General features: G+C 40.7%; 44 protein-coding genes and 1 tRNA gene (1 of these 45 cut by a window edge). 24 read left to right on the forward strand and 21 right to left on the reverse strand.

The genetic code is table 11. The features are described from left to right. Positions 1-1,786: the 3' portion of a DUF262 domain-containing protein gene (locus RMZ95_RS09270; RefSeq protein WP_322686489.1), read on the forward strand. The gene continues 173 nt to the left of window position 1, outside the view; the window shows 1,786 of its 1,959 coding nt (coding positions 174-1,959); its start codon lies off the left edge, out of view; it ends in the stop codon at positions 1,784-1,786. A gap of 219 nt (positions 1,787-2,005) precedes the next feature. Here the strand turns inward: RMZ95_RS09270 and RMZ95_RS09275 are convergent, their stop codons facing one another. After that, the gene (locus RMZ95_RS09275) at positions 2,006-2,224 is read right to left on the reverse strand and encodes a hypothetical protein (protein ID WP_322686488.1); all 219 of its coding nucleotides are present in this window, start codon (positions 2,222-2,224) and stop codon (positions 2,006-2,008) included. Positions 2,225-2,337: 113 nt separating this feature from the next. Between RMZ95_RS09275 and cas12k the strand changes: the two genes are divergently transcribed. After that, complete coding sequence (gene cas12k, locus RMZ95_RS09280) at positions 2,338-4,260, forward strand: type V CRISPR-associated protein Cas12k (RefSeq protein WP_322686487.1); 1,923 nt, start codon at positions 2,338-2,340, stop codon at positions 4,258-4,260. Positions 4,261-4,717: 457 nt separating this feature from the next. Here cas12k and RMZ95_RS09285 read toward each other — a convergent pair whose 3' ends face one another. The 4 genes from RMZ95_RS09285 to RMZ95_RS09300 all read right to left on the reverse strand — a co-directional run bounded on the left by RMZ95_RS09285 (position 4,718) and on the right by RMZ95_RS09300 (position 6,982). Next, positions 4,718-4,909 (reverse strand): hypothetical protein, encoded by a 192-nt coding sequence (locus tag RMZ95_RS09285; protein ID WP_409882269.1) that lies wholly within the window; start codon positions 4,907-4,909, stop codon positions 4,718-4,720. Between the two features lie 322 nt (positions 4,910-5,231). Then, positions 5,232-5,304, reverse strand: a tRNA-Ala gene (locus RMZ95_RS09290). A gap of 65 nt (positions 5,305-5,369) precedes the next feature. Next, the gene (locus tag RMZ95_RS09295; protein ID WP_322686486.1) at positions 5,370-6,098 is read right to left on the reverse strand and encodes an HAD family phosphatase; all 729 of its coding nucleotides are present in this window, start codon (positions 6,096-6,098) and stop codon (positions 5,370-5,372) included. Beyond that, positions 6,095-6,982 carry a class I SAM-dependent methyltransferase gene (locus RMZ95_RS09300; RefSeq protein WP_322686485.1) on the reverse strand — a complete coding sequence of 296 codons (888 nt, stop codon included), beginning with the start codon at positions 6,980-6,982 and terminating at the stop codon, positions 6,095-6,097. The genes RMZ95_RS09295 and RMZ95_RS09300 overlap by 4 nt, the downstream gene beginning before the upstream one ends. Positions 6,983-7,298: 316 nt before the next feature. Between RMZ95_RS09300 and RMZ95_RS09305 the strand changes: the two genes are divergently transcribed. The 4 genes from RMZ95_RS09305 (at position 7,299) to RMZ95_RS09320 (ending at position 11,327) form a co-directional block, all read left to right on the forward strand. Beyond that, entirely contained in the window at positions 7,299-8,480 is a 1,182-nt protein-coding gene (locus tag RMZ95_RS09305) for an RtcB family protein (protein ID WP_322686484.1), read from the forward strand. Positions 8,481-8,544: 64 nt separating this feature from the next. Then, positions 8,545-9,429 (forward strand): ATP-grasp domain-containing protein, encoded by an 885-nt coding sequence (locus RMZ95_RS09310; RefSeq protein ID WP_322686483.1) that lies wholly within the window; start codon positions 8,545-8,547, stop codon positions 9,427-9,429. An 81-nt stretch (positions 9,430-9,510) separates the two neighbouring features. Then, complete coding sequence (locus RMZ95_RS09315) at positions 9,511-10,407, forward strand: AraC family transcriptional regulator (RefSeq protein WP_322686482.1); 897 nt, start codon at positions 9,511-9,513, stop codon at positions 10,405-10,407. A gap of 107 nt (positions 10,408-10,514) precedes the next feature. Beyond that, positions 10,515-11,327, forward strand: a complete 813-nt coding sequence (locus tag RMZ95_RS09320) for a class I SAM-dependent methyltransferase (RefSeq protein WP_322670203.1) — start codon at positions 10,515-10,517, stop codon at positions 11,325-11,327. A gap of 8 nt (positions 11,328-11,335) precedes the next feature. On the opposite strand, the gene RMZ95_RS09325 is transcribed toward RMZ95_RS09320, so the two are convergent. Together RMZ95_RS09325 and RMZ95_RS09330 are read right to left on the reverse strand one after the other, a co-directional pair. After that, positions 11,336-12,262: an Rpn family recombination-promoting nuclease/putative transposase gene (locus RMZ95_RS09325; protein WP_409882275.1), complete on the reverse strand. Its 927-nt coding sequence runs from the start codon at positions 12,260-12,262 to the stop codon at positions 11,336-11,338. Between the two features lie 138 nt (positions 12,263-12,400). Then, positions 12,401-13,696, reverse strand: a complete 1,296-nt coding sequence (locus tag RMZ95_RS09330; protein WP_322686480.1) for a dihydrolipoamide acetyltransferase family protein — start codon at positions 13,694-13,696, stop codon at positions 12,401-12,403. A gap of 473 nt (positions 13,697-14,169) precedes the next feature. Here RMZ95_RS09330 and RMZ95_RS09335 point away from each other — a divergent pair, with 473 nt between their 5' ends. Further along, positions 14,170-14,688 carry a hypothetical protein gene (locus RMZ95_RS09335; RefSeq protein ID WP_322670206.1) on the forward strand — a complete coding sequence of 173 codons (519 nt, stop codon included), beginning with the start codon at positions 14,170-14,172 and terminating at the stop codon, positions 14,686-14,688. A gap of 91 nt (positions 14,689-14,779) precedes the next feature. Here the strand turns inward: RMZ95_RS09335 and RMZ95_RS09340 are convergent, their stop codons facing one another. Next, a complete protein-coding gene (locus RMZ95_RS09340) occupies positions 14,780-15,229 on the reverse strand; it encodes a YlqD family protein (RefSeq protein WP_322670207.1) in 450 nt (149 codons plus the stop codon). Between the two features lie 42 nt (positions 15,230-15,271). Beyond that, complete coding sequence (locus tag RMZ95_RS09345; RefSeq protein ID WP_322686479.1) at positions 15,272-17,248, reverse strand: AMP-dependent synthetase/ligase; 1,977 nt, start codon at positions 17,246-17,248, stop codon at positions 15,272-15,274. 229 nt (positions 17,249-17,477) lie between these two features. Here RMZ95_RS09345 and RMZ95_RS09350 point away from each other — a divergent pair, with 229 nt between their 5' ends. The 6 genes from RMZ95_RS09350 (at position 17,478) to RMZ95_RS09375 (ending at position 25,907) form a co-directional block, all read left to right on the forward strand. Further along, positions 17,478-17,723: a hypothetical protein gene (locus RMZ95_RS09350; protein WP_322670209.1), complete on the forward strand. Its 246-nt coding sequence runs from the start codon at positions 17,478-17,480 to the stop codon at positions 17,721-17,723. A gap of 957 nt (positions 17,724-18,680) precedes the next feature. Further along, the gene (locus RMZ95_RS09355; protein ID WP_322686478.1) at positions 18,681-19,022 is read left to right on the forward strand and encodes a CU044_2847 family protein; all 342 of its coding nucleotides are present in this window, start codon (positions 18,681-18,683) and stop codon (positions 19,020-19,022) included. Position 19,023: 1 nt separating this feature from the next. Beyond that, positions 19,024-19,917 carry a trypsin-like peptidase domain-containing protein gene (locus RMZ95_RS09360; protein WP_322686477.1) on the forward strand — a complete coding sequence of 298 codons (894 nt, stop codon included), beginning with the start codon at positions 19,024-19,026 and terminating at the stop codon, positions 19,915-19,917. A gap of 17 nt (positions 19,918-19,934) precedes the next feature. Then, on the forward strand, positions 19,935-21,593 hold the full coding sequence (locus tag RMZ95_RS09365; RefSeq protein ID WP_322686476.1) for a hypothetical protein: 1,659 nt from the start codon (positions 19,935-19,937) through the stop codon (positions 21,591-21,593). 20 nt (positions 21,594-21,613) lie between these two features. After that, on the forward strand, positions 21,614-24,406 hold the full coding sequence (locus RMZ95_RS09370) for a tetratricopeptide repeat protein (protein ID WP_322686475.1): 2,793 nt from the start codon (positions 21,614-21,616) through the stop codon (positions 24,404-24,406). Next, positions 24,399-25,907: a radical SAM/SPASM domain-containing protein gene (locus RMZ95_RS09375; protein ID WP_322686474.1), complete on the forward strand. Its 1,509-nt coding sequence runs from the start codon at positions 24,399-24,401 to the stop codon at positions 25,905-25,907. The genes RMZ95_RS09370 and RMZ95_RS09375 overlap by 8 nt, the downstream gene beginning before the upstream one ends. A 4-nt stretch (positions 25,908-25,911) precedes the next feature. On the opposite strand, the gene RMZ95_RS09380 is transcribed toward RMZ95_RS09375, so the two are convergent. Continuing rightward, positions 25,912-26,904 carry an RsmB/NOP family class I SAM-dependent RNA methyltransferase gene (locus RMZ95_RS09380; protein ID WP_322686473.1) on the reverse strand — a complete coding sequence of 331 codons (993 nt, stop codon included), beginning with the start codon at positions 26,902-26,904 and terminating at the stop codon, positions 25,912-25,914. 185 nt (positions 26,905-27,089) lie between these two features. On the opposite strand from RMZ95_RS09380, the gene RMZ95_RS09385 reads away from it, so the two are divergent. The 3 genes from RMZ95_RS09385 to RMZ95_RS09395 all read left to right on the forward strand — a co-directional run bounded on the left by RMZ95_RS09385 (position 27,090) and on the right by RMZ95_RS09395 (position 32,216). Next, positions 27,090-28,508: a DUF2157 domain-containing protein gene (locus RMZ95_RS09385; protein WP_322686472.1), complete on the forward strand. Its 1,419-nt coding sequence runs from the start codon at positions 27,090-27,092 to the stop codon at positions 28,506-28,508. A 177-nt stretch (positions 28,509-28,685) separates the two neighbouring features. Then, on the forward strand, positions 28,686-29,396 hold the full coding sequence (locus RMZ95_RS09390; protein WP_322670216.1) for a GDYXXLXY domain-containing protein: 711 nt from the start codon (positions 28,686-28,688) through the stop codon (positions 29,394-29,396). 285 nt (positions 29,397-29,681) lie between these two features. Continuing rightward, complete coding sequence (locus RMZ95_RS09395; RefSeq protein ID WP_322686471.1) at positions 29,682-32,216, forward strand: type II CAAX prenyl endopeptidase Rce1 family protein; 2,535 nt, start codon at positions 29,682-29,684, stop codon at positions 32,214-32,216. A gap of 170 nt (positions 32,217-32,386) precedes the next feature. Here RMZ95_RS09395 and RMZ95_RS09400 read toward each other — a convergent pair whose 3' ends face one another. Continuing rightward, entirely contained in the window at positions 32,387-32,797 is a 411-nt protein-coding gene (locus tag RMZ95_RS09400) for a universal stress protein (RefSeq protein ID WP_322670366.1), read from the reverse strand. 89 nt (positions 32,798-32,886) lie between these two features. On the opposite strand from RMZ95_RS09400, the gene RMZ95_RS09405 reads away from it, so the two are divergent. The 3 genes from RMZ95_RS09405 (at position 32,887) to RMZ95_RS09415 (ending at position 36,069) form a co-directional block, all read left to right on the forward strand. Beyond that, entirely contained in the window at positions 32,887-34,089 is a 1,203-nt protein-coding gene (locus RMZ95_RS09405; RefSeq protein ID WP_322670218.1) for a phosphoglycerate kinase, read from the forward strand. 200 nt (positions 34,090-34,289) lie between these two features. Next, entirely contained in the window at positions 34,290-34,907 is a 618-nt protein-coding gene (locus RMZ95_RS09410) for an NUDIX hydrolase (protein WP_322686470.1), read from the forward strand. Between the two features lie 280 nt (positions 34,908-35,187). Continuing rightward, the gene (locus tag RMZ95_RS09415; RefSeq protein ID WP_322686469.1) at positions 35,188-36,069 is read left to right on the forward strand and encodes a TauD/TfdA family dioxygenase; all 882 of its coding nucleotides are present in this window, start codon (positions 35,188-35,190) and stop codon (positions 36,067-36,069) included. A 665-nt stretch (positions 36,070-36,734) separates the two neighbouring features. On the opposite strand, the gene RMZ95_RS09420 is transcribed toward RMZ95_RS09415, so the two are convergent. The 4 genes from RMZ95_RS09420 to RMZ95_RS09435 form a co-directional block, all read right to left on the reverse strand. Next, positions 36,735-36,941, reverse strand: coding sequence for a hypothetical protein (locus RMZ95_RS09420; protein ID WP_322669127.1), 207 nt, complete (start codon positions 36,939-36,941; stop codon positions 36,735-36,737). 133 nt (positions 36,942-37,074) lie between these two features. Then, a complete protein-coding gene (locus RMZ95_RS09425) occupies positions 37,075-37,419 on the reverse strand; it encodes a hypothetical protein (protein ID WP_322670222.1) in 345 nt (114 codons plus the stop codon). Positions 37,420-37,680: 261 nt separating this feature from the next. Continuing rightward, positions 37,681-39,855: a serine/threonine-protein kinase gene (locus RMZ95_RS09430; protein WP_322686468.1), complete on the reverse strand. Its 2,175-nt coding sequence runs from the start codon at positions 39,853-39,855 to the stop codon at positions 37,681-37,683. A 50-nt stretch (positions 39,856-39,905) separates the two neighbouring features. Further along, complete coding sequence (locus tag RMZ95_RS09435; RefSeq protein WP_322686467.1) at positions 39,906-41,606, reverse strand: serine/threonine-protein kinase; 1,701 nt, start codon at positions 41,604-41,606, stop codon at positions 39,906-39,908. A gap of 169 nt (positions 41,607-41,775) precedes the next feature. Here RMZ95_RS09435 and RMZ95_RS09440 point away from each other — a divergent pair, with 169 nt between their 5' ends. Continuing rightward, the gene (locus tag RMZ95_RS09440) at positions 41,776-43,290 is read left to right on the forward strand and encodes a phenylacetate--CoA ligase family protein (RefSeq protein WP_322686466.1); all 1,515 of its coding nucleotides are present in this window, start codon (positions 41,776-41,778) and stop codon (positions 43,288-43,290) included. A 51-nt stretch (positions 43,291-43,341) separates the two neighbouring features. On the opposite strand, the gene RMZ95_RS09445 is transcribed toward RMZ95_RS09440, so the two are convergent. Further along, positions 43,342-43,971, reverse strand: coding sequence for a transposase (locus tag RMZ95_RS09445; protein WP_322686465.1), 630 nt, complete (start codon positions 43,969-43,971; stop codon positions 43,342-43,344). Between the two features lie 672 nt (positions 43,972-44,643). Between RMZ95_RS09445 and RMZ95_RS09450 the strand changes: the two genes are divergently transcribed. From RMZ95_RS09450 to RMZ95_RS09460, 3 genes are all read left to right on the forward strand, one after another. Further along, a complete protein-coding gene (locus tag RMZ95_RS09450) occupies positions 44,644-45,936 on the forward strand; it encodes an ATP-binding protein (protein ID WP_322670234.1) in 1,293 nt (430 codons plus the stop codon). Continuing rightward, positions 45,926-47,686 (forward strand): tetratricopeptide repeat protein, encoded by a 1,761-nt coding sequence (locus tag RMZ95_RS09455; protein ID WP_322686464.1) that lies wholly within the window; start codon positions 45,926-45,928, stop codon positions 47,684-47,686. Before RMZ95_RS09450 ends, RMZ95_RS09455 begins: the two co-directional genes overlap by 11 nt. Positions 47,687-47,776: 90 nt before the next feature. Beyond that, a complete protein-coding gene (locus tag RMZ95_RS09460) occupies positions 47,777-48,397 on the forward strand; it encodes a Uma2 family endonuclease (protein WP_322686463.1) in 621 nt (206 codons plus the stop codon). A gap of 93 nt (positions 48,398-48,490) precedes the next feature. Here RMZ95_RS09460 and RMZ95_RS09465 read toward each other — a convergent pair whose 3' ends face one another. From RMZ95_RS09465 to RMZ95_RS09485, 5 genes are all read right to left on the reverse strand, one after another. Then, a complete protein-coding gene (locus RMZ95_RS09465) occupies positions 48,491-49,564 on the reverse strand; it encodes a PstS family phosphate ABC transporter substrate-binding protein (protein ID WP_322670237.1) in 1,074 nt (357 codons plus the stop codon). A gap of 256 nt (positions 49,565-49,820) precedes the next feature. Next, positions 49,821-50,978 (reverse strand): serine/threonine-protein kinase, encoded by a 1,158-nt coding sequence (locus RMZ95_RS09470; RefSeq protein WP_322670238.1) that lies wholly within the window; start codon positions 50,976-50,978, stop codon positions 49,821-49,823. Positions 50,979-52,309: 1,331 nt separating this feature from the next. Further along, positions 52,310-52,936, reverse strand: a complete 627-nt coding sequence (locus RMZ95_RS09475) for a heme-copper oxidase subunit III (RefSeq protein ID WP_104909637.1) — start codon at positions 52,934-52,936, stop codon at positions 52,310-52,312. A gap of 150 nt (positions 52,937-53,086) precedes the next feature. Then, on the reverse strand, positions 53,087-54,823 hold the full coding sequence (ctaD, locus tag RMZ95_RS09480) for a cytochrome c oxidase subunit I (RefSeq protein ID WP_322686462.1): 1,737 nt from the start codon (positions 54,821-54,823) through the stop codon (positions 53,087-53,089). 144 nt (positions 54,824-54,967) lie between these two features. Then, positions 54,968-56,056 (reverse strand): cytochrome c oxidase subunit II, encoded by a 1,089-nt coding sequence (locus RMZ95_RS09485; RefSeq protein WP_322686461.1) that lies wholly within the window; start codon positions 56,054-56,056, stop codon positions 54,968-54,970. A 404-nt stretch (positions 56,057-56,460) separates the two neighbouring features. Here RMZ95_RS09485 and RMZ95_RS09490 point away from each other — a divergent pair, with 404 nt between their 5' ends. Further along, positions 56,461-57,396 (forward strand): heme A synthase, encoded by a 936-nt coding sequence (locus tag RMZ95_RS09490; RefSeq protein ID WP_322686460.1) that lies wholly within the window; start codon positions 56,461-56,463, stop codon positions 57,394-57,396. Positions 57,397-57,671: the final 275 nt, after the last annotated feature.

Genomic DNA, 57,671 nt, shown 5'->3' on the forward strand with positions numbered 1-57,671 from the left:
TGGACGCATCCAACTACCAGATTTTCAACGAGATTGGGTTTGGGATGATGCTCGTGTGCGCCGTCTACTTGCCAGCATCTCTCTTGCATACCCCATTGGTGCAGTCATGATGCTCCAGCAAAGTAACCAGCAAGTCCAATTCAAACCCCGCCTCATCGATAACGTTAAAGAGCCAAAGTACGATAAGCCCAACCTGTTAATTCTTGATGGTCAGCAACGCTTAACTACTTCATTTATGGTTTTGCTGTCGGAACAACCCGTTGTCATTAAAGACCAAAAAAGCCAAAAGCTGATAAAAAAATGGTACTACCTCGATATGGCCAAATCCCTTGACCATAACATCGACCGCCGCAGTGCTATTATTGCTTTCCCGGAATCAAAACAACTCCGAACATTTGGTGGTGAAATTATAGACTGTTCCACTCCAGAAAATGAGTATGAAGCAGGACTATTCCCATTATCAAAAATCTTCTTCTTTTCAGAATGGAGAAGTAAATATTCTAAATATTGGCAATATGATGCTCAAAAGCTCGAACTTATCGATACTTTAGAACTGGAGGTACTCAAAAAATTTGAGCATTATCAAATACCAGTAATCCAACTGCGGGACTCCTTACCCAAAGAAGCAGTCTGCCAAGTATTTGAAGATACCAACACCTCCGGTTGTGACCTCAACTACTTCGATTTGATGAGTTCCAGCTATTGCGCCAATGACTTCAGCCTTAGAGATGATTGGAAACTGCGGGAAGCTCGTTTTCAGCAATTTAAAGTATTACGTTTAGTCCGTAACACTGACTTTGTGCAAGCCGTAACTTTAGTAGCTGGCTACGTGCGGAGAATGGAAGCCATTAACAAAGGCGGCAATTTAGACAAATTGCCTGGTGTATCTTGCGGTCGTGGAGATGTTTTAAAACTTTCCATTCCAGAATACTCTACCTGGGCTGATAAAGTTACCACAGGATTTGAGGAAGCAGCCAGATTCCTGCATGGGCAGAAAATTTTTGACGCAATGGATTTGGCTTATCCGATTCAACTAGTTGCCTTGGCGGCAATTTTGGCTGTTTTAGGAGAACGTTCTCGCTCTGTTAAGTCTCGTTCAATGCTGGAACGTTGGTTTTGGTGTGGGCTGTTCAGTGAGATGTATACGGGTTGGCACGAAACACGTACAGGACGAGATGTAGTAGAAATGCCACTATGGCTGCAAAAAGGGGGTTCACTCCCGTCTACAATCCAAGAAGCCAATTTCTTCCCAGAGCGGTTACTGACCGTAAGAAAGCGTTATGGTGCAGTTTACCAAGGTTTATCAGCCCTGCTGCGACTTTCTGGGGCAATTGATTTCATTACAGGCGAAGAAATCAATGATGTGCTTTATTTTGAAGAACAGATTGATTCTCACCACATCTTTCCCATCGCTTGGTGCAGAAAGCAAGGCATCGACCCTAAAAAATATAACTGCTTAGTCAACCGCACTCCTTTAAGTGCCAAAACAAACAAAAAGATTGGTAGTAAACCACCTTCAGCTTACCTTCAAGAGCTTGAGATGTCTGGCGTATCACCCCAAAGACTCGATCAAATATTGCGATCTCATGCCATAGATCCCGAAACTCTGCGACGAGATGACTTTGAGGGATTTTTCCAAGCACGGACAAAGGCATTGTTGGAGTTAATCGGCAAGGGAATGGGTAAGTGCTTATACATTGAGGCTTTAGAGGATTTAGGCGGAAAGCATCAAAACAGATTTATTAACAGACTGAATTCAGAAAGTTTATTCAAGAACTATTTGTAGTCATTACAACTTTGCTATAAGTCAAACTTAAGTGCAAACCAAAACAAAAGCCATGAGCAAGCCCTTTAATATTAATCGAGTGGAACATGAGTTGAAAGCAACACTGATTAGTAACGAGTCTCTGCCACCAATAGAAAAGGTTACTAGGGGCTGCAACGTTACTATACTATTGACCAATTTTGAAGCTGTGGAAAGAGATCGCTTTCCACAACTGTCCTGCTACTTTTCATTAGCAGCGGACTCTTTCTTTTTTAACCAATCCCTAATCGCCTCCTCCAAAGCTGCTGTCTGTGTGAACTCTAGACGAGCGCAAGCGATTTCAAAAGCAATTTTTAATTCTTTAGGAATTCTTCCCCGAACTTCTCTCGTTTCTTCTGTCATCTCCACATCATGCCTTAGTTCGGGGTTAATTGTTGCACAGCCTTTTAACAAAAGCACATTTGCGCTAAAAAGTTTTTATGCTATTGCGCTATTGCGCTTATAATAAAGATAGGTAGCAAAACCAGTCAAAGACTAAGAGAGCAACTTTCATCAACGCCACACAACACACCATGAGCCTTATCACTATTCTCTGTCGCCTAGTTGCTGATAAAGCAACTCTTCGCTACCTGTGGGAACTGATGGCTGATAAATATACGCCGCTTATTAATGAATTATTAGAACAGTTAGCACAACATCCTGATTTCGAGACTTGGTTAGAAAAAGGTGAAGTGCCTAAAGACACTATCAAAACAATATGCAACTCTCTCAAAATACAAGACCGTTTTGCTGACCAGCCAGGTCGTTTTTATACATCAGCAGTTACTCTAGTTAAGGAAGTTTATAAATCTTGGTTCACCTTACAACAGCGACGACAGCGCCAAATAAAAGGAAAAGAACGCTGGCTAAATATGTTGAAAAGCGATATAGAATTACAGCAAGAAAGTCAGTGTAATTTAGATATTATTCGCGCCAAAGCTACTGAAGTTTTGATTTCATTTGTTGCCAAATTTACCCAGGATAAAAATAAGCAATCCAAAATCAAAAAAGGCAATAAGACTAAAAAAAATAAAAAAGACTCTTCAAACACTACGCTTTTCAATGGATTATTTGATATTTACGAAAAAACAGAAGACTGTTTATCTCGGTGCGCCCTTGCCTATCTGCTCAAAAATAAATGTCAGGTAAGTGAGGTTGATGAAGATCCCGAGCAATATGCTAAGAGTAGGCGTAAAAAAGAAATAGAAATTGAACGTTTAAGAAATCAAATCAACAGTCGGAAACCCAAGGGACGAGATTTAACAGGAGAAAAATGGCTAGAAACTTTGTCAGAGGCAGTTAATCAAGTCCCTCGGAATGAAGATGAAGCTAAATCTTGGCAAGCTATCCTCCTGAAAGGAAATAGCTGTATACCATATCCTGTTGATTATGAAACTAATACAGACCTAACTTGGTTGACAAACGATAAAGGTCGTATCTTTGTCAAATTTAATGGGTTGAATAAACTAATAGATGAACCTAAATTTGAGGTTTATTGCGATTCTCGCCAGTTTCATTATTTTCAACGCTTCTGTCAAGACTGGCAAATTTGGCATGATGAGGATGAAACATATTCTTCTGGGCTATTTATTCTACGTTCTGCACGTCTACTCTGGCAGGAACAAAAGGGTACAAAGGAGCCGTGGGAAACTCACCACTTGATTCTTCAATGCTCTGTAGAAACACGTTTGTGGACACAAGAGGAAACAGAACTAGTTCGCCTTGAGAAAATCAACAAAGCTGAGAAAACCATTCAGAATATGGAACAAAAAGGTAATCTCAGTCAGACACAGCTACCTCGTCTAGAAAGGGAACGAACTCAGAGGCGCAAACTTAACAACCCTTTTCCTGGTCGTCCTAGTAAACCTCTGTATCAAGGAAAATCTCATATTTTGGTTGGTGTCAGTTTGGGTCTAGATAAACCAGCAACAGTTGCTGTGGTAGATGCTGCCAACAATAAAGTTCTGACTTATCGCAGCGTTAAACAACTACTTGGTGACAACTACAATCTTCTCAACCGCCAGCGACAGCAACAGCAACGTCTTTCACACGAACGTCACAAAGCCCAGAAACAAAATGCGCCAAACTCATCCGGGGAATCAGAGTTAGGGCAATATGTTGATAGATTACTGGCAGATGCGATTGTTGCGATCGCAAAAACTTACTTTGCTGGCAGTATTGTTCTACCCAAACTCCGCGATATGCGAGAAATCATTCAAAGCGAGATTCAAACAAAAGCAGAGAAAAAAATTCCAGGTTACAAGGAAGGTCAACAAAACTATGCCAAAGATTATCGTGTCAGCGTCCACCGTTGGAGCTACGGTCGATTAATCGAAAGTATTCAAACCCAAGCTGCAAAAAGTGGAATATATATCGAAAGCGGCTCACAGCCGATTAGAGACAGCCAACAGGAACAAGCCAGAGAATTAGCTTTGTTTGCTTATCAACAGCGCTAAGTTAAGGTGCTTTAGTTAAAACACTGAACCTTGAAAATATAATATAAGAATAATAGCGCCGCAGTTCATGTTCTTTAGAGCCAATGTACTGTGAAAAATCTGGGTTAGTTTGACGGTTGTCAGACCGTTTTGCTTTCTGACCCTGGTAGCTGCCCGCTTCTGATGCTGCTGTCGCAAGACAGGATAGGTGCGCTCCCTGCAATAAGAAGTAAAGCTTGAAAAAGTAATAGCCGTTGCTAGCAACGGTACGGGTTACCGCAGTGGTGGCTACTGAATCACCCCCTTCGTCGGGGGAACCCTCCTAAATATTGTTTGGCATGTCGAAGCAGGGGTGAAAACCCCATACCTCCTGCCAAAAAATAAAACCTTTGTCCAGACTTAGTTTCAGTCTTTTAGACACGAAGATAAGCTCTAGTTAGAGGAACGAAAAGCCATTTATGTACTTGCGCTGCCAAATTTAAGTTTGGAAGCCTGTACTGATAAGGGTATAGACGGGTCGAGTTTCAACAACCATCCCGGCTAGGGGTGGGTTGAAAGCCGTGAAAATCCCACTTTGAATACATCTGGCTAAAGTTTCAACAACCATCCCGGCTAGGGGTGGGTTGAAAGAATTTTGGGCATCCCGTGATGGGAAAATCGAAAGTTTCAACAACCATCCCGGCTAGGGGTGGGTTGAAAAAATAAGCAATAAAAACTATGTACTCGCACTAACCAGATTTTAAAATGGTTAAAGAGTATAACTAAGTTATTAGGAGGGTTGAAAGGAGTGCTGCGATCGAACAAATGTCAGGGAAAAATAATTTCCTTGTGGTAAGTTTTACAGCTAATGACAGAATAAGACGACATTAATTTGCGAAAACCTAATATACTAAAATTAGTGACACAAACTTACGAAATCGACCTTAATTTGCAAAAAGCGACATTAATTTGCGAATTGCGACATTTAATTTGCGAATGTACAGCAGGACAAATGGAGAATAACGGATTCGAACCGATGGCCTCTGCGGTGCGATCGCAGCACTCTACCAACTGAGCTAATTCCCCTTAGTCGGTGTCAAGTCAAGAGTAATATTACTCATTAACTCAATACACCATCACCATATAGTATTCTAACATTCAGTTATCGATGGTTGAGGCTCTTTTTGGGAATAAGCCTTCTGCACCCGTTCGAGTTCCAAATCACTGAGATAATCAACAGTCCAATTACAGCAGCGCTGGAGCATGTGGAATGGGTAAGTATTCGCTACACCTACAACTTGCATTTGCGCTCGCTTCGCTGCTGCAATCCCGGCTGGTGTATCTTCAATCGCCAGACACTCGTGTGGTTGAAGATTCAATTCGGGATATTCTTGATTCAGACGTTTCACGGCCAGTAAATAACCATCGGGTTCTGGTTTACTGTTGGTGATGTCATCACCCGCAACGATAATTTTAAAATGTTGGGCTAGTTTGGCGCGATTGAGTACCAGTTCTATTTCTTTGCGAATCGCGCCACTGACTAACCCTAATTTCAGATTCCGCGATCGCACCTGAAATATTAAATCTTCTACACCTGGATATAAAGGCAGTTTCTCTATTTTCTCTAATTCCACCACATAGGCTTCTGCTTTGCGGTACAACAACTGAGTTAAATACTTTTCATCGCCTACTCTACCACGATTAGCAAGTAGTTGCCCAAAACAAGCGCGATCTGTGCGTCCAAGAGAAGCTTGACGCTCGCTCACCTTTTGGGGTTGGAGATTTTCTTCAATGAGAATCTCATCGATCAGTTGCAGGTGGATTGGCTCATCGTTAATGATGACACCATTAAAATCAAAGAGAACTGCCTTTAAACTCATGCCATTATGCCAAACGCTGGAGAACCAAGTCCCTCCAAATCATTATTATCTACTGATGTGGGAGTATAATGACGGACATTTTCGGTTGCTATTGGTTTTATGCCGCTAGTTACCTGATTTATCCACCATACATCCTGCGATCGCACTGCTTCAAATCCGGCTGCACCCATATTCGCTTCTATACTACTAGCAGCATACTCACGAATATATGGCTCCTCAAAAACGTCATTGAGCCATTCTAACTGACGCAGAGTCTTCTGATTTCCATCTAGAATTAATACTTGTCCTCCAGTTACCAGCAACCGGAAGCTTTCTCGTAAAATTGCTAGAGACACCGCATCTGGTGTTTCGTGGAATAGCAAAGAAGCTGTTACTAAGTCAAATGTTGCATCCCTCAAACCAGTTTTTTCAGCATTTCCGTGTCGCCAGACTATCTCCAAGCCAGCATTTCTAGCTTTATCTTCCGCTCTTACCAGCATATAAGGTGATAAATCCAAGCCAATAACTTCCGCTTCGGGGAAAGCCTGCTTTAACATTAAAGTAGTGGAACCAGTACCGCAACCTAAATCGAGTATGCGTCGTGGTTTTACCTGGACGGCATCAACTAAAGCTTGACGGACAATACCTTCATTAGGCGGTAGAACGTATTGAGTAACCGGATCGTAAGTAACTGCTGCATCGGAATTGAGGTATCCGCCAGCAATACCGTGAAAGTTTTGATTAATGTAGTACGACGGAATTATGACATCATCTCGTCGATAGCGATCGCTCTCTTTCTCCCAGTTAATACTATCAGCGTAACGCCGTAACCCATCTTCATCAATCAAAAGACGCACTACAGGGGATAAAAAACGTTCCCAGATTGTATCTTGACGCACTGCCATATTATTGTGTCGGAACTTTAAGGAGCTATTTAAACACAGTGATTTTCTTTACAAATTTTAATACATTGGAGAAATATTTGCTTTCTCCCTGTGGTGATAGATTGACAGTTGTAATTTACTTATATTACATTTATAATACAAAAATGTAACTCCTAAAAGTAAGTTCTTCAGCTTCACAAAAATTCAGGGAGCCAAATGAAAGACAATACAACATATAAATTGCTACAACTAACTAGGTAATGGGTTATATGTCATACCGATAATTATCACTGCCCTATACCCAATCTAAAATTTAAAATCCAAAATAGAAAAAATTATGCCCTACGAAAAGTTAGAAATTACCACACCAGCACCCGTCTTATCTTGGGCAAATCACTCTTTAGGCCCAGAAGAAACCAAGATGGCCAAGAATGTGGCATCATTACCATTTGTATTTAAGCACGTGGCATTAATGCCAGATGTTCACTTAGGAAAAGGTGCTTTAGTGGGTTCTGTAATTGCAACTAAAGAAGCGATTATGCCGGCTGCTGTCGGCGTGGATATTGGTTGTGGTATGAGCGCGATCAAAACAGCATTTACCGCCGAACAACTAGAAGGTAAACTAAAGAAAATCCGCCTGGATATTGAAGCAGCAATTCCGACTGGATTCAACGAAAATAAAGACGTTGAAAAATCCGTCAGCAATTGGCAACACTGGGATGATTTTAAAGACTTGCATCGCGGTGTACAAGACCTACAAAGTAAAGCAATGAAACAGATGGGTTCTCTGGGTGGAGGAAATCACTTTATTGAAGTGTGCCTTGATACAGAGAATCAAGTTTGGCTGATGCTGCATTCTGGTTCGCGTAATATTGGCAATAAACTCGCCCAGTGTCATATTCATACAGCCAGAGAATTAGCAAAAATGGCAGGTAATAAATTGCCTGACCCTGATTTAGCTCACTTCGTCGCTGGTACGCCAGAATTTCAAGCATACTGGCACGATTTACAATGGTCACAAAACTATGCGCGTGTCAACCGTGATGTGATGATGGCGCGTTTTAAGCACATAGTTGAGAAGCATCTAGCAGGTGGGAAGGCAACTAAACCTTTATTGCAGGTTAATTGTCATCACAATTATGCTGAAAAAGAAGTGCATTTTGACGAGGATGTATACGTTACTCGTAAAGGTGCAGTCCGCGCCCAGACTGAAGATTATGGGATTATTCCTGGTTCAATGGGGGCAAAGTCTTTCATTGTTAAGGGTAAAGGTAATGCCCATAGTTTTTGTTCTTGCTCTCACGGTGCAGGGCGTTTGATGTCTAGAAATAAGGCAAAAAATGTCTATACACTTGATGATTTAATAGAGCAAACAAATGGCGTAGAATGCCGCAAAGATGAGGGTGTGTTAGATGAGATTCCTGGTGCTTATAAGCCGATAGAGCAAGTTATGGCAAATCAAGCGGATTTGGTTGAGGTTGTAGCGACTCTCAAGCAAGTTCTTTGTGTGAAGGGATAAGTTTGTTGGGTGGGTAATGCCCACCTTTTTTATTTTTTTAAAAGCAGAGGTACGCTGAGGAAGAATGATTGTTTTAAGTGAATCGACTGAAGAAATAGAGCAATCTGCCAGCGCTAGCGAAAATAAATTCATGACTGAGGCTGCACAATTATTAGGGTGCAAGGTCTACTATATACCACGAGATTTTGAACGATGTGGTACAGCAGAAAATGCTTTATGGCACATTCCTAATTATCCTAAAGCAACTGCTGGTATCTGGATAGGATATATTCCTGAGTTTGAGCGTTACAAAGCTATATATCATGCAGCCCTGACTAAGGAAATAAAACTACTTAATACTCCTTTAGAACACCAGAGAGGACTAGAGTTTGACCTATTTTACCCTCACTTAAAAGGATTGACACCTGGCAGTTTGGTAATTACTTCAACAAACGAATGTATTGAGGCTAGCGAATTATTGGGATTTCCTGTGTTTGTCAAAGGCGCAGTTCAATCTATAAAAATGCAAGGATGGAAATCTTGTGTGGCGAATAATCTGGAGGAATTAGTCAGACTGACAGAGCGGTTATTAAAACTTAAAGATCGTTCACGAGGTAGAGTTATTGTTAGGAAATTAATAAAGTTGCGGCATAAACGCCTAGCCCCAAATGGCTTTCCAATGGGAAGAGAATTTAGATGCTTTATTTATAATCAGCAGATTCTAAAATATGGATATTATTGGGATGGGCAAGATGACTTGAGCAAGTTATCAAAACAAGAAGAGACGCAAGTATTAAAGTTGGCAGTTATAGCCTCTGAACGCCTTGGTGTTCCTTATATAGCAATTGATATCGGGCAATTAGAAAGTGGAGAATGGATAGTCATAGAAACAGCCGATGCACAATTTGCTGGACTGACCCACATTCCTGCGCTTGAATTGTGGAATAAGTTGAAAGATATACGCTACTGATGCTTTTAATGCGAGACTATGTACTTTGATCGCGCATTAGCTTACTATCTTTTTTGTAGTAGCTCACAAGTGAGTAGCAACATGAAATCTGAAGAACTCTCAGCCATTCATGTGGCAAGCGGAAATCTTGTGCCGATGAGCAGCAAACCTCCTATTTTATCAAGCACTAATCACTGGAACGGGATTGTGCTTGAACAGCATTATTTACCTGCCTTTGAATGTCCAGAGCTTTGTTTACAGCAGCACAGCATTAATATTTGGCTTGGTAATTCATGTCAAATAGATTGGCGGCTAGCAGGTGGAAGGTTACATAACACGCAGATGAGGAGAGGTTTGGTTAATGTCACTCCAAAGGGGATTCCGACTCAAGCACGTTGGCACCAGGAAATAAAATTTCTCCTAATTTCTTTTGATTCCAGTCTATTTAAGAGAATAGCAGATGAGCTGATTGTTGAGAGCTATCGCACTATTGAAATTATCCCACAGCGCGGAGTCTGCGATCGCCAAATTCTTCATCTGGGAATGGCGCTCAAAGCAGAGCTTGAAGCCGGATGTCCATCTGGTAAACTATATGGTAAATCAGTTGCTACTGCTCTAGCAGCCCATCTCCTCAAGACTTATTCTGGAACACAGCAACTAATTGCATTTGAGGTTAATCTTTCCAAGCGTCAATTACGGGAGGTAATTGATTATATTTATGACAACATAGCACTAGAATTAACGCTGGTAGAACTGGCTAGTCTAGTGAATATGAATTCTTATTCATTCTGTCGTTGGTTTAAACGTTTAATGGGTCTTTCTCCACATCAATACGTTATTCAATGCCGGATTGAGCGAGCTAAATTCTTACTCACTTATACTCAATTATCTCTTATCGAAATTGCACTTCAAGTTAGCTGTTCTAGCCAAAGCAACTTTCCCACCCTTTTTCGGAAGCATATAGGAATCACACCCAAAGCATATAGAGAAATGATATAAATTTTAGGATTTTGCAAGATTTAAACATTTTGAAAGCAAGTTTTCAGAAGACAGAAGTTTCACTCACAATTTATTCTCATAATTGTCCAGTTAAAATTGAGAATATCATGCAAAATAGCCAATACGAACAACAGTATAAGAAAAGAGTAATTGATTTCTTCGATAGCAGAACTAGCTATGACAACGATTATACAATTCATCGTGCTCTGCCTCTACTAGATTTAGTTCAACTGCAAAAGGGACAAAAAGTATTGGATATGGCAACTGGCACAGGTATCATTGCCATTGCTATTTCACAAATTATTGGTTCCGAAGGAAAAGTCACTGGAGTAGATTTTTCTTCAGTGATGCTAGCTCAAGCACAACAGAAAATTGATGAATTAGGTTTACAAAATATCGAGCTTATTGAAGCCGACGCTGAGTATATCAACTTCAATGATGAGAGTTTCGATGTTATTTTTTGCTCTACAGCAATAGTTTATTTTAAAGATATTCCTGCTGCTCTACGTAAATGGTATCGTTTTCTAAAGCCAGGGGGAACTGTGGGTTTTTCTTGTTGCTCTGAGGAATCTTGTGGAGCGCCACTTATAATCGAAATCTGTGACAAACATGGCATTTCGCTGACAAGCATCAATGAGCCAACAGGTACACCCGAAAAATGCCATCATCTGCTTGCAGAAGCTGGTTTTCAAAATATTGAAGTGAAGACCCAACAACTAGGTTTCTACCGCAATTTAGAGCAAGCTAAAGAATGGAATGGTGGATGGTTTCATCCTAGAGAAAACCCCTTGTTACAGGTTTCATCAGAGCAAATGGCACAATTAAAAGCAGAATATAGTCAAAAAACTGAAGCAGAAGCAACTGAACAAGGAGCTTGGTACGAAAATTTGACTTTTTTTGTAACTGGTAAGAAGCTTTAAAGCAAACTCTAACTTTCTATTGTATTAAGCCAATTCATCAAATCAGCCTCACTGGCGAAATCTAGTAATACTTCACCCAAGTTTTCTAATTGAGCTAAGGACAACTCTTGCAACCGAGATTGTAACTGAGAATTAATTGAACCGAGCCGACGAGTTAATAAACGCATCACTAGCCGTAGTTCTGATTGTCTTCCTTGTTCAATTCCTTGTTCAAGACCTTGTTCAAGACCTTGTTCAAGACCTTGTTCAAGACCTTGTTCAAGACCTTGTTCAATGCCTCGTTGTCTCCCTTCTTGAAGTCCTTCTTCGAGAATTTCTTGATAAATGGCAGATTCTCTCATATCTTCTCTCCTCAAAAACTGACGAATTAGTTCTGGCTCGAATACCAACCCTGCTAGAAGTTGGGTACATACCGAGATACTCTGTTTGGTGGCTTCTTCTTCAATCATACTCACCTGAACTGCTACCTGTTGGAGTAGACTTTGAGGAGAATCCGTTTGCGCCAAAGTTGCTAGAGGTAATAAACCAGGAGATAACAATAAAGGTTCTGGGTCTTGTTCCCAAATTCTGATGATGCGGTAACGGTGGCTAGTATTACGGGCAGTAAATTGATCTACAAAGACAGCTTCTGAAGTTGTCGGTTTAAGAAAAATCACTATCTGCTCGATATCGCAATTGTATTGTCGATATAGCCGCACCCAATAGTCCAACATCCGCAGTGGTAAGGGTGGAGTGGATGCTGGTAAGGTTTGAAACTCTAAATGCAGTATTTGATTGGCAGTTTGCAAAAAGGTTACAGAATCGGCACGGATTGGTTCTTGATTTAATTCTGTTTTGAGAATCTGGATATCCGTTGCTTCAGATGCGAGTAAGTAGCGGATAAAATCTTCTGGATACTGCTCAACTAGATATTTTAGGGTGTTGTCGTATGTCACTCGTGATAAATAGCTAGGCGTAAATCAATTAAACGTTTGTAGTATTGAAGTGTAAATATTATTTGTTGTTAGCGCTACTCTACGAAAAACTGCTGTTCGCTCATAGCGCTAACATTTAAATTTGGTGTTTTTTCAAAACTACAGTGTCAAAGATTGAGGATTTGTCTCAATCAATTTTGCTAAATCTTGCAAGAACGCCGCAGCATGGGCACCGTAAATAATGCGATGGTCAGAAGTAATATTGACTTGCATTTGTTGTCGCACGCCAAATAAACCGTCGGGTGTTGCTACCACTTGCGGACGGGATGCCCCGATCGCTAAAATTGAGCCTTGTCCAGGTGGCAAAATCGCATCAAATTTATCTACGCCAAACATCCCCAAATTGGACAGGGTGAAAGTACCACTGTTATATTCTTGGGGCTGTAGTTGTTTTGTCCTGGCACGTTCTACCAAAGACTTCCAAGTACGCGATAGAGAATAAATATCCACTGTGTCTGCATTTTGCAGCACAGGTGTAATTAATCCGCCATCATCCATCGCCACTGCTACAGAAATGTTGATATCAGAATGATAAACAATACCCTGCTCTGAGTAGCTAGCATTTAACAATGGGTGTTTTTGCAATGTCACTGCTACAGCTTTCGCTAGTAGCGCTGTCATTGTCACACCTTTGGATTTAATTTGTTTATAAAGTTTGTCTAATCCATCGGTGGTAATTGTATAACCTACACGGAAGACGGGCACGGATATGGTGGCTACCATGTTCCGCACTACGGCATTTTGGAAGGTAGTTAAAGGTACGGTTTGACCAGGAACAGCCGCTACCACGGGTGCGGGTGCTGGTGTCCGAGGTGCTGGGGGTGCAACTGGGGCGCTGGTTGGTACGGGTGCTGGTGGGGCAACTGGGGTGGGTTGCTTGCCCTTGTTAGACAATGCTTCTACATCTTCGGCGACAATGCGTCCGTGGGGGCCACTACCTTGCAGTGTAGTCAAATCAACTTTGAGTTCTTTGGCTAACTTACGGGCACGAGGTGAAGCTACAAGCCTTCCTTCTTTGTGGTTAGAACCGTTTTGAGACGCTAAGGCAGGTGTGGCGACTGAGGCTGTGGCAGCAACTGGTTCAGGGGAAGAGGTAGGAGTAGCAGCCGCGCCACCAGAATTAGCCTGAGATTTCGCCTGTTCAATTTCAGCTTCCGTTTCGGCGATAAAGGCGATCGCAGATCCTACCGGGGCAGTTTCACCAGCTTCAACTATGATATGGGCAAGAAATCCTTCATAGAAGGTTTCTACATCCATATCTGCCTTATCTGACTCTACAACCACCACTGTTTCGCCTTTTTCCACTTTGTCCCCTGGCGATTTCACCCAGGAGACGATTTTGCCTTCCGTCATGGTGGAACTCAGCGCCGGCATAAATACTTCGTGAATGCTCATAGGGTGGTTTGGAAATCAATGGTTTATGGACTTTAACAGTTTTTATCAGATCGAATTGTATCTTGGTGGGAGAGTTTTAGACTGTTTATATTTTAGGTTGGGCATGGGGCATGGGGCATTGGGGAGCCACTGCGGTCTTGGGGTCTCCCCCTTCGGGTTCGCGAGTTCCTCTTTGTTGAAACAACAAGACCGGACTCGCTCACCAAGTGGAGCAAGTGGCGTCATTGGGCATGGGGCATTGGTTATTCACTAATAACTCTAGGAACCTAAATATAGCTTAGAGGTCTATAGGACTTGTATTTGATTTTTGAAAAAACTTAGTATACATCTGTTCCCTGTTCCCTTGCTATTTAATATTTCTCATAACCACTACTTAAGATACACGAGCTTCTCACGGATAGAGGATATGGGATGTAGTTCAATCTAGAATTCAAAATTGGTAATAAACCTATTTGAAATTCCTGTTTACTTTTATGTCGGCAAAGCTGAAATTCTTTTTGATTGTGATATTAGGTATCTCTGCTACGGTTGGTGCTGGAGTTTATATTATCCAGCACCAGCAATCTGCACCGATTGTTGAGACTAGTGATGGGCAAACCCAGCAGGTGGGAGCAATACATCAGTCTCAGGAAGTTGCAGCCTTCTCAGAGCGTTCCGATTATCAAACTATACCTTTAGAAAAACTTAACTCATCTCTCCAAGGCAGTAATCCTACTACCCTTGCCCTGAATGCCTTTGAGGAGATAGCAGTGGGAGGATCGCAAAAGATAGAGGTAGTTTATCCCCAACCAAATCAGGCGTTAGTGACGATTACGCAAATCAAGCGGGGTAATAATTCAGTTGGGACGGTTAAATATCGAGCAGAGATGACAACCTTTGGGCGATCGCTTTTTATTAGTTCACCTCCAGTGTGGCAAATCGTTTGGGCTGGCTCCCAGGTGGAATGTTGGGCTGGGAGCCGTCACACTAAGTTAAATCACATCTGTCATTAGTCATTGGTCACTTGTACTGAGCGTAGTCGAAGTATTGTATTGGTCACAAAACAAATGACAACGGACAAATGACAAATGACAAATGACAAATTTAAATGTCGCCGCGAATTTCTTCTACAACGCCATCGCGCAGAACGATTTCGACTTGCATTTTGCTAATCAGGTTATCACCGATTTCTACTCGGAAAAAGCCTTCCATTTGGAATTGGTTGACTTCCTGATCTTGCTGGAGAAACTGCACTTGCTGGAGATTTTGCAGCAACTGATTTTTCTGTTCTAGAAATTCACTTTTCTTTTGATTGACTTGGAGTTGGATATTGTCAATTTGTTGGAGGGTCTGGGGGCCAGGTGGTTGCAGACTCTGCTTTTGAATTGCCGCGATCGCTCTTTGTCCTTCAACGTCTAGCTGTTGCAGTTGCTGATCGAGTTGATTAATTTGCGCTTGCAGCTGCTGTTGTACTTCCTCTTTCCACAGGGGAGTCACAATAACTTTGACGTTAACGACGCGTTTGAGAAGCAAATTAGATTTGGAGACATCCATAAATATTTCACGTTCACTCTTTACAGTTAGCAGGTGGAATGATCAGGCAAACATGCCGTCAATAATATCGCGATAGCGTTCCGTGACGATATGTCGGCGAACTTTTAGTGTTTGTGTCATCAAGCCATTTTCGATGGAAAACGGTTCCAGGATGAGTTTAAACGTTCCGATGCGGTCATCCGGTCGATAGCCTGGACGATTTTGGACTTCCCGATTCAATTCTTGGCGAAATAAATCCTGGATCATTCTACTCTCCAAGTCAATTTTTTGACTATCTGAGGAAGTCATCCGATCGCCCAGCGTATCCAGCGTTAGATTCTGACTTGCTGCCCATTTTTCTAAGGCTTCGACATTGGGGACAATTAAGGCTCCCAGGCTGCGCCGATCTTGACCGATGAGCATAATTTGATCGATGTATGGCGATCGCAAACACGCATCTTCGATCGGCTGTGGCTCGATGTTTTCCCCGTTAGTCAATACAATCGTATCCTTAGACCTGCCAGTCAGCACTAAGTCGTCTTGTGGTGTCAGCCAACCCAAATCGCCGCTATCAAACCAACCCTCAGCGTCAATTGCTTTCGCTGTCGCTTCGGGATTTTGGTAATAGCCTTGCATAATCTGCGGGCCTCTCAACAATACTAAGCCTCGCTTCTCTATTGGTAAAGGCGCTTTTGTCTCCGGATCGACGATTTTAGCTTCTGTAGCCGGGAGTGGTAGCCCTGATGCGCCAATCAAATTCCGCCAAGGACGCCGTACATGGGTGACAGGAGAAGTTTCTGTCAAGCCATAGCCTTGTAAAATCTGGACGCCAATAATTTCAAAGAAATTATCTATGTGTCTGGGAAGCGCACCGCCACCGCTAATCATCTGCTTAACTTGTCCTCCTGTGGCTTCCCGAACTTTGGCGTAAACCAGTCGTTCTCCCAAGGCATGAAGGGGTAATAAAGCTGATGCTTGGATCTTAGCTGCTAATCGTTCGGCGGCTGAAGCATGAAGATTATTTAAATCCAATCCCTGAGCAGTTCGCTGGGCTTTGATATATTTGTCGCTAATGCCCAATAAAAATTTAATTAGGCGTTGCTTATTTGCTGGTTGTTCGCGGAACTGCTTTTGCACTCCTTCATAAATCGACTCCCACAGGCGGGGTACACCGACCATGTAATTGGGTTTAAATTGTCTCAAATCCCCTTTTACAGAGCGCAAGTTGGTATAAACTTGCGTACAACCTTGAGACAGTAGGTAATATTCAACAGTTCGTTCGTAGCTGTGCCACGAAGGTAGAATACTGAGAACGATATCGCCGGGGTTTGGTTGCAATACTGTGCCAAAACTGATTACTTGGTGCATCAAGTTACTATAAGACAGCATTACACCCTTGGGTTTACCCGTAGTGCCAGAGGTATAAATTAGGGTTGCCAGAGCGTCACGATTTTGCTTGACTGGCACAAAATTATGATTTTTCCCGATTTCGAGCAACTGCGAAAAGTTGAGTACCTTTAGGGTTTCGTCTGTTGGTGGTGCTTCATCGGAGAGTAAGATTACCACTTGAATTGGTAAATCTTTGAGGCGATCTTGGAGTTTTTTAAGTGTTTTTAAATCTTCAACGACGATCGCTATACTGCCGCTATTGGCGATAATAAACAACAGTTCTTCTTTTTCCGCTTGAGAACTACGCACCGCATCAACGCCTCCAGCAGTCATGATGCCTTGATCGGCAATGAACCAGCGAGGACTGTTGTCAGAAATTAAGGAAATGCGATCGCCTACCTTTACTCCTAACGCTTGTAACCCAGCAGCAAATAATTGCATTTTTTCTACCAACTGGGTATAAGTAATCGCTACTTCTGGTTTAGCATGAGGATTGCGGAGGGCGACAACATCACCAAATCTTTGAGCTGCCAAAGGCCAAATTTCTGGTAGCGATTCCACATTTGTGTAATCTACCAACCGCTTTAATGCCTCACGTTCTCGCTCGCTGATGTTAGATAAAAAAGAAGACGCGGTTTGGGTTGTTGACATAACACCTTACTTAAAGATTTTAAACTGATTATTTTCCAGCTTATTTTGTTATTTTGCTACAATAACCATCCTTATTATCCACATTCCTTTCTGTGTATGATAATTCCAGGAATTCCACGTTTATATTTACAAAAATTTATGTTAAAGTTAATTTACATAGAGTGCAAGCAATGATTGTGTTTGCATCTAAGAACAGCAATCGCCTATGTTTCACGGGAGATGATTACCTATGAATTTTATCGACGGCATAATACTAACGTTGCTCAATATTGTTGCTTGCATAGCGTTACCGAAGATTTTAGCTATCCTTTTGGCTGATAAAACCAAACTTACTGAAACATTGGCGAATGGTTCCAAATTACAAGCAGCCAAAATTCCACTTACAAGTTTCCCTTATTGTACAGCTTACCAATTGACAGGTAGCCAATACTGCAAATTCAGTCCTGATTTTTGCGCTAACTGTTCTCCAAATTGATAGACTATTCGCGAGGAATTTTTCCTTGGTACTTCCGAAAACCAGCAATTCAATTAATTCTTCAACACATATTCATTCTCATTTCGACAGCTTGAAATCCCCGACTTCTTGAAAAAGTCGGGGATATTTTTGTTCGTAACTCCTGCAAGGATTCCTAAACTTCGTCCATATTCATAATTAAACCTGTCTCTGTAGTAGGCTCTTTAGGAAACTTCCAGCGACGATCTAGCTGGACATGGCATGAGTCGATAACCATAAGGCGCGCATCGATCGAAGCTATTAGGATTTTCAGAGTTTACATAACGTTACTACGAGAAAGTTTAATTAAATTTACATTGTGTAATATAGCTTGTATTATTTTTGCCTACTTAGTTTAGATTCAAGCAATTTTCCAGCTTAGTCAGTATAATTACTAATTGAACTAAAGCTACAGATATAACTAATATAACAATTATTAACTCTATTACATGACAGTCAAGCAAGCTGTAATGCCCAAGCAGCAGGAAGTTGGTCAGTTTATTTAGAAACTTCACAAATTTCTAGTGGGCTACCAAGTCAAAGATGCTGGGTAAATCAGTTTGTAGTCAAGGCCTTAGTCCTGTGTTAATCACTTAAGTGTTTACTACGTAGCAGGCAAAGTTAGCTTAATGGATTACTAGAGTTCATGTGATTGATTCTGATAAATAAGGGCTACGAGATCCTCGACTTCTGGAATAAGTCGGGGATTTTGCAACCCCGCAAAATTCATGAGACAGACTCTAGTAAGCTGTCAATCAATAAATGATGCGTGGGGAGAGTATGGGCAGAAGCTTAATGAAATGGGAGAAAAAAGTAAGTAATTGCTAGAGAAGTATTTAACGAGTTAACCATTAAATGTAAATAAAATGACAAAATTTTCGGCAAACTCTTTTGATGGTCAACACATTAAACTATTAGTTTCAAATCACAGGTTTCATTATGAATCAGAAACAGATCGCAGAGTTTTCTCTCAAAAATGGCACGAAGTTTTTAGCTGAAGTTGATGAACCAGAAAATAGCAATGCTCTTGTACGTGTTGCTAGACCAGATACAGGGCAAATGGTAGTTGAAGCTAAAAAGAAATTTGAAGATGTATTAGATCAAATACAACCTGTCGCTTCAGCAATTATAACCAAACTGAGTCAGCTTAATACACCTGCCAATGAGGTAGAGGTTAAGTTTGGTATTAAATTAAATGCGGCGGCGGGTGCAATTTTTACCTCTGTAAGTGGTGAAGCTAACTACGAAATTACCTTGAAATGGAAGCAAGACAAGGCATAGTATGGTAGCGAATACAGATAATTATATTCAAACTTTTAGGTCAGCGATCGCTCGGATTTTTCATGCTAATGGTGCGGTAGTTGGTGTAGGTTTTTTAGTCTCTGGGCGAACTGGAAATTATATCCTGACGTGCGCTCATGTTGTTACCTCAGCCCTATCTTTAGCAGAAGATATAGTTGAAGCTCCTAATAATGATATTTATTTAGATTTCCCCCTAATTGCATCAGGACAACAACTAAAAGCTAAAGTTGTTTTTTGGCAACCTGTTGTCAGCAATGCATCAACCTCTGCGCCTGAAGATATTGCCGGGTTACAAATAGAAGGGCAGTTGCCTAAAGAAACTCAAGCTATCCAACTAATAAGAGCTAACAATATTTGGCAGCATCCTTTCCGCATATTCGGTTTTCCTAACGGACATAATGATGGCGTTTGGGCTACAGGCGTGTTGCGAGATGGCCAAGGAAAGGGATGGGTGCAACTGGAAGATAGTAAGGTAACTGGCTACAGAATAGAACCGGGTTTTAGTGGTGCGCCGATATGGGATGAAACTCTTGTAGGAGTGGTTGGGATGGCTGTAGCAGCAGAGATGCGGCGAGAAGATATCAAAACTGCTTTTATGATTCCTGCGGATGTATTGATTGAAGCATGGGATGAAATCGGGTTGTCTATTTCATCTCATGCGCATATCCAGAATATTTCTAGTAGAGTTCAACAACTCAAAATCAAAACTTTGCAACAACGCTTTGACGTTCTAAGTAGTGATTATGAGGTGGCTTACAATCAACTCAACTATACACTTAGTGCAAGCGATCGCAATATCATTCAACGCCAAATTGATAGCATTTTACAAGAACTAGAGCGAGTAGAAAGCGAACTTAATACTATAAACAATTAATTTAATACCTAAATAAAATGAAAAGCTCTGTAGATTTACGAAAAAACTATCTAGAACAGTTAATAGCCAATTTAAAAACTGAGGTTGAAAGCCTCAGCAAGCAAATGGCTCGGACGAGTAATGATGTAGATAAAAATAAATTGCAAAGACAAGTTGATGATAAATTCGAGGAAATGTATAAAATCGAATCAGAGTTAAACCAGCTAAATCAACAATCTTTAGTGCAAGTTGAATCTGATAATATTCCATTCACTAATCGCGATGCTGCAATTAATGAAATTACAGCAATTAATTCTCCTCCTTATCGTCTGGTGACAGCACCTGAAGGTTATGGGAAAACAGAATTTCTCAAACAAATCCTGGGACGGTTTCAAGAATTGCAATGGTGTTGTGCTTACGCTCCCATCTCTGGTTATGAAACTATTGAAAACTTAGAAAACCGATTAGCAAATTCTCTGCAACTTAAGCTTCCTGAAGGACATGATTTAAGTTGGGGAGAACGTTTAGGTTCACTATTGCATAGAAATTGGGCTAAATGGCAATCACAGGGCAAAAAAGGTATTGTGCTGCTAATCGATCTGGATGGATGTGCCCCACAAAAGCAACGTTTAAATGAACTTTTTAATGACTTTAAGGAATTTGCCTGGAGAATTGAAAAATGTTTAAAAGAATTACAGTTCTTTAAAGATAATTCGCGGAGACTTCGAGTTGTGATAGCAGCTCGTTGTTTGATCGATCTTCCATTAGATCGGACTTTTCCTAAACTAATACTCTCTCCTTTTAACTGGGAAGTAATTCAGGATACAGCAACAAAATATCTCAAACCTATAGAGATGACTTCTGAAAGTCTTGCTTTACTAGCAGGACACTTATTGTATTTAACTGGTGGACATCCAGGGGGAATTGCTGAAGCGCTAAAAGTTTATCGAGATGGTTGTTACACAGTTAGTTGGCTTTTAAACAGTTATGGAAACCAATTATGGGAAAAAAACCTCAAAAAGTGTAGAGATCAGATTAAAGAAAGCTTGACAAAAGAAAATAATCATCTATACGAATCTATTGAAAAATTGAGTATATTTCCTATACTCAATGGAACTTGGATATTAAAGGAAGCTGTTCGGAGATTTAAGTTACCTTTCAGTGACGATAGTTTTAAATTAAATGCTGAACTGACAAAGACATCTATTTTTACTCGTGATAAAACGATTATTAAAGATGGGATGACACGGCGGCTGTTAGTTATTGGTCTACTCCGAGAAACCTCGCCTGATAACTTTCAAGAACTTTGTACTGAAGCGGCTCAAATCTGTTGGGAATATATTCACGAACTGAAATCAAAGAATAATTCTGCTGTTGCGGGTACTTGGTCTATGCAATATTTTTTTCAAAGTCTTCAGAAACACGCTGGATTCATCAATTATGGCCCAAATAGTCTGGCTTATCGACAAGAACTCCGTAATGATTTCTTTGATAAAACCGTTGAGGAAACTCTGGGAATATTTCGCAATACAGATCGAGAGCAATTTCATGAATTTATTTATACCCTTAAATCTGAAGTAGAAAATGACTGGGAATTTCAGTTTCTTGTCAATTACTATCTACACAATGATGAATATAATGACGCACCCTATCGAGATTTAATTCAGAAGCTTGATGAAGCCATTCAAAATAACTAACAATTAAATAGGAGTCTATTATGTCTGAACTAAATAAATTAGAGTTTGTTGGTCGTGCAGAACATCTAAATCGAATTATTTCTCTTGTTCAGGAATCTAATAAACTGCGTGTAGTTTTAGTAGAGGGTAGAGGTGGAATTGGCAAAACTTGGTTGCTTCATGCATTAAAATCTCGTCTAAACCAAGTTCAAATTGGCACAAGTGAAATTATTGATTGCGATATCCCTGTTTTTAATGATGCAGAAGATTTATACACTCAAATCGCCAAACAATTATACGACCATACATATAAAGAATGGTTGCTGCGGTTACGACAACTGCGAGAAGATGAAAACCGCCTCAGTCAAAGTGCATACGAACAAGAACGCAGACAACTTGAAAAGTTCTTGGTCGATGAAATTAATCGCAAATCCAGCCAACAGAGACTAGTCTTTCTAATTGATACGGTTGAAAAGTTAGGACAAGCAGATGTCAGAGAGCAAGTTTGGGAGTGTATTGGCAATTTATGCCATCAACTAGAGAATGCCGTATTTATTTTAGCAGGTCGTCCTAATATTGCTCATCAAATTTTAGAAAAATCATTCAAAGAAGAAGAATTAACTTATTTAGAATTAAATGAATTTACTCATGAGGATGTACAAACATACATTCGTTGCAAGGAGGAACAACTTCACTTTACTCTCGGACAAGAATTGGTTAAAAAGATCATAGTTCTTTCTGGTGGTAGCCCGATCATGATTGAATTTGGAGTAGAGTATGCTTATCGGGAAGTCATACCAGATTGGTTAGAAAGTGAAAATATAGAAACTATTCCCAGCAGGTTAGAAAAAACTGGTGGATTTGAAGCTGAGATGGTTCGACATATTACACAGCTTCGGACATCAATGGATCGGCTAACTCTGTTACTTTCACGTATCTACCCATTAGATAGCTGTGATATTGCTAATTTATTAGAACTATCTACAGAAGATGCTCAAAGATTATTTCTTGATGCACAAAGCTACTTTTTTATAAAACCAGTAATCGGTGGTTCTCAAATATCATTACATGATATTGTGCGAGACTTAGTTGAAAAATATGTATGGGCAGATATTGACCCCAATTTGGAATGGAGAAAACGAGATAGTCGGATTGCTGCTAAATATTTTGAGCAAAAAGATTATGATTTAGGCCCACAAAAAAGGATATTGGAGGTTCAACGTTATTGTGATGATTCTCATCAAGTTGCTAGTATCGAGTTTCTGATTGAAGAAGTTAAGCAACGGCGAGAATTCAATACTACGCGATGGCTCTGGAATGCTTTATATGCCGATCCGATAACAGGCTTTGAAACTTGGCATGAAGTTACTGATAGGATACGCCGCCAATCCAAAAAATTTGGCTTTGTAAATCAATTGTTGGCAATTGCCAAACAGTTTGAAACAGAAATAAATCCCGATCAAAAATTTAAAATGATTATTTTTGAATCAAAGATTGTTCATGCTCTTAAAGATAAGAGTACAAAAGAAAATGAACTAGTAAAGTTGGAGGGAATGCTATCCGATCAATCTTCTAATTCTTCTCATCAAGCGGATATTTACAATGTCTTGGGAATGCTAAATACCAAGTTACACCTTTATGAAGAAGCTTTAAAATATCAGCAAGAGTGTTTATCCCTAGTTCAAGGCAAAAAGCTATCATACGCTATTCCTGCTGTAGCTAACCTAGTTGGTTATCTGCATAGACAACTCAACAACTTTCAGGAAGCTGAGAAATATTACAAACTAGGTTGGGAGGCTGCTATGGAAATTGATACTCCTGACAAAGGTTTAACTCAAGTTATGGCTAGCATTCAGAATAATTTGGGATTTTTATACGGACAACAAAAAGATTATGTCAAGGCTGAACAGTGTTTTAAGGCTGCTATTGATATGTGGTCGAGTGTTGAGAGCGAACGCGAAATAGCCAACGCCGAAATTGCCTCTGCTACTATTTTGGTAGATAATGGTAATTATGTTAAAGCGAAACAACTACTTGAACGAGCATTAAGCCGTTGTGACAATGAAGAAAACGATAATCAAATACTGTGTAGGGCATACTTTCAGTTAGGCTTAAATCAGTGGTTTAGTGCTGAGGTAATAAATGAAGCTGTTTGGGATGTGACACAGGTGCAGTGGGATCTCAATGTGCTAAGTCTTGCTCAAAATGCTTTAGAAAAAAGCCTAAAACTCGCAGAGAAATATGGACTTGAAGAGGAATTACCTGGAATTTTGCACCAAATTGCTAGTGTATATTGGCATCTTGGGTTTCAAACAGGCGATCGCACGCTACAAGACCAAGCTTTAAAACTCAACGATCGCTCTTATCAGACTAGTTTAGAGTACAATGACATGCGGTATGCCATCGATAGCCTGGTAGGTAAAGCTGAGTTTGATTATTATGCAAAAGCCTACGAGTATATTTCCGATTATGCACAAGAACTTAGCGATCGCTTTCAATCATATCAAAATATCCACACACTATACTTTGGCCGCATGTTACGCATAGAAGGTGATGTTGCATTTCAACAAGCTAACTACAACTTGGCTTTTAGTAAATATGCTCAAGGAATACCCCAAATCTTTCAACATGGAGGTTTCGGCCCGTATTCGATTAAACATGAGCTAAATCTGCTCCAAAAGAAAATTGAACGATTGCCTATAGAACTTTCTAAAACTCTGATTCAGCAACTAAAATCTCAGTGGAAAGATCATAAAGCTCTCAAGGAATGGTGCGATCAACAAATGTTTTTGACCAGAATACGTGCCACAAAACAGCCATCTTCTCATGCTTAGTAAAAAAATTGCTCGACCCCAAATTTTAGTTTCTCTTAATTCTACCTACGTACCAACTGGGCAATGCGATTGTGATGGAGGAGATTGTGCCTGTGACTTATCCCCTTTAACAGAATTAAGCTCAAATATCCGATTACCTCTGGGGATGTTGGACACAGAATTTGTGAGAGTTCCTAACTCGCAGATGATGAATTTAGATGATACTTATTCTATCTGTTTTGGTACTTATCATCAAGTAGCAGTTCTGAATCAATCAGCGATATTTTTACTTGAAAAATTTACAAATCCTCATAAATTAGATGAGATTGCAATAGAGTATTCTGAGATTGACCCAATAGACTTACAGACAGCTATTCAAGAACTATATCAAGCACGTTTAATAGCACCCAATAATTATTCCTCATTTAACTTAAATGAAATACCAGAAACTTTAACAGCATGGTTGCATATCACCGATCGCTGTAATTTAAGATGTGACTATTGCTATCTTCCGCACGAAGCAAAAGATATGTCAATCGATATAGGTAAAGCAGCTATTGAATCTACATTTCGCTCTGCAACCTTAAATAATTACCGCCGCGTCAAACTGAAATATGCAGGAGGAGAGGCATTACTCTGCTCTCCTTTAATTAAGGATCTCCATTTGTACGCTCAATCCCTTAGCAAAGAAACAGACATTATATTAGATGGAGTTGTTCTCAGTAATGGAACATTGATTACGCCTGAAATTATTGAGATGCTACAAAGATTAAATCTGCGTCTAATGATTTCACTAGATGGATTATCAAATTTCCACAATATTCAACGTTCTTATACAAGCAAAAAGGGATCGTTTGCAGATGTTGAACGAGGTATTAAGATTACTTTGCAAAATGGTTTAATACCAGATATTTCGATTACAATTAGTGGGCGGAATGCAGAAGGATTACCCGATCTTCTGGAATGGATATTAGAATATAATCTACCCTTTAGTTTAAATTTCTATCGAGAAAATGAACTGTCAGCTTCTTATGAAGACTTGCAACTAGAAGAATCTCGGTTAATTGAGGGAATGTTGGCAGCATTCAAAGTTATCGAATTGAAATTACCTAATCGAAGTTTGCTAGGTTCATTGATCGATCGTGCTAATTTAGCATCTCCTCATAAACGAACTTGTGGAGTTGGGCAAAGCTATCTTGTATTTGATTACAAAGGGCAAATTGCTAAATGCCAGATGCAGCTACATAAAACTATATCTGCCTTTAAAACTCAAGATCCTTTAACTCTTGTGCGACAAGATAAAGCAGGTATTCAGAATTTCTCAGTTGAAGAAAAAGAAGGCTGTCGTACATGTGAGTGGAAATATTGGTGTACAGGTGGTTGTCCTCTAGCAACCTTTAAAGCTACAGGTCGTTACGATATTCAATCTCCAAATTGCAATATTTACAAAGCTCTCTATCCTGAAGCTCTCAGACTAGAAGGGTTACGATTAATCAAATATAGTTCCCCAACTAAGTCCTAACTAATTATACGGACATAATAGAATTTGAATTTTTCAAATTTTGGTAGATATATAGAGAAGATATTGTATTTAAATCCGCTTCTTTAGGTTCATCTTCATCTTCATCTTCATTAGTATTTTTAAACAGGACTGTAAATGCACCAGCACCTAACCTATCTTGAGGAAATATCCGATAACAAGGCATCGTGGTTAAATGTGATTGATATTTAGCTAAATTACTAATTTCTATTGCTTTAAAAGAGGGAAACCGTTCTAAAAACCATTCACAAACTTGCTCATTTTCTTCGGGCGAATATGTGCAAGTCATATAAGCCAGATAGCCTTGCGGTGAAACAATTTTAGCGGAGTTAGCTATAATGCGCTTTTGCCGATTTGCACTCTTGTTAATAGCAGTTGGGTGAAAACATCCGGGTGCTTTTTCACCTTTGGCAAGTAAAGATTGTCCAGTACACGGAGCATCTACGATGACTAGATTGCTAGAGCCAGGAAACATTTCAGCAAATATGCTCGAATCTCGATTAACCACCGCGCTAGGGCTAACCTGGCAACGCTTCAAATTAGAAATTAGCATTCCCAGACGTTTGCCAATTACTTCATTGCTGATGAGCAATTCAGGTTTTAAAGCTTTCCAAGCAAAGATACTTTTACCTCCTGGTGCGGCACACATATCAAAAACTAAACGCACTGACTCAGGAATAGCTAACAAAGTAGTAGCTGCAAATACCGAAGAAAAATCTAAACAATAGAAATATCCTTTTTCATGCAAGGGATGCTTACCAGGTTTTTCTCCCAGAGATAAGCGGTCTATAAATTGTGGTTGCCAAGCTGTTGGTGTTTGCACTGTCAAAGGTGAAATATCTGGCTTTTCTTGACACCAAAGAATACTAGGTGAAAAAGGCTGAGGATTCATTAAAGCCTCAATAAATTTTTCTTGTTCATCTAGATTAGCGAACAAACGCCGCGAAACTTTAAGTAATAAATTAGAAGGTTTTTCCATCAATATTATGAATTATAAATTACGAATTACGAATTACGAATTACGAATTAGTCCGTTGTATCTAAATCAAAATCAAACTGTTACACAAGAACAATGTAATTAAGGCTTTTGGCTTCATACTCAAAATATAATGACCGCCATTGGGAACGCAATGGCCAAGCTACCCCACTGCACCGGAGAAGGTCATGTTTTTAGATAGTTTTCAGGACAAATTACGCAAACAAGCACAATTATGGAGGGATGAAGGATTAATTAGTTCTTCGCAGTATGAGCAGATAGCAGAACGTTATCAATTTAAAAACCTGGAAGCTGCTGCACGCGATCGCAACAAAGCAATCGCGATCGCTATTGGTAGCATACTTTTATGCTTAGGCATAATTACCTTTGTATCAGGAAACTGGCAGGGAGGATCGCGAGAAATCAAAATTATTCTGATGATGAGTTTGTTTTTTGCGATCGCGATCGCTGGATTTTACAACTGGAGGCCACCTGAAGGGAAGAAGCCAGAACGAAGCAAACGCCTACTGGGAGAAGGGTTGCTAATTTTAAGTGCCTTCATCTTCGGTGCAAATTTACTGCTGATGGCCCAGATGTTCAATATTGTCGGTTCAGCTTCCCAACTGTTTCTCGCTTGGGGATTCGGTGTTGTAGTCATGGCCTTCAGTTTGTCCTTAAATTCTTTAGGAATTCTATCAATTGTCCTCGTGGAAATCGGCTACTGGACTGGACTAGAAGACTTATGGTACGCAACAGGAGAGTTAACTTGGTCGCGGCTAGTAGTGCAGCATCTGCCTTTGTTGGCATGGCTGGTATTTGTACCTTTAGCATACTTCTGTCGCTCTCGTTGGATTTTTGGTCTAGCAGCCTTTGTTTTTGCTAGTTCCTTACAAGCTAACCTTAATCCACTGCCACTGCTAAATTATGCTGATATAGCCCCTTGGGTGGCATCTTTTGCTTTTGCACTCCCACCTGCATTATTCTGGAGTTATGATGATTTACTGTTTCCAACCATAAATTACAGGTTGTTTCAATATCTAGCCCGTAATTTAGCGTTAGTAAGCTTCGGCGTTGTCTTTTACGTTCTGTCTTTTCGTTGGGTCTGGGAATCTCCAAATTATAGTTATAATCAGCCAACGAATTTGACAAACTTATTTGAGTCTCTGCCGATTATCGATTTGGGGATTCTCAGCGGCTTGGCGGTATTACAATGGTTGTTTCTACTGCGCCAAAGAAATAATCCTCCGCGCCGCGAAGTGATTTTCACAACTGCTGTCATTAGTACATTTCTGGTCTTTATTGCAATAGTACCTTTTTGGCATCAAACTATCAGCCGGATTGATGAACTTGGCATTTTTATTTTCAATGTACTTCTTGCAACATTAGCCTGGGGACTAATTCAAGAAGGATTGAAATTAAGCAACAGAAGTTCCTTTTGGGGCGGTATGCTGTTAGTAACACTGCAAATTATCAGTCGCGTGCAGGAGTACGACACCGACTTACTTTTTAAGTCGCTAGTTTATATCCTGTGCGGTTCTGCTTTAATTAGCGCTGGACTCTGGTTTGAACGCCGCCTACCTGGTGGTAGCTCTACAAGTAAAAAGTAGGGCAAATTTTAGATTTTGAATTTTAAATTTTGGATTGAATAAAAAATCTAAAATCCAAAATCCAAAATCAAAAATTGAGAAATCTCTGTACTTCAAAATTTTTAAAGTTTCTCTGCGTCAGTCCTAATTTCGTTACTTTTAACCTCCTCAAGACCTCTGCTTTTTAGGACTACGCTCATGAGTAATACTTCTTCTGAATCTAAAAATAAACCCTTGTCTCCCGAAGCCGAATTTTCCAATAAGGTGACTTTTCGGGATTACTTGATTGCTACTGAACAAAAATCGAATAAGCCCTTACCTTTTTGGCGGTTACTAGCTCCCCTGGCGCTGCAAACAGGGCTAATTATGGCAGTACCAGCCCAAGCGGTTTATACAGATGTCACAGGTAAGACGGTGATTTTGCAAACCGTACCTGTAGATCCTAACAATGTGCTAGAAGGTAACACCTTAGCCTTAGACTACAACATATCCCGTACCTCAAATTTGAGCAGACTACCTGGTTGGCAAACATTAGTCAGCAGAGGTCGTGGAAGTGGCAGAAGATTGCCTGAAGGAACCAATATTTACGTGACTTTGCAAGAGCAATTATCTTCTGGTCGCGGTGTTCCTAGAGCTTGGAGACCGTTACGAGTAAGTAGCGATCGCCCCACAACTCTTAGAGCCAATCAGGCAGCCTTAAAAGGTGTTTATCAGGATGGTTCTGTTAACTACGGCTTGGAAACATATTACATCCCAGAAAACCAACGGCAGCAGATTCGCAACGACTTACAAGCCCAACGCGCCCGCAGAGGACAAGTACCACCCATTGTGGTCAAGGCGAAAGTAGATCCACAAGGAAAGGCAGTGCCAGTTAGTATGTGGGTGCGCGATCGCAACTATCGTTTTTAAGCTGTTAGGCAAAGCGTGTAAATATGCAAGCTTTGTCTCTAAAGTTCTAAGCGCTGATTTTCCACGCTCAGAATTTTCTGTTTGTCATTAGATATTTGCTGAAAAAGAATATAGAGACGTAGCATTACTACGTCTCTACAAAGATTCTAGATAAAGCATATTTAATTTCACCAGATGTCTTATATATCGCCTACATTTAGAATGAAATAGCCCTAAATTAGAGCAAAAAGTCAAAATTGTGTATTTATAGTAAGATTATCAGCAAATAAAACTTGCTGATAATATATGATTTTCCGGGGATTAAGTCGAAAAGCAAGGTTACGATTTACGAAATTTTTACTGCTAGTGTTCATTGCAGTAATTGCGTTGTGCCAACTCTCCCCAACCCAACCTCAGTTAGTACAAAAAAGTAATTACGCAATCCATATTCAACAAAACTTTAATCAATCTGCTTTTTATCCCATTGCCCAAATTCCATCTACAAACCTTTATAAACCTATTGGCGATTGGGTAGGAAGGTTAATTTTACCAACAAAACAGCAATTACAAGATGGTTTAGATTGGGTATGGATGGAAGTACAATATGCACCACCTACAGCACAAAATTTGGTTGGTCAAATTGTACGTTTGGAGTGGAAAAAGAATAAAAATTTGCTGGCTTTAGAACGAGTTGTAACGCGAGATATAAATTTCACTCCTGAAGTGATTAAAAGCCAAAAACAAGGAAATATTCATCCTTTTCGACTAAATGGAGTTCGTCAGGTAGGGATTTTACGCTCTTTGGCTGGTGCAAATCCTGATGATGAAACAATTGTTGTTTTAGATTCAACTACAATCATTGATGCAAATCAAGAAAAATCTATTTTGCAAATTGAACACGAACCTGTTTTGGCAACTGGTAGATTTTATGGGTTGGTAAAAATAATTAAACCGATTGAATCTCAATATAAAACTAGTTTATTTTCAAATCAAAAGCAGTTTAACGATTATTTTTTAGTACAACATTATAATCCTAATGCAAATCAATTTAATGGGATTGAAGAAACTATTCGCATTCCCCAACAAGTAATAGATTCGCGAAATTTTGCTCCTTCAAGTTCGCAGCAAATCGAGCGATCGCCTGCGGGTGAAGATGGGTGGTATATTTATGGTGCTGCCGATGCAAAGGGCGTATTTACGGTACGCGCACTTGCACCTCGTTCTCTGTTGCAAATTCAACCCCGTCAAATTATTACTGGTAAGGAATTAGGGCTAAATTACATCCAAGATGTAAATTGGCAAAATACTGAGAAAAATAAAGGTAAATTCAATACTGTATTATTAAAGCCTGTAGAAATACAAAATTCACATAATCAATCTATATCAAAATGGCAAGAAGGTAATAAGGCTATTGTCCTACACCTATTTGGTGGAATTGGCGGACGTAAAGCTGAACCATTAGGAGTACCTTATACTATCACCGGACATTTTGCTTTTGGAATTGCAGAAGTTGTCCGTGACGAGTTTACTAACGAATTACGCTTTGAGACTAAATACCACCAAATTTATGCCCATAACCCCGATGGAATTATTGCCGGAACGCATACATGGGCTGATTATATGGGTAATTTACAACGTGGTTGGCTGGCAACACGTCCAGTATCAGATATTCTCATCAAATTCGACCCTGTAACGCAGGATTATGATTTTGATGGTGTTAAACTTTCGCCTTTAAAACAATTTCAGCAACAATTACAGATAACAATGGCACGTTATCGAGTTGGTGATGGAACTGGTGGCGCAATGGTATCACCTGCTACCTCATGCGTCCAAGACTCAAGCCAAGCACTTTATGCTGCGATATTAGCAATTAAAAACCAAGTTACTACAACTCCTCAAATTCAAACTTGGATACGCGCCAACCCCAATCACCCGCAAACATTACGCTTTCAGCAGCTAGTTGAATTAGGTCAATCTTTGGAACAACAATTAGCACCCTTGGGTATAGTTCGCGCTGATTGGCAAAGTCAAGCAGGTATACTTGCAGGTACGGGTAGAGGAAAAACGACGAAACCATTTCAAGATCGTAGTATTTGGGCTGGTTTGACAACATGGCGAACAATAATGCCTAGACTTGCACACGACGACCTAGCCGCAATATTTTTAAAACATGGCGCAACTATGCAAGTATTGCGAACCAATCAAGTCGGTGGTTGGGAACCTAATATTACACCCATTGCCCCAACAGTACTTTTGGGGCAAATTAAGATTCCTTTTACTAATATTTTACCATTTTCAATTCTTTTAAACCGCACTTTAGCGTCTTTAGTAGTTCCGAGGTTCAAAGATTGGTTAGTTGTCGCTGTACTGCTGATAATTTATAGTATTGTTGCTCTAGCTTATGGTTGGAAATTTGGATTTTTACAGATAGAACTTTGGTCTGCAAATTGGATTGATAAATGTTTGTTAATATTGCGTTGTTTATTTTCACCTGCAATTGTTGAAGAACTCTTTTTTCGCGTTTTTTTGCTTCCTCATCCTAGCGAAATCACCAATTGGCTTCAATGGTCTTTGTGGGCAATAGTGAGTTTATTATTATTTGTTCTGTATCATCCATTGAATGCTAAAACTTTTTTTAAAGCTGGAATTACTACATTTTTTGATCGTGTTTTTCTTGTTTTAGCAGCATTTTTGGGAATTATCTGTACTGTTGCATATACCCTCACAGGATCTTTATTTGCGATCGTTTTAATTCACTGGATTGTAGTAGTAGTTTGGTTAATTGTTTTTGGAGGAATCAGAAAATTAGATAATCAAAAAATTCAGAATGCTAAGGTTTAAGGAGGCAGGGGGCAGGAGGTAGGAATCAATAATGCTTGCTTAAGGCTAAAACTTGATGCCTTTATTTAGCACTACTAAATCTAGGACAACCTTCCTCAGCCCCCTTTTTACAACAACCGCAGAACTTTTTATTAGCGATCGCACTACAACTAGTATTGAGCAACACACTGCTAAGGCACAATCAACACTGGGCAAGGAGAAAGGTTAATCACGCGAGTGGTAACGCTATCATCCGCTCCCTCTTCAGTCAAACCTAGCCCCCGACAGCCCATGATAATTAAATCTGCCCCAATTTCATCAGCGACATCGCAGATCGTAAAAGCTGGTTTGCCTTTCCTTTCCAAGGTTTCAGATTGAATTCCTTGCCCAGAAAATAAAGATTGGGCATTTTCCAGTAGTTTCGCAACTACCTCTGGCGACACCATTGGATCGTCGGCGCTAGGTGCGTCTGGAGGCGCTTCTTCTACCACAGACAGCAGTACCAAGCGACTGCTGTATTTTTTGACTACGTTGGTGACAACATCAGCAGCTTCCCGCGTTTCCCGGCTTTGATCGATAGGAAATAATACCGTCTTAAATATATCTGTCACTTGGGTACCCCTGACTCCGGTAAAATCTTGATGGTTCTACTTTCAAAACAATAACAAAAAGGCAATCAGGAGAGTTTGGTGTGTCCAAAAAAAGTTTAGCAAGTTTATCTTCGGCTGATATCTCTGGGAAACGTGCCTTAGTGCGGGTTGACTTTAATGTGCCTGTCGACGATCAAGGCAACATTACTGACGATACTCGCATTCGCGCCGCTCTACCAACCATCCAAGATTTGACGCAGAAGGGTGCTAAAGTCATTCTCGCAAGTCATTTTGGCCGTCCCAAGGGTGTAGATGACAAATTACGCCTAACTCCCGTTGCCAAGCGTCTGTCGGAGTTACTGGGGCAAGAAGTTATTAAAACTGATGATTCCATTGGCGATGAAGTTGCAGCTAAAGTTGGCGCCCTGCAAAATGGCCAAGTGCTGTTACTCGAAAATGTCCGTTTTTACCCAGAAGAAGAGAAAAACGAGCCAGAATTTGCCAAAAAATTGGCAGCTAATGCTGATTTTTATGTAAATGATGCTTTTGGTACTGCACACCGCGCCCATGCTTCTACTGAAGGTGTGACAAAATTCCTCAGTCCTTCCGTAGCTGGATATTTAGTTGAGAAGGAATTGGAATATCTGCAAAACGCCATTGAAAATCCCCAACGTCCTTTGGCGGCAATTATTGGCGGTTCCAAAGTTTCCAGTAAAATTGGTGTGATTGAAACACTGCTGGAGAAGTGCGACAAGCTAATCATCGGTGGTGGGATGATTTTCACCTTCTACAAAGCCCGTGGTTTGAGTGTTGGCAAGTCATTGGTAGAAGAGGACAAGCTAGAACTAGCGAAGTCTTTGGAAGCGAAGGCTAAAGAACGGGGTGTTACCTTCTTGTTACCTACAGATATAGTATCAGCAGATAAGTTTGCTCCTGATGCTAATGCGACAACCGTCAGCATTGAGAACATCCCCGATGATGGTATGGGTTTGGATATTGGGCCAGACTCAGTAAAAGTTTTCCAAGATGCCCTTGCAGATACCAAAACGGTAATTTGGAACGGGCCAATGGGTGTGTTTGAGTTTGATAAGTTTGCCGCAGGTACGGAAGCGATCGCTCATACCCTCGCTGAAATCGGTAAAACTGGCACAACTACCATTATCGGCGGTGGTGACTCAGTAGCGGCTGTAGAAAAAGTTGGTTTAGCCGACCAAATGAGCCACATCTCCACCGGCGGCGGCGCTAGCTTGGAGTTACTTGAAGGGAAGGTATTGCCTGGAATTGCAGCTTTAGATGATGCTTAAGTAGGGACTGGGGACTGGGGACTGGGGACTGGGGACTAGGGGGATAAGGGAGAAATATTGAACAAGTTTCTTCCTTGTCCCTTCCCAATACCCCATGCCCAATGCCCAATGCCCCATGCCCAATGCCCAATGCCCAATGCCCCATGCCCAATGCCCAATGCCCCATGCCCAATGCCCAATCCTCAACATGAGAAAAATATATGCAACCTAAATGGCTGGAATGGGCGCAAAATTTACAAGCGATCGCTCAAAATGGTCTAACCTATTCTGAAAACCCTTTTGATATAGAACGTTACAAACAATTACGAGCGATCGCCACGGAAATCATGGCGAGTTACTCAAATGTAGAACACAGCTATGTCCTCGATTTATTTAGCCGTGAAGTCGGATATGCAACTCCTAAAGTTGATGTGCGGGCAGCTATTTTCCGTGACGATACTATATTGTTAGTCAAGGAACGAGTAGACGGCTGCTGGACTTTACCTGGTGGATGGGCTGATGTCGGCGAGTCGCCCAGTGAGGCAGTTGTGAAAGAAGTATATGAAGAATCGGGATATCAAGCACGCGCTATCAAACTTTTAGCAGTCTATGACAGAAACAAACAGGGACATCCACCATTACCGTTTTATATCTACAAGTTGTTTTTTCACTGTGAACTTATTGGTGGTTCTCCATCATCAAGTATTGAAACTGAAGAAGTAGGTTTTTTTTCTGAAGGTGCGTTACCAGAACTTTCTCTCGGACGTGTGACACCAGCACAAATCAATCGACTTTTTCAACATTATCGCCAACCAAATTTACCGACAGACTTTGATTAGTATAGCAATCCTATTTGATTCCTGATTACTCGTAAAGATCGGGGACTAGGGACTGGGGATGGTGGGGCCCCCTCTGGGGATAAGGGGTAATGGGGACTGGGAAGATAGGAATAAAGGTGTACTGAGTTTTTTCAGAAATCAAATATGAGTCCTATAGCCCCTTCAATATTTAATATACTTGGGCAACTTTTTTAGATAAGATACTACAGAAATTTCCTATCTACACTAATTAACTATATAGTTTTATCCGATAGTTTGCTTCCAAAATAAATGCATAGCAATGACTCAAATTACTCAACAACAACAAACAATCCAGCACCACCCAAGACTCGGAATTGAAGTCCTGCGCGGTTGCAATCTTAACTGCCTCACAGAAATAGAGTCGCGTGAATTAAAAGAATCACTTTGGAAACATGGCGTTGTAGTCGTCAGACAGCAACAGATAACTGCACAACAATTAAAAGAATTTGCCAAGCAGATTTTTGGCGATTTTATGTTTGGCGGCCCTCCGAAAACATTAGATCCTGAGATTAATCCAGACTTACAAAGCCAATATGTTTATATATTGGGCAATCCGAAGGGGCCGGTTCCCGATCCAGCCGGGAAATATGCATGGCAATGGCATCATGATAAAGATGGTCTCCCTAGTACAGAGGGACTGGATATGAACGCACTATATGTTGTGATGCTTTATGGAATACAAGTGCCGCAAGGTGTAGATGGACAACCTCACACTACTGAGTTTCTCGATATGGTAGAAGCTTACAATAACCTAGATCCTCAACATCAGCAGCAATTAGAGCAGATGTCGATGTATCACTCGCCACCAATGTTTTCTAAAAAACCCAATGCAGATACTGATATACCGAAGAAACTGCATCCCATTGTGTCCACTCACAAAGTCACTGGTAAAAAGGGATTATATTTAGGTTCGGACACTGCGATCGCAGTTGGTATGGAAGATCGGGCAGAGGAAGCAAAACGTTTCTGGGAGGATTTGTTTGCGACTGTTCTAGACTGCACGCCAGTTTACTCCCATGTTTGGCAGCCAGGAGATATTATTTTTTGGGACAATTCACAAGTGATGCACAGAGGTAGACCTTACGATCCAACCAAACACCAGCGAATTGCGTTGCGTTTAGGTGTAGTGCAAACAGATTGAAAGATACTACTACCGCAAGGCGGAATTCAAAATTCAAAATTCAAAATTCAAAATTAATGCAGCATAAGCGTTTTGTTGATTTGAAATGGTATGTTTATTTCCGCCGTGTTGTACTACTACAATAGACCTCTTGCAAAAGTCGAATAGACCCCCCCTTAATCCCCCCTTTATAAGGGGGGAAACTTGAAATATTGCCCCCTCCTCAACACATCGGGGAGGGTTGGGGAGGGGTATTCAAGGATTTTTGCAAGAGGTTTAATGTCTAAGCTAGTAATGAAAAGTTTGTAGTAAGCATTTTAGTGCTTAGAAAACTAAGGACTAAAGTCTTTACTACGAACTTACTTACCTATCAATTTAAACTTGAGAGACTACTAGCTAGACTTTAGAGGTTGTTTGAAAAGTATTTTACCTAGCTCCCCTTAAAAAAGTGGGAACGGGAATCAAAGTCCTCCAATATATCGAGGGATTTAGGGGTATCTATAACTTTTTATACCGACAATACGACTTTTCAAACATCCTCTAATAAAGGTGCAGCAATGAGAATAGCTAAAGTTTGACCACTAGAGAGCGAAACATTAACTATTACTATTTAGGTATACAAAAGTACTACTAGTGTACTCTCTCTCAAAGAACCTTCTAATAATGTCCATCCCAAACCTGATACTTTAATAAAGTATCGACTTAAATAAAATACCAATAATTAGACTAACTATTCCAGCAATCAAACCGGCACAAAAGAAGTAGAAAAACAATTCAAAACTTGCTTGAATATTTTGGGTATATCTGAAATAAAATATTGCCCAAATTGCTCCAAGCATTCCTAAAATAACTGTTGGAATCGTTACGATTACAATAATACTTTGAGTTTTCATTTATAATATATGTATAGTAGTATGAGCCGGAAAAATTTATAGTTAAACACATAACATAAAAGACGGAAATTCGACAAAAAACTAAAAAATACGCACGAATAGGATCTATAAACACGTACTTATCCAGAACGGATTATGAATAAAATCTGATAAAAATCAATCCTCCTAAAACTGCTCCCACAATAATGCCTATAATCCAGAAAATTGAAAGCCAAATAATCCAACTTGCGCCTTCAGAGGTAATAAAGAAATCACCTGAAAATTCTTCAGATACCCTCGAACCAACTAGATGACCAATAAAACCACCAATTATTCCACCAAGCAATCCTCCCAAAAATGAGTAGAAAAATAATTTGAGAGTTATTTGAATATTTTGGCTATACAGTAGATAAAATATTGCCCAGAGCGATCCTATGATTGATCCTATGATTGCTGAGATTACTAATGGTTTTGTTATATAAAAAATTATCCATTTCATCACTTTTTTTGCGGTCTTAGCTATAAGTATTATTAAAAAAGGCACTATTAAACAAAGGAAATAAGCCTCAAAGTTAATTTAAATCTTCGACTTTTAACTATATACATTTTGAGATCCTTAACTCAGCACTACTGGGTCATTTTGTCCTTTCTTAGTCTAAACACCAATACTAGTACAGCGCGGCGGAAATCAAGCGACCATTTTAAACAAGCAAAAGCCTTGATATACAAACTTTTGACTTTTGACTTCCGCCTTGCGGTACTATGGCGTTGTCTCAGGAGTTGGTATTGGTGTAGGTTCCGGTTCAGGTGTGGAGGTTTCTGTAGGCGTGGGTGTTGGTGTGGGTGTCGGGATTGCTGTGGGTGTTGGTGTCGGCGTGGATGTTTCCGTGGGCGTGGGTGTTGGTGGTGGGGGAGCGGTGGGATTTTCTGCTGTAATAGTGAGTTGATAATCTACTGGTTTCGTTGCTGTGGAAACTACGACAAACTCATAAAATCCATTTTCTGGTAATTTAGTTGACAAACTACGCTTGGTAGAATCTTCTAAAAATCGAATTTTGCCAGAGGGTGAATAGACTGATAACAAGACTTGGGAATTTGCTTCTAGCTTCAAGTCTAGAGATTGGTTTTTGGCAAGTCCAGCAATGAATACTTTCCCACCACCAGATTGGAGAGTACCATTGACTGTTTTGCCAGTAGCCCCAGGATCGAAGACAAGTTTCTGAAAAGCGCTACCGTCAAGGATTGCACTGAGTCGATCGCTAACAAATCCATACCAAACTTGTCCAATGGGCTGACCTTGGAAACTTTTACCCCGCTGCTCAGGAAATACACTTAAAAAAGCAGTATCTCCCAAATCATACAAAGAACGGCTACCAACGTTGATTTTGTTGACTTCTGCTTTCCAGCGATCGCGTTCAGCAGTTGTGTAAGTTCCCAGTTTTTGGCGGGCATTATTACTCAGTGGTGCAAGCTTTTCTAGTAATTCCGAAGCTGTTTTATCCCACTCTGCGCGCAAACTCTCATCTTCAGGGCCATTGCTGAGAGTACGTCCCCGTAAACTGGGATTTCTGTCCCAAAAAACTTGATTCACCAAGTTCACGTAGAAGTTAGAGTCAATACCCAACTGTTGACGGCGATCGCTTAATCTTTCTTTGCGTTCTCGTTCTGCTGGCGAATATTGCGCTAGAGGATCGGTTGGTTGTTCGCTGGTTGGAATGGGGCTGGCTGTAGGATTAGGATCGACTTGCCCCACATCTCGTCTGCCATTCAATCCCCACCAAATTAATCCCACACTACCAGCGACTAGCGCCGCCACCAGGAAGGTTTTTGTTGGCGTCCACCACGAGGAAGAGGGGGAAGATGAGGGATATGAGGGATATGGAGGGGTTGGGGAAGGTGGGGGAGGTGGAGAGACGGCGACGGTGGCGGATGTGGGTTGTGGTGGAGTGGGATATTGAGTTGGCGGATAGTTTGCTGGAGGTGAGTTGAGGGCTTGGAGTACTTGACGGGCTGATTGATAGCGATCGCTGGGTCTAGCAGATAGCATTTTATCTAATACCTGTGCCAAATCTTGACTCAGATTAACTTCCCGTCGCCATTGCCAACTGAGAGTATAGGTATCAATTAATTCTTGGGGTTGTTTCCCTGTCAGTAAAACCAACATTGTTGCGGCCAAAGCATACAAGTCGCTGTGGGGGGATACTAACCCAGTTTGCATTTGTTCTGGGGGCGCAAATCCGATTTTACCTAATAAGGTTGGTGCTGGCGGAGGTGCAACCATACCGGGTTGGTAATATTCAGAAGCTACGGTTGCTACTACTTGTTTGACACCGCCAAAATCAATTAAAACTGGCAGTTTGTCAACAGTCCGAAGCATTAAATTATCTGGGGAAATATCTCGATGAATTACTCCTAGTGAGTGAATGTATTCCAACACTGGCAAAATTGAAAAGAACAATTGGCGTATTTCCGCCTCTGTAAAGCGCAAACCCTGTTGTATCCGGGCATTTAACAAAGAATTGTAAGTTTCCCCTTCTACATAATCTTGCACCAAAAATAGATATTCTTTGCCCCCTAAATTCAGCCGCAGCAGTTCCCGGAAGCGGGGAATTTGGGGATGTTGCAGTTTATAAAGAACACTCGCTTCTCTCTCGAAAAGTTCTTCAGCTTTTTGGACAACGTAAGCGGTTTGAACTTGGGGGGAAAATTCTTTTAAAACACAAAGTTCGCGGAAACGGTTGATATCTTCAGCTAAATAAGTGCGTCCGAAGCCACCTTGGCCAATTTGACGCACGATCGCATAGCGATCGCCTAAAGTCATTCCTGGTTGGATACTATAATTCATGGGCGTATCCAACAAATTCTCACCACACTGGAGACAAAAGCGGCTACCTGGGGAATTTTCATGTCCTTTAGAACAATATATTTTTGTCATTTGTCATTTGTCATTTGTCATTGGTTATTAGTTACTCTTCCCCAGTCGCCTTATTTGCCAGATTGTTCTTTACTGACTCGATCGGCTGCGATCGCATACCAAATTTGACCAAAAGTCTGTTGATTGAGTTTCTTACGCTGTTGATCGGGAAACAAGCGATCGAATTTTTCATTGGTGTCTTTAGTCAATTGATCGATTGTATAGTTGCCAAACTGCCCCGATCGCGCTTGTTGTCTCCATGTATCGTAATCTTTTTGACTATAGTTACCCAATTTCCTACGAGCTGCTGTACTGAGGTCAGCCTGTTCTAGTTTATCCAATAAATTATCGGCAATATCAGACCATTCATCTCGTAAACCAGCGTCTTCAGGTTTAGATGTCAGGCTACGTCCCTTTAATTCTGGTTTTTTTGTATAAAATAAATCATCTACTGTGCGAATAAAAAATCCTTCAGTAATTTCTAACTCTTGACGACGACTGATAATTTTCTGGAGGTCGCTATTTTTTCCTTTGTTACCGACTGGTTTACCGCTAGGATTGGGAAACTGGGGGATTTGCGGTAATGAAATTGATGGGATAGTAATTGAAGTTACACTCTTAATCACTGCATTTACTACCGCCCAAGCACCTGCACCAGTTAAAACAACTAAAGCCGTTCCCCCTAAACTCATCACAAAAGGGCGAATCCAAACAGGGAAAGATGCCGGTTTCACAATTGCTTGTGTTTGCCTCTGAAATCTACTTACAACAGCACTGGCGCGTTGTCTTCCCGGAGCAACTACCATCGTCTTGATCTTGGTGGTAATATAATTGCCTGAAGATTTAGTTACGGTTGGCGATGGTAAATCTCTGAGGATTTGCTCGGCTCGTTGGTAGCGATCGCTCGGTCGATAAGCCAGCATCTTTTTTAACACTGCTTCTAGTTTGGGACTAACTCGGATTTCTTTTCCCCACCTCCAAATTCCCTGATAGCTGTCGTATAGTTTCTGCGGTTCTTGACCTGTGAGTAACACCAGTGATGTTACCGCTAAAGAATATAGATCGCTACTAAAAAATGCCTTTCCCTGCCGTAGCTGTTCTTCCGGAGCGTAGCCTTTTTTACCCAGCAAAGTATTATTTTCAGCCAACTTGGTACGCCAAAAACCTTGAGAAGCTGGCAATTGCTTGACGCCACCAAAATCAATTAGCACTGGTAGATTATCAGAACGCCGCCAGATGAGATTATCGGGAGAGATATCACGGTGAATTACATCTCGTGAGTGGATGTAGGATAATACAGGTAAAATTTGTTGCAGGAGGATGATTACTTCCTCTTCACTAAAGGTTTTTCCTTGACTTTCACGCTGTTCTAATAACTGGTAGTAGTTATCACCATCCACATAATCTTGCACTAAAAAGAAAAAATCTTTAGTGCCTATCTTCACTTGTAGCGAGGCGTGAAAACGCGGAATCTGTGGATGCTGGAGTTTTTTCAGGACATTTGCTTCTCTCTCAAATAACTCTTTAGCTTTTTGTAAATCTTGATTTTCTTGTACTTGGGGTGCAAATTCCTTCAGCACACAGGTTTGATGAGATTTATTGATATCTTCCGCCAAATAGGTGCGTCCAAAGCCGCCCTGTCCTAAATGACGGATAATTTGATAGCGATTATCCACAACCTGTCCCACAGCAAGAGGTAATGGTTCGCCACAATGGGTGCAAAAGCGGTTACTACCATTATTTGTGTGTTGTTTACTGCAATAGAGCTGCATGGTGCTGAAGGATAAATTAAGGTTTTATTTAATGACTACAACGCACATACCCTCATTTTCGGATATTCTACGAATTACGTAGCTTGCTTCTCGCATGAAGGCGAGTATTACGAATTACGAATTATTTTAAACGGTGTTGGTTCTACTTCAGGATAAATAAGCAAGTGTCATGAACGGCAAATCAAGACATCAGCAAGTAATTAAAGCATTTGAAGATTTTTTGTCTACCCCCCTAGAAACTCTACTGCAAAGGCATCTCAACACTCCAACTTCGGCAGCTTTGAGCTTATTTCACGATGTGGCGGCGAATGTACCAGCCTACAAGGCGTTTTTAGCAGAAAGGGAAATTAATCCCGCGACTATTCAAACCTTAGAGGAGTTTCAAAAACTACCAGCGATCGCTAAACAAAATTATATACTGCGTTATCCTCTAGCTGACTTGTGCCGTAACGGACAACTCCAAGAGTGCGACATGATAGCTGCTTCCTCAGGTTCTAGTGGTAAACCGACATTTTGGCCTCGTTTTTTCACAGATGAACTCCAAATCGCCACACGCTTTGAACAGATTTTTCACGATAGTTTCTATGCAGATACCAGACGTACTCTAGCAGTGATTTGTTTCACTTTAGGCACTTGGGTAGGTGGGATGTTTACCACTAATTGCTGTCGTTATCTTGCTAGCAAAGGTTATCCCATCACTGTAATTACTCCTGGTAACAACAAAGAAGAAATCTTGCGAGTTGTCCAAGAACTTGGTTCAGATTTTGAGCAAGTGGTGTTATTGGGATACCCGCCATTTTTAAAAGATGTGATTGATACTGGTATCGCTCGTGGTGTGGAGTGGCAGCAATATCAGATTAAATTAGTGATGGCGGGAGAAGTATTTAGTGAAGAATGGCGGAGTTTAGTTGCTCAAAGAGTTGGTTCGCAAAATCCTTGTTATGATTTTGCATCACTTTACGGCACTGCGGATGCAGGAGTTTTGGGTAATGAAACACCGTTAAGTATCTGTATCCGCCGTTTTTTAGCAGAAAATCCCGATGCAGCGAGAGCTTTATTTGGAGAATCGCGTTTACCCACACTAGTACAATACGATCCTTTCACTCGCTTTTTTGAAGCTCAAGATGGCGGATTGCTGTTTTCGGGAGATAACGGCATTCCCTTAGTGCGTTATGACATTTTGGATACTGGCGGGATAATTAGTTATGATGCAATGCTGCAATTTTTAGCAGAATGGGGATTTAATCCGCTGGAAAATTTGCGTTCTGATACTCAAGAATCACCAAGAGGTATTCATCAGCTACCTTTTGTTTATGTCTTTGGACGTTCTAACTTTACAGTTTCTTACTTTGGGGCAAATATCTATCCCGAAAATGTGACGGTGGGATTAGAACAACCAGGAATTCAAGAATGGGTGACAGGTAAATTCGTGTTGCAGGTGAAGGAAGATGCAGATAAAAACCGATTTTTGTCTGTAGTTGTGGAATTAGCAGTCGGGGTAGAGGGTAGTGAAGATCAAAAAGAAGCGATCGCATCTTCGATTCTTTCACAATTGTTACGTCTAAATAGCGAGTTTGCTAATTATGTTCCGGTAGAATATCAAACACCACAGGTTACATTAGCGCCAATGGGTGATTTTGAATATTTCCCGATTGGGGTGAAACATCGTTATACCCGTCAATAGTACAAGATGCGATGAATAATCAAACACAAGAAGACGCGATGAATCGCGTCTCTACAAGGGGGAATGGGGTGGTTGTTCGCGATCGCGTTCCCAATTGATTGGGTTGTTGATAATATATTGTCTAATTTGATCGAGGGCGAATTCATTACGAATTATGTTGTCATGAAACCTTTCTTGCCATCCAAAACCTTTATATATTTGATTAATTTCAAATGTACATCGTCCTTTGTACCACCTAATAATTTTAGAAAGGGAATTTTTAGACAACATCGGATTAAATAATCCAGTAACTCCACCCCGTTGCCCATCCCCCCTTGTAGAGACGCGATTCATCGCGTCTTCTTCCTGCGTTTGATTCATCACGCCTTCTTGTCGTATTTGATTAATAACCAAAATTCCATGAATATGATTAGGCATGACGCAAAATGAATCTATCTGGCAATTAGAAAAATGATTAGGAATCTCGTACCACAATTTCTGAGTAATTTCTCCAATTGGCGATCGCTGCATTTTACCCTGCACAACTTCACCAAAAAAGCATTTTTTACCTTCGGTGCAAATAGTAACGAAATATCCAGCATTACTGGTATAACTCCATGCTGGCAAACGCGTTGAATCAATTCGATATTTACCTTTGTATTTAGGGTTGTTGTTTTTTGGTTGAGGATCGTCATTATTCATAATTACATCTTTGATTGATACAAAAATTTATGTAAGTATTGCCTTGTATTTATGTAATTGCCAACCCAAAAAACTCGGAATTATTCTCATTATGTAAATGTGGGAAATAAAGACGCGATGAATCGCGTCTCTACAAGGGGCGATCGTTTTTGCGATCGCAGCCGAATTATCCCCCTTAATCTCTCCTTTCCAAGGGAGGAAACAAAAAAATCTAGTTCCCTGCCCTTTCCAAGGAGAGGGTTAGGGTGAAGAAAAACCCTGGGTTTTTCAGCTATTTCAGACTTGTGTGTACACCTTAGCCATTTTGGCTAGAGGGGGATGAGACTAAGCACACTAAAAATTTATTTTTATAACTGAAAATTTTATTTTATTTATATGTTAAGTAACTTTTAGGATGTTGTCTGTATAATCTATCATTCAGTCTGAATTATCGAATGTATAATCTATCATTCAGTCTGATTGATTATTAACCTCTGTTACTCATTGATAGGTTGAAATGTGGGAATTAGGGCATCTCTTTTTCAGACATAACATACCACTCACTTAGTAGTTATTTATTAACTGAATTTGAGAAGTTATGTAGGCATACTCTATCCTAGACATGACCTAAACTTGTGCTGCAAAAATCATGAGCCATCATATGAATAGTTAGCACGTTAACAGCACTATCCAATGTCTCAAGACTTATTAAACTCCTTTCAAGAAGCATACAGCAATCTCGAACTGTTTCCTTTAATGGAACGGAACGAAATGGAAAGATTTCGAGTCGAATATGGTGATGATTTGATTGCAGACCTGAACCAATTAGTAGAAGATAGTCCTAATGGAGATGGCAAAATAGTCTTTACAGGACATCGAGGATGTGGTAAGTCTACTTTGTTAGCTGAGTTTAGCCGACAAATTCAAGATAAATATTTTGTAGTTCTGTTTTCTATTGCCGATAAAATTGAAATGTCGGCAGTTAATCATATTAATATACTGTTTGCGATCGCAGTTAATTTAATGACAGAGGCAGAAGCCCGCCGAGTTGATATTCCACAATCGACTAAAGAAGCTCTTTATAAGTGGTTTGCTACCCGCACTCGTACTGAAGAATTAAATTTGCAAGCAGAAGCTAGTATAGGTTTTGACCTTTTAAAGTTGATTAGCTCGAAATTAAAAGCCGATGCAAGCGTTCGGGATGAAATTAAGCAAGAATTTGAACGCAAGTTATCAGATTTAGTTGCGAGAATTAATGAAATTGCTGCTTTAATTCAAGCTGCAACTAAACAAAACGTTTTAGTAATTATTGATGATTTAGATAAACTGGATTTAGGCAGAGTTAACGAAATTTATCGAGATAACATTAAAGCTCTTTGTCAACCTAACTTTCAAATTATCTACACTATCCCGATCGCAGTCCTTCGAGAAACATTTATTAGCACAATAATTGCCACTGAAACCAACGATCAAGTTGTGGCAATGCCTGTATTAAAAATATTTGATAAAGGTAAAAATCGCTTACCGAATGCCCAACCTCGTCGGGAAGCAACAAAGATTCTCGGTGAAGTTTTACAAAAGCGGATTCCCAGTGAATTAATCGCGGTAGAAACTGCTGAAAAAATTGTGATTTACAGTGGTGGCGTATTGCGAGAATTAATTCGGATTTCTAAAGAATGTTGTCGTATATGTTTGCGAACTATCCGGCGAAACCCCTCAGCCGAAGTTATTATTGATGATAAAATTCTTCTGCAAGCAATCAATAAAATTCGCAATGATTTTTCGATACGCTTAGGAAAAACTGATATCGATATTTTACAGAGCGTTTATGAACAATTTATGCCCAACGACCCGAAACAAGCAGAGTTTTTAGATTTGTTACATGGGCTGTATGTTCTAGAATATCGCACTGATGAAACTTGGTATGATGTTCATCCAATTATTATCGAAAGCTTGAGAAGACAGGGAGCCATTAATGTTAAATGAGGAATTATTTGATGAAGGAGAAAATCAAGATGCGTATGATGATTTAATTGTTTCTATTGAAGCTCAAAAGCGAGGATTAAATTTACTGATTGCGGTTTGCGATGATGCTAGCTTTCGCGATCGGATTATTGCTCAATATGAAGCTGAACTACAACCCGCCTTCGGTGTATATCGAGTAACTCTAGCACGTCAAGAACCAAGTCTCAAAGCTGCTATTAACCAACTGGTACAACAAGAAGAATATCTCCGTCAGCAGAACCCGGCGGTAATCACTGTGACGGGTGCTGAACAATTGTATTTTCTCAGATTGGGAAATGAGCAATCAGAACAGGAGAAATTGTTTGGTTACTTACAGTGGACAAGGGAAGGATTGCGCGAATTTCCATTTGCGATCGTGCTTTGGGTAACTAATCAAATTTTAGTCAACTTAATTAAAAAAGCTCCTGATTTTTGGAGTTGGCGCAACGGTGTATTTCGGTTTGAATCTCAAAAGACAAATGCTATTCCTGGTAAAGAATTAGAAAATATCCGCTTTGTTTTTCGAGATACAGAATTAGCTAGCACAGATACTAATGAAACTAATCGCTTTTTCTTACCCATTCAAGATTTACAAAGGTTAATCGAGAAAGTAGAACAAGAACGTGGAGCTAAAGACCCCACCTTGGCTACTTTATACTCAAGATTGGGCGATATTTACCACAGCAGATTAGATCGGGGTGAATCTCAAAACTATCAAGAAGAACAAGAATTAGCAATTAAATATTTGCGGAAAGCGAGTGAGTTACAAAATGAATTAGGTTTGCAGATAGATTTAGCTAATAGTCTCAACAATTTAGCAGGAATATATCGTGCGACGGGAAACTACAGTGAAGCCGAACCCTTATATAAACAAGCTTTAGAACTGAGAAAACGCCTATTAGGAGAAAATCATCCTGCTTTTGCTACTAGCCTGAATAATTTGGCAGGACTTTACAAATCTACTGGACAATATAGTAAAGCAGAACTCCTATATCAACAAGCTTTAGAACTGAGGAAAGGATTGTTAGGAGAAAACCATGCCGATGTTGCCGCTAGTCTGAACAATTTGGCATTACTATATGATGAACAAGGACGTTATGACGAAGCAGAACCTTTGTATTTGCAATCATTAGAACTCGAAAAACGTCTGCTGGGTGAAAATCATCTTTCTTTTGCTCTTATACTAAATAATTTAGCGCTACTTTATTATCATCAAGGACGTTACAGTGAAGCTGAACCTTTGTCGCAACAAGCAATAGAATTAGATAAGCGATTTTTAGGAGAAGAAAATCCTGATGTTGCCACAGATTTGCACAATTTAGGTTTAATATACCGCGCTCAAGGACGCTACAGTGAAGCGGAATCTTTATTTTTAGAATCATTAGAACTCAAGCAGCGTGTATTACAAAAAGCGCATCCGCTATTAGCAGATACGATCTATGCTCTGGGTTATATGTACAGAGAACAGGGACGTTACAATGAAGCGGAACCCTTATGTATAAAAGCCTTAGAACTTGATAAGCACCTATTGGGAGAAAATCATCCCAATGTTGCCGAAAGTCTCAATAATCTGGCAGAAATTTATCGTGAAACTGGACGTTACAGTGAAGCAGAACCGCTTTATTTGCAAGCTTTAGATATTTGCGAACGAGTCTGGGGTGTAAATCATCACCGTAGTATTACTGTTCGTCAAAATTTAGAGAAACTTGCCGCAGCAATGCAGAATAATTAAAAGGAAGTAGCGATTTAAACGATCTGTGATGAAAAACCTAATAAAAATGACTCAAAATGTTCGCAATATATAAGCTAAGGGAGGCAATTTATGACTCAAGCTATACCCAAATTAGTAACCTTTGAAGATTTTGCAGCCTGGCGTCCTGAAGGTGGAAGGTATGAATTACATGATGGCGTGATTGTTGAAATGGCACAATCAGTAGGAGAGCATGAAGATATTGTTGGGTTTTTGGTTGAAAAAATTGCAGTTGAGTACGTTCGCAATGGTCTACCTTATTTCATCCCAAAAACAGCATTAGTTAAATCTGCTATTAGTCAGTCTTGCTATTCTCCAGACTTGCTATTACTCAACCGTCCTGCTTTAAAATTAGAGCCACTTTGGCAGAAATATTCTACGGTTGAGTTTGCCGATTCTATCCCTTTAGTGATTGAAGTTATTAGTACTAACTGGCGGGATGATTATTATAAAAAGCTAGGTGAATATGAACAAATAGGGATAAAAGAATATTGGATTGTTGATTATTTAGCTATCGGTGGTAAAAAGTTTATCGGTAATCCTAGACAACCTACTATCTCTATCTACCAATTAGTTGACGGTGAATACCGAGTTACTCAATTTAGAGGCGATGACCGCATCGTATCACCTATTTTTCCCGAACTAAACCTGATTGCTCAACAGATTCTGCAAGCTGGTAGTTCCCAGTTCTAGCCGCGATCGCACACAGTCTATACTTTTAGATACCCGACCTCTTAAACAAGTCGGGTATCCCTGGGAAGCTTGCTCAATTGTCCTGCAAATCTACTAACGAACGCCAACAAAACCAGCTTTCTCAATTGCCCTTTGTCCCTGATCGGTTAATAAAAGATTGGCATAAGCATTTCCAATCTGCTGTTCCCGTCCTTTATTCTGCTTAATAATCACAAACAAATTCGCAATCATCGGATAGCTGCCATTTTCGATCGCCTGAGTATTTAGTTGGTTGCGCTGACGCGGACACTGTTCAGGCGAAACCATCGGCGTTTGATAGGGGGTAATTAGCCGATCGGAACTCTGACCCAATGGTAAAGCCTTCACGCTACATTGAAAGACTACCGAACGGGCAGAAGCATAATACACACCACCAGGGGTTTTACTGAGTTGGCGCACTGCCTCTGTAGCCGAGTAGACATATTGCACATTAGAGCCAAATGCTTGCCCCTTTAAGTCGCTATTGCTAGGAAATATTACTGTATCTGCGTCTTCTGGTCGTTGCGAAAAAGCTGTGATGGGTAGATTTGGCCCGCCGACTTGATTCCAGTTAGTAATTTTACCTAAATAAATTTGCTGCAATTGGTCAACAGTTAAACCAGGCACATTGAGTGATGGGTTGACTACCACTGCTATCCCATCTTTACCCACTTGGCGTTCCTCAAGGGTAAAGCCTCGCTCTTTTGCCATAGCTTGTTCTTCATCTGTGAGGGGACGGGAAGACTGAGCAAAGTCTATTTTCCCATCAAGCAACATCCGAATGCCAGAGCTAGAACCAGGACTACCATTAACAGGGTTTACGTAGCGTAATCGTAGTTCCGGGCGATCGCTCTGGATCTGAGAATCTACCAATTGCCGAATAGATGCCCAAGCGGTACTACCTCCGTAGTTGAATGATGCAGGGGGAACATCAGCAACTGTCTGAAAAGTTGATTCATTCTTAGAGACGCGATTGAAATTTTGATTAGAGGAATTAACGCTGTTGCCAGACAATAAATTTGGCTTCAATAACCACCAAAGTAATCCGCCAATAACCATAAGTGTGAGAACTTTACCAATAATCAAACCTCTCAGAAAGAGGGAGATTTCGCTGTTAATTAAAGCTTTTCTTTGATTTGTATTGTCCATTTTTTTAAATATTGTTTCATTGTATTTATCTTACAGGAATATCTAGGTATTTATCCTACAGTAATCTTGAAATATTTAAATTTACAGTAAATTTGTAATAGCTAGTTAATAGCCAGTTTGATGATTGCTGCTAGATAATTAACTTTTCTAATTTAGTGAAATTAAATTTACTCTTTGGTAGTTTTTGCAATGGTGCAATTGCTTTGACAGATTCTTTTATTAGCTGCTGATTTAGCTAGTAGACTACTTATATTAGTTAATAACGGGAACTCAATCTTTCTATAAAACTCTTTAGTGGAGTAGGTTGGTTTGGAAGCGATGTCCCCGTATTAATAAATGTATAGATTAAAACTATTACTATCAAACTCGTAGTTGCACCAAGACCAATACCCAGTAGCAAAATAAAGTTTCTATAAGTTAGCAAATTGGTATCATCAGCCTTGTAGTTGATGTCAGGAGATTGTGATGACTGTAATAACGCTACATCAGAATTAAGTGCTTGTAAAGCTTCTGTGGCAGACTGATAACGCTGGTTGTAGCGATCGCGAACCATTGTATCTAAAATATTTGCCAGAGCATCACTTACCTCTGCCTTGTCGCGCCAGATAACTTCTCCAGTAGTGGGATCTTCTGGTAATTGCTCAGGCATTAAACCTGTTAAAGCTTGGATGCCAATCATCCCGACTGCATAAATATCGCTGCAAAGTTTTGGCTTTCCCTTAGCCTGTTCGCTTGGCATATAGCCAGGAGTCCCAACCGCAATTGTTAAGCCTGCTCCCAAAGCACCAATTTTCTTAATACTCCCAAAATCAATTAGCACAATCTTTCGATCGGAGTACCGCCGCATTAAGTTTTGAGGCTTAATATCTCGGTGAATAATATCGTGTTGGTGGACGAAAGCCAGTACTTCTAGGATGTCTTTTAATAAATTTACGACTGTATTCTCGTTGAGACGCTGACCTGGGACAATTTCTTGAGTCAAGGCATGACCGTCAATATATTCCTGAACTAAATAGAAATCCCCGTCTTCATTAAAATGAGCAAACAGTCTCGGAATTTGCTCGTGGTTGTTGCCTAGCTGGTATAAAACTTCTGCTTCCCGATCGAATAGCTTTTTAGCAATGGGTAGAACAGCTGGGTTAGAATCTTTTGGATGAAAATGTTTGACTACACAATGAGGTTGTCCTGGTAAATCCAAGTCAATGGCCAAGTAGGTATCACCAGAACCGCCACTTCCTAACTGTTTGACAATCTCAAAGCGATTCCGAAGTGTTTTTCTGTTGAAAGAGGAGCGATGTCTGTTACGTGTAGCACCCCCTACTAAGTAAGTATTACCAGATTCTCCGCTTCCTATCACTTTGACAGTTTCAAAGCGACTTCGGAGTGTTTTTCTAACTAGAGGGTTCTGGCTCATGTGGCGTATACTACTTCTTAATTTACTGACCATTCAGAGCTTGAGTGAGGTTATTAATAACTGCTTGCTGCTAGATTTGCCGATCTTTGCGGCAGTTAGCCATCGCGCGACCTATGCTTTGGATACCTTTGGTGCTTAGTTGCTTGACTGCTTTGTTGAATACCCTTACAAGTATCTTAATACAAAATTAATTTATGAAATACTTCTGTAATATTATCACTTAAGTAAATTTAACACTAGTCCACAGTATTTAAACTGTGGGCAGAGAATAAGATTTATGAGTTAAGATGGTTAATTCTTTTAACTGTTAAGTCTGATTACTGACAAAACGTTGAGCAGTGAAATTTCAAGGCATAAATAGCACTTAAAGTGTTCGCTACCATTTTGTCATCAGATTCTAGTCGTTACTAACTGCGATCGCGTTGTCAGATCGATGTGAGTTGGACGAAAAAACTAAAAAAGATTTGGTAAGTTTTTGAGATAGTTAGGTGTAACTTTTCAATTACTCACGCATTTTACGATCTCAATTTACTAATAATTATAGCAAATCTTTAATGCGTATTCGCTTCCACAAAATGCCCCAATTAATATATGTGATACCAATTGTTAAAAAAAATCCATCCCTACCTACCCTTAGCAAGGGGAGGGTGCGTGTCAGCGCAGGTTGGGTTATCTGTCGTAAACATTTTTTGAATTGGTATCAAATACTTCAATGAGAAAGCAAAGCGAATTACAATACTTGCAATCTCGCCAATAACTTCAAGTTTCTTGCTACTTTTATGACTAAAATAAATATTAGAATTATATTTCCTTAAATATAAATCCGTATAAATTTGCGAACTTTATTTATTGGTTTACTCAGTCCTCATAACATTAATTTACAGTATATTAACTGGTTCTTCAATACTTTCTCTAAAACATCCTACTTTTCCGACTTTTCCCACCTTTTACTTTACTCGCCTTTTTATCACTTTCAATCACTCAGTTGCATCTAGCAAAAGTAATAGTTGGAATAAATAGTTGAAGCTGATTTTTATATATTTTTTATTTAACTTTTTTAGGTAGGCAATAAATATGCCTTATTTATATTAATAACCTTTGTATAAGGCAATACAGAAAAATTGTTTAACCTTTACCGCTTACCCTTTTCCCTACAATGCCAAGAAGTCTAAGGTTTTTGGAGCTAACCCAAGCGTATTGTTGCATAAGGGTAGCACTTCTACGTCTTTATATTCATTTTCATTGATATTTTTATTCTGTTAATTAAAAAAGCCCCCATTAGGGGGCTGATTAAGTTGTCCGCGTGGATTAAACAACTAGTTAATTAATACTTACAGTAGATACAGTAATCCGAACAAAATAATCCAAATTACGTCAACGAAGTGCCAATAAATTTCGGCTGCTTCAATGCCAAAGTGCTTTTCGTTACTATAGTGACCCGGAAGGCGCGATCGCCACAACACGGCAACGATTGCCAAAACGCCGATGGTAACGTGCAATCCGTGGAAACCAGTCAAAACGTAAAATGCACTCGCAAATAAATTGGTAGTTAGACCAAATTCTAAATGGGTATATTCATATACTTGACCCACCAAGAAGATAGCACCCATTGCAGCGGTAATTGCTAACCAGATTTGCGCACCCCGCGCATCGTTCTTTTTGATAGCAGTATCGGCATTGTGCATGACAAAACTACTAGAAATTAGATTGATGGTGTTGACTCCAGGTAACAAAAGTTCTAATTCTGGAGTACCTGCTGGCGGCCATGCAGGTAAGGTAGCACGGAAAGCCAAATAGGCTCCGAACAACCCCATAAAAATCATCCCTTCAGCAATTAGGAAGACAATTAGCCCAAACATCCGATGGTCTGGATGTTCTTCATGATGACCGACGGACGCTTCCGCTGCATGGTGATGATTTAGTTCGGTTTTAGCTGGGTCAATAGTTTGACTTTGCATGAATTTTTATAAGTGGAGAATGGGGAATGGGGAATGGGAGTTAGAAGTTAGGAATTAGAAGTTAGGAGTTAAAAATTAGGAGTTAAAAATTTTGAACTAACAACTTTATTAAAGTCATCATTCATAACTCATAACTCATAACTCCTAACTCTATTTCCGGTCTTCGGGATTAGCAGCAACCGCTGGATCGGGTTCTGCTCTTAATACTGAGTTCGGCCCGCCAGATAAGACTGGATTGGGATCGGACAAAGGTACACCTTCGTCAGCCTTTTCTAAACCGTAGTCGTAGGGGCCTGTAGCTAGTACTGGGGTTCGATCGAAATTTTCGATCGCAGGTGGTGATGTAGTCATCCATTCTAAGGTAAGTGCCCTCCAGGGATTATTACCAGCTTTTTCACCGTATAACCAACTCCAAATCGCATTGATGATGAAGGGGAATGTCGAAACTGCTAGTATGTAAGCGCCGTAAGTGCAGATTTCGTTGAGAAAGGTAAATTTGGGGTCATACTGGGCAATACGGCGGTTCATGCCCATTAATCCCAGCTTGTGCATTGGTAAGAAGGTCATATTTAGACCAACTATTGTTAAGGCAAAGTGAACTTTACCCCAAAATTCGTTCACCATTCGTCCCGTCATTTTCGGGAACCAGTGGTAAATGCCTGCATAAATCCCTAAGACGCTACCACCAAAGAGCACGTAGTGTAAGTGTGCTACCACAAAATAGGTGTCGTGAACGTGAATATCAAAAGGCACTGCTGCCAACATCACGCCACTGATCCCGCCGATGACAAAGGTGCCAACAAAGCCAATGGCGAAGAGCATGGCAGTATTAAGCCGGATTTTCCCACCCCACATGGTTGCTAACCAACTGAATATTTTAATTCCCGTAGGTACGGCAATGATCATCGTGGTGATCATAAAGAACATCCGCAACCAACCGGGGATACCGCTGGTAAACATGTGGTGCGCCCAAACAATTAGCCCCAGAAAGCTAATAGCGAGAGACGAATAAGCGATCGCTTTATAGCCAAAAATCGGCTTGCGGGAATGCACGGGAATAATTTCTGAAATTGCCCCAAAAAAGGGCAAAATCATGATGTAAACGGCTGGGTGGGAGTAAAACCAGAACATATGCTGGTACACAACTGGGTCGCCACCCCCAGTTGGGTTAAAAAATGTCGTTCCTGCGAATAAGTCAAAAGCCAGCAAAATTAAACCAGCTGCTAACACTGGTGTAGATACCAAAGTCAGCGCCGAGGTAGCAAACATCGCCCAGCAGAATAAGGGCATTTGATGAACCCCCATACCAGGGATACGCATCCTGAGCAATGTGACGAGAAAATTGATTGCTCCTAAAATCGATGACGTACCTAGTAGGAGGACGCTCATAATCCAAATTCCCTCACCGACTTGACCTGTTACCAAGCTCAGGGGAGGGTAGGAAGTCCAACCCGCATCCGGTGCATCGCCTACCACTAAACTGACGATCAACAATAAACCCGCAGGCGGAATCATCCAAAAGGCAACAGCATTCAAGCGCGGAAATGCCATATCCTTTGCCCCAATCATCAAAGGGATAAGGAAGTTAGCAAAACCCGCACCAGCTGGCACGATCCACAAGAAAATCATGATCGTGGCGTGCAGCGTAAATAAGCTGTTGTAGACTTCAGGGGTGACGAAATCGACTTCTGGAGTTCGCAGTTCTGTACGAACCAAGTCAGCCATCACGCCACCGATACAGTAAAAAATGAATGTAGTGACTAGGTATTGAATCCCAATCACCTTATGGTCGGTGTTGAAACTAAAGTAGTCTTGCCATTTTCTGATCCCTGACTCCTCAACAAGAGCAGGGGCGTTGGCAGTTTCTTGCACTTGAGCTTGGGTCATTTGTCATTTGTCCTTTGTCACTTGTCCTTTGTCATTTGTCCTTTGTCACTTGTCCTTTGTCATTTGTCCTTTGTCATTGGTATGAGTACTAATGACCAATGACTAATGACTAATGACCAATGACTAATGACTAATGACTAATGACTATTTGTGAACTTGATGGAGGATTTCTGGCTTAATTCCCATATCCTTGGTGTAAGGAGCGAGAAATTCATTTGGGGATAGATTCGCAGGGTTAACAGCAACGGCTTGATTTAGTGTTTCTTTGCTGGCAACTAGCTGTTCTTGCATCCATTTGTCAAAGGCTTCTTGTGGCTCAACAACTACTGGCGCTCTCATTGCACCGTGGTAGGGGCCACAAAGTTCTGCACAGATCAGGGTATAGTCTCCTGCTTTTTGAGGGGTGAAGCGAATCTCGCTTTGCCTACCGGGGATCGCATCTTGTTTCAAGCGGAATTCTGGAACCCAGAAAGCGTGGATGACATCGTTGGCTGTCATACTGATTTGCACTTCTCGCCCAATAGGAACGTGCATTTCACCTGTAGTTATACCAGTTTCAGGATAGGTGAAAATCCAGGCATATTGTAGACCTGTGACGTTGACTTGTAATTCTGCTGGTTTACCTGCTTTATCAGGAGTTCCCCCAATCGTCGGGGCAACACTACCGACACCTGGGGCATTCCGCAGTTGGGGAATTTGGTCAGCATTGCGGACTTCTGCGGTAGCTGGGTCTTCCATTGCCTCATCAGATTTTTCTTGATTGAGGTTGGGTTCAGTGCTGGGTGGAGTATCGCTTAAAGTTGCGGCGATGGCACTCCCATGACCTGGCATTTTCATCGACTCCTGATTCATCGGCGCTTCATGGATAGCATGGGGATCAAAGCCACCGATTTCGTTGTAGACATCAAAGCTGTAAACAGAAATACCGATAACGATAATTGCTGGGATCGCCGTCCAGAGAATTTCTAGAGGTACATTGCCTTCAACTGGTGGGCCGTCTTCATTGTCACCTGCACGCCGACGATATTTAAATGCAGAGTAAATTAAAACACCTTCGACGAGCAGGAATATACCTGTTGAAACGATCATCATCGCGTTGAACAGACCATCCACTAAGACGGCTTCATCCGTGGCTGCTGCTGGCAACAGACCGTGATTTTGACCGTACCAAAGGCTGGCGAGCGTTAGCACGATGCCAATGAGTAATGTCCAGATTGAACTTGGAATCTTCACGGCTTACTTAATTGAATTTACTACGTTATCTTAAAGCTGCTCACTTACTAAGGTAGTCTAGGCTGTCAGACATGGGGGAGAAAGGTCTGAAATTTTTATTAATTTTTTTGGCTATTTCACTAATTTTGAGTATGAGTTTACTATCATACAACGCCAAAAATAGATGAAAATCAGTGAAAAAGTTTAAGGAAAAATTTAGGATGTTTAAATTTATTCCCATGAATCAATTTCTCACATCTTGAAAAATACCTAAAGCTTCAGGCAAAACCTTTCTGGAGTGATTCAAAGTATAAGTGAGTGCTAATCTATAAACCCATAGCCTATACGCTAGGGTGGAGATGGGACACTAAAAGAAAATTGAAAATTTTAAGAGATTCACCAAGAGCGGGCAGAAGGTATCCTTCATGAGCGAATTTGTCCTACAACAACAAAATGAAGCGGCGCTTCAGCAGCAAAAACCCAAGGAAATGATTCGTCGCTTGGTGTGGAAAATATGCATAGCCACCTTAATTTTGATGGCAATAGGCAGCGCCACCCGTGTGATGAATGCTGGACTTGCTTGCCCAGACTGGCCCTTATGCTATGGCGAACTGGTGCCAGCCAAGCAAATGAATCTCCAAGTGTTTTTGGAGTGGTTTCACAGATTGGATGCAGCTTTAATTGGTGTAAGCGCGATCGCACTCTTCGGTTTGTCGTGGTGGCATCGTCGTTTCTTACCCTCTTGGCTGCCTTGGGCATCTACATTCGCCCTATTTCTAATCGTCTTCCAAGGCATCTTGGGGGGACTCACCGTTACCGAACTGTTGCGGTTTGATATCGTTACCGCTCATTTAGGAACGGCGCTGTTATTTTTTTGCACCCTGCTGATTATCGGCACGGCACTTACTCCCTATCAGGGGAATGGAACCGTTGGTAAGTTGCCTTGGGTCGGTTTAACTGCCACTGTTCTGGTTTACCTGCAAAGTCTCTTGGGTGCTTTGGTAGGCTCTCGCTGGGCGCTACACCAATGCCTCGGCGGTTCTCAACTTTGTACTGTAATGTACAGTCATATTGCTGGTTTGGTGCCGCCTTCCTTGGCAACCTTGGCAATAGTATTTATCTGTTGGCGGACACCAGCACTACATCCAGCCTTACGGCGACTGGCAAATTTGGCTGGTGCGTTGCTAACCTTACAAATCTTGTTGGGATTCGCCACTTTCAAATTACATCTCCAAGTAGAGCCTCTCACCGTCTCTCACCAAGCTATAGGAGCTACTTTGCTGGGTACTTTGGTGGTTTTCACAGTTCTCGCACTGCGTGACTCTGTGAGTGCTGAGTCACGAGTACTGAGTGCTGAGTAGGGAATGGGGCATTGGGCATTGGGGAGGCAGTGCGGTCTTCTCCCAAGGGGAGACGCCAAGGGCGATGGGGTCTCCCCAAGTAGAGCAACTGCCGTCATTGAGCATTGGTTCTTCTCCTTAATCTCCCCCTGCTCCCTCATCTCCCCCTGCTCCCCACTCTCCACTAAACGACGAAAGCCGCAACGGCGAGTATTGCGACCTATGCAGGTGCAGAAAATCTGTGTTTTCGTTTGCTTAATAAGAGCCAGCTTGAGCGGGGGCTGCATATAAGTTGT

This window comes from Nostoc sp. DedQUE07 (genome assembly GCF_034530975.2).
Classification (GTDB): Bacteria; Cyanobacteriota; Cyanobacteriia; order Cyanobacteriales; family Nostocaceae; genus Nostoc.

Excerpts from the sequence above, each read along its gene's own strand:
- cas12k (WP_322686487.1), top strand. The coding sequence starts at position 2,338 with ATGAGCCTTATCACTATTCTCTGTCGCCTAGTTGCTGATAAAGCAACT.
- RMZ95_RS09295 (WP_322686486.1), bottom strand. The coding sequence starts at position 6,098 with ATGAGTTTAAAGGCAGTTCTCTTTGATTTTAATGGTGTCATCATTAAC.
- RMZ95_RS09300 (WP_322686485.1), bottom strand. The coding sequence starts at position 6,982 with ATGGCAGTGCGTCAAGATACAATCTGGGAACGTTTTTTATCCCCTGTA.
- RMZ95_RS09305 (WP_322686484.1), top strand. The coding sequence starts at position 7,299 with ATGCCCTACGAAAAGTTAGAAATTACCACACCAGCACCCGTCTTATCT.
- RMZ95_RS09310 (WP_322686483.1), top strand. The coding sequence starts at position 8,545 with ATGATTGTTTTAAGTGAATCGACTGAAGAAATAGAGCAATCTGCCAGC.
- RMZ95_RS09315 (WP_322686482.1), top strand. The coding sequence starts at position 9,511 with ATGAAATCTGAAGAACTCTCAGCCATTCATGTGGCAAGCGGAAATCTT.
- RMZ95_RS09320 (WP_322670203.1), top strand. The coding sequence starts at position 10,515 with ATGCAAAATAGCCAATACGAACAACAGTATAAGAAAAGAGTAATTGAT.
- RMZ95_RS09330 (WP_322686480.1), bottom strand. The coding sequence starts at position 13,696 with ATGAGCATTCACGAAGTATTTATGCCGGCGCTGAGTTCCACCATGACG.
- RMZ95_RS09335 (WP_322670206.1), top strand. The coding sequence starts at position 14,170 with ATGTCGGCAAAGCTGAAATTCTTTTTGATTGTGATATTAGGTATCTCT.
- RMZ95_RS09340 (WP_322670207.1), bottom strand. The coding sequence starts at position 15,229 with ATGGATGTCTCCAAATCTAATTTGCTTCTCAAACGCGTCGTTAACGTC.
- RMZ95_RS09345 (WP_322686479.1), bottom strand. The coding sequence starts at position 17,248 with ATGTCAACAACCCAAACCGCGTCTTCTTTTTTATCTAACATCAGCGAG.
- RMZ95_RS09350 (WP_322670209.1), top strand. The coding sequence starts at position 17,478 with ATGAATTTTATCGACGGCATAATACTAACGTTGCTCAATATTGTTGCT.
- RMZ95_RS09355 (WP_322686478.1), top strand. The coding sequence starts at position 18,681 with ATGAATCAGAAACAGATCGCAGAGTTTTCTCTCAAAAATGGCACGAAG.
- RMZ95_RS09360 (WP_322686477.1), top strand. The coding sequence starts at position 19,024 with ATGGTAGCGAATACAGATAATTATATTCAAACTTTTAGGTCAGCGATC.
- RMZ95_RS09365 (WP_322686476.1), top strand. The coding sequence starts at position 19,935 with ATGAAAAGCTCTGTAGATTTACGAAAAAACTATCTAGAACAGTTAATA.
- RMZ95_RS09370 (WP_322686475.1), top strand. The coding sequence starts at position 21,614 with ATGTCTGAACTAAATAAATTAGAGTTTGTTGGTCGTGCAGAACATCTA.
- RMZ95_RS09375 (WP_322686474.1), top strand. The coding sequence starts at position 24,399 with ATGCTTAGTAAAAAAATTGCTCGACCCCAAATTTTAGTTTCTCTTAAT.
- RMZ95_RS09380 (WP_322686473.1), bottom strand. The coding sequence starts at position 26,904 with ATGGAAAAACCTTCTAATTTATTACTTAAAGTTTCGCGGCGTTTGTTC.
- RMZ95_RS09385 (WP_322686472.1), top strand. The coding sequence starts at position 27,090 with ATGTTTTTAGATAGTTTTCAGGACAAATTACGCAAACAAGCACAATTA.
- RMZ95_RS09390 (WP_322670216.1), top strand. The coding sequence starts at position 28,686 with ATGAGTAATACTTCTTCTGAATCTAAAAATAAACCCTTGTCTCCCGAA.
- RMZ95_RS09395 (WP_322686471.1), top strand. The coding sequence starts at position 29,682 with ATGATTTTCCGGGGATTAAGTCGAAAAGCAAGGTTACGATTTACGAAA.
- RMZ95_RS09410 (WP_322686470.1), top strand. The coding sequence starts at position 34,290 with ATGCAACCTAAATGGCTGGAATGGGCGCAAAATTTACAAGCGATCGCT.
- RMZ95_RS09415 (WP_322686469.1), top strand. The coding sequence starts at position 35,188 with ATGACTCAAATTACTCAACAACAACAAACAATCCAGCACCACCCAAGA.
- RMZ95_RS09420 (WP_322669127.1), bottom strand. The coding sequence starts at position 36,941 with ATGAAAACTCAAAGTATTATTGTAATCGTAACGATTCCAACAGTTATT.
- RMZ95_RS09425 (WP_322670222.1), bottom strand. The coding sequence starts at position 37,419 with ATGAAATGGATAATTTTTTATATAACAAAACCATTAGTAATCTCAGCA.
- RMZ95_RS09430 (WP_322686468.1), bottom strand. The coding sequence starts at position 39,855 with ATGACAAAAATATATTGTTCTAAAGGACATGAAAATTCCCCAGGTAGC.
- RMZ95_RS09435 (WP_322686467.1), bottom strand. The coding sequence starts at position 41,606 with ATGCAGCTCTATTGCAGTAAACAACACACAAATAATGGTAGTAACCGC.
- RMZ95_RS09440 (WP_322686466.1), top strand. The coding sequence starts at position 41,776 with ATGAACGGCAAATCAAGACATCAGCAAGTAATTAAAGCATTTGAAGAT.
- RMZ95_RS09445 (WP_322686465.1), bottom strand. The coding sequence starts at position 43,971 with ATGAATAATGACGATCCTCAACCAAAAAACAACAACCCTAAATACAAA.
- RMZ95_RS09450 (WP_322670234.1), top strand. The coding sequence starts at position 44,644 with ATGTCTCAAGACTTATTAAACTCCTTTCAAGAAGCATACAGCAATCTC.
- RMZ95_RS09455 (WP_322686464.1), top strand. The coding sequence starts at position 45,926 with ATGTTAAATGAGGAATTATTTGATGAAGGAGAAAATCAAGATGCGTAT.
- RMZ95_RS09460 (WP_322686463.1), top strand. The coding sequence starts at position 47,777 with ATGACTCAAGCTATACCCAAATTAGTAACCTTTGAAGATTTTGCAGCC.
- RMZ95_RS09465 (WP_322670237.1), bottom strand. The coding sequence starts at position 49,564 with ATGGACAATACAAATCAAAGAAAAGCTTTAATTAACAGCGAAATCTCC.
- RMZ95_RS09470 (WP_322670238.1), bottom strand. The coding sequence starts at position 50,978 with ATGAGCCAGAACCCTCTAGTTAGAAAAACACTCCGAAGTCGCTTTGAA.
- RMZ95_RS09475 (WP_104909637.1), bottom strand. The coding sequence starts at position 52,936 with ATGCAAAGTCAAACTATTGACCCAGCTAAAACCGAACTAAATCATCAC.
- ctaD (WP_322686462.1), bottom strand. The coding sequence starts at position 54,823 with ATGACCCAAGCTCAAGTGCAAGAAACTGCCAACGCCCCTGCTCTTGTT.
- RMZ95_RS09490 (WP_322686460.1), top strand. The coding sequence starts at position 56,461 with ATGAGCGAATTTGTCCTACAACAACAAAATGAAGCGGCGCTTCAGCAG.